Here is a 52,296-nt window from a genome sequence, read left to right as displayed (position 1 = left end):
ACCGCGTCGATACCGAGTTCCGACGCCGTGCCGCCATGGCCGACGTGCTCGATCGGCAGCAGCTCACCGTCGAAGGTACGCAGCCCCCTGCCGTCCCGCTGGAGGCGAGCCCGAGATCGTCGACTGTCGACAATCTCACCGTCACCCTCGACGGCACGCCGGTCGCCGACGAGCAGAGCGACCTGCACTTCCGGTTCGAGGACAGCACCGGGAAGACTGTCGACGATCTACAGCCCTACCTCGGCGCTGCCGGCCACGTCGTGGTCATGAGCGCGGACGGCGAGACGTTCGTGCACGGCCACGCCGAAGGTGCCGAGCTGGCGGTCCCCGGGGCGACCTTCGGGCCCGAGCTCGGGCTGCACCTGGACGTACCGAAGGCTGGTCTCTACCGCCTCTGGGCCCAGTTCCGACTCGGCGACGGCGAGGTGGTCACGCTGCCGTTCACGGTCGAGGCCGTGGATTCGGCCACGGGTTCCGCTGGTTGATACGCTGACGCGTCCCTCTCCACAGATTGGAGAACGGACATCGCATCAGCCCTCCTGCCATGGAGAGACCATGGCCGCCGAGTCCGTAGGAGGTGGAGAACGCTATGCGCGCCTATGAAGTAATGGTGATCCTCGAGCCCAGCCTCGATGAGCGCACCGTCGCCCCGACCCTTGACAAGTTCCTGAAGGTCGTCACCACTGATGGTGGCACCGTCGAGAACGTTGACGTCTGGGGACGCCGTCGTCTGGCCTATGAGGTCAACAAGAACGCCGAGGGCATCTACGCCGTCGTCAACCTGACCGCCGAGCCGAAGACTGTTCTGGAGCTCGACCGCCAGCTTGGCCTCAACGAGCAGATCCTGCGTACGAAGGTCATCCGTCCGTCCAAGTGACGCGGATGTCATCGTCGGAAATGTCGGCGGTGCGTCCTATGTTTGGTCGCACGAGGAACAACTCCTGAACCGACACCGACACCCAGATCAGACTCAAGGGAGATCTCATGGCAGGCGACACCGTCATCACCGTGATCGGCAACCTCACCGACGACCCGGAGCTTCGCTTCACGCCGTCGGGTGCAGCGGTTGCCAACTTCACGATTGCTTCGACGCCCAGCACCTTCAACCGCCAGACCAACGGGTGGGAGGACGGGGAAACCCTCTTCCTGCGCTGCTCGATCTGGCGCCAGGCTGCTGAGAACGTCGCCGAGTCCCTGCAGCGCGGCATGCGTGTCGTCGCTCAGGGGCGCCTGAAGTCGAGGTCCTACGAGACGCGTGAGGGCGAGAAGCGCACTGTCTTCGAGCTCGAGTGCGACGAGATCGGTCCTTCGCTCCGCTACGCGACCGCCAAGGTCACCAAGGCCAGCCGTCAGTCCGGCGGCCAGGGTGGCGGTGGCGGTTACAACCAGGGTGGCGGCGGCGGTGGCTACAACCAGGGTGGCGGCTACGGCGGCCCCCAGGGCGGTGGCCAGCAGCAGGCTCCAGCCGGTGGCAACGACCCGTGGGCCTCGCCGGCTCCGCAGCAGCCCGCCAACGCGGGCGGCGGCGCGCCGGCCAACGACCCATGGGCAGCCCCGGGCGTGGGCAACGACGAGCCCCCCTTCTGATCAACAGATCCATATTCCGAATCCCTCAACCATTCCGGCGCTCGCCGGGCTTCTAGAAAGGAAGCACCACAATGGCCAAGGCAGTGATTCGCAAGCCTAAGAAGAAGGTTTGCCAGTTCTGCAAGGAGAAGGCGACCGGCGTCGACTACAAGGACGCCACCCTGCTCCGTAAGTTCATCTCCGACCGTGGCAAGATCCGCGCCCGTCGCGTGACCGGCAACTGCGTCCAGCACCAGCGCGACGTGGCCATCGCCGTCAAGAACGCGCGCGAGGTTGCTCTGCTGCCCTACACCTCCACCGGTCGCTGAGGAGGATCGACATGGCTACCAAGATCATCCTTCAGCAGGAGGTCACCGGGCTGGGTTCCGCCGGTGACGTCGTCGAGGTCAAGGACGGCTACGCCCGCAACTACCTGATCCCGCGTGGCGACGCCATCCGGTGGAGCCGCGGCGCCGAGTCGCAGGCCGACTCCATCAAGGCTGCGCGCTCGGCTCGCTCCGTGCGCGACGAGGCTCACGCCGCCGAGATCAAGGGCAAGCTCGAGGCCAACACGGTCAACGTGAAGGTTCGCTCCGGCAAGGACGGCCGCCTCTACGGTGCCGTCACCGCCGCCGACATCGCCGCCGCGGTCACCGAGACCACCGGCGAGTCGATCGACAAGCGCACCATCGCGCTGGGCAACCCGATCAAGGCGCTCGGTGCTCACGAGGTCTCCGTCAAGCTCCACGACGAGGTGTCCGCCAAGCTGGCCCTCAACGTGGTCCCCGCTTGATCTAGGGATTCACACAGGCCCGCCTCCTCCGGGAGGCGGGCCTGTCTCGTTTTCGCCGAGGCGTCAGGTACGTCGGCCGAGGCGTCACTCAGGTCGTTCGACTGGGCAGTTGATTGCCATCTCGGCCGACGCGAGCGACGCCTCGGCCGACCGGGGTGACGCCTCGGCTCAGAACTTGTTCGCGATCTCGGTCAGCTTGGCGACGTACGCCGGCCAGTCGTACTCCGAGGGGATGTTGTCGCCGGGTTTGCGCCAGCCGACGGCGCCGTCCGCCTCTTCGCGGAGGATGTCGGCCTGTCCGCCGTGACCGGCGAGGTCGGCGAAGAGGTGCACCAACATCTGGTGGAGGGTGACCTCCTCGTTGCCCCAGTGGGGTACGTGGCCGGTGGCATCCAAAGCCAGCGCCTCGATCGTCTCGTTGCCGTGGGCGATGACCCGACGGTAGAGATCGATGATCCCTTCGATCGACTCGTCCTCGGTGGCGTACCAGTCCGCCTGCGGATCGACCTCGAAGACCTCGTCCGAGACCAGCTCCTCGGGATGCGGGAACGGACGGCCGAACGTGGCGCCGAGATAGACGGCCTCGACGCCGGTGACGTGCTTGATGATGCCGAGGAGGTTGGTGCCGGTCGGCGTACGCGGCAGCCGGGCCTCACGCTCCGGCAGGTCCTCGACCTTGGAGATCAGCGCTTCGCGACGCGCATCGATGTAGGTCTTCAGGGTGCTCTTCGGGTCCGCGGGCATGCTCCGACCTTGGCCCCAAGTCGGGTTCGGCGCAACCGAGTAACTGGGACCGGTTGTCCTGAAACCTCATCGAGACCAGAGGCCGATCTATAACCTGTTCTCTTGCGGATCACCGGGGATCCGCTGGCGGCCACTCGGGAGGTCCCCCACATGTTGACCCATGACAGCGGAGCCGTGCTGGGGAAGCTCGAGGAGGTCAAGCCGCACTCCAGGTGGATTCTCGGCGAGACCCTCGAGGTCATGTTGCACAACGGCGTCGATCGCCCGGCCGACGTGGCGGCGCGGATGCAGGTGCCGCCGTCGACGGCGGCCTACCGGGTCCGTCTGCTCCGAGAGCTCCTCGGACCGGACCTGCACGATCCGGCCCTGAGACTGGCGATGATGCGGGCGCTGCGACCAGCGTTGCCGCGGTGGCGGGCAGAGGCGGCGTACGCGAAGCGGCGCCGGGCGCAGCGCAAGCCGGACACATGTTGTTGATATGAACGAAATAGTGCGGGTGCCTGGTCCAGACCAGCCCGCCCCCGCCGAGCCGCTCCTAGCGTGATCGTCGGCCGAGACCCCCGGCCGACCCCACCACCAGAGGAGCGTGTCATGTCGAACATGTCCAAGCTGGCCAGATTCACCGTTGTCCCGGTCGCGGCCGTCGCCGCGATCGGCCTCGCCTCACCGGCAGCCTTCGCCGCCTCGAGCTACAACCTCAGCGCCGGGTCCGCGGCCGCCGGATCGAGCGTCGCCTTCGGAGCACAGGGGAGCGGCATCACGTTCACCGACGTCACCGCGGGGGCCTCGGTCACCTGCAGCGGCAGCTCGGTCTCCGGCACCGCGACTCCGGGCGCCGCGATCAGCGGCACCGGGATCGCCGCCCTCGACGGCTCCAGCGTCTCCTTCTCCGACTGCACCGGCCCGGTGGGGATCGAGTTCACCGTCACCGGATCCGGCACATGGTCGCTCGACGCCACCGGTGACACCGACGCGAACGGCTCCACCGCCGGCACCATCAGCGGGATCTCGGCCAGGGTCAGCGGATCCGGTTGCTCCTTCGATGCGGCCGGCTCGGTGGCCGGCGCCTACGCCAACGGCGACTCGTCCGGCACGCTCACCCTCAGCGGTAGCGAGCCCACCCTGACGCTGTCCAACGTGTCCGGCTTCCTGTGCGGTGTCGCCGGGATCTCGAACGGCGACCAGGTCTCCTTCGCGGCGACCTACGCGGTGAGCGCGACCGACGCCGCCAACAACCCGATCCAGGTCACCAGCAACCCCTGATGTCCGGACCGGCTGGTCACCGGCGGGCTCAGGCGCCGGTGACCAGCCAGCGGTCGCTCCGCGCACGGAGCGTCAGCACCACGAAGCGGGCGCCCATGAAGCCGACCGCGAAGGTGATCCACACCCACACCAGCCCACCGCCGAGAGCGACGGCCAGGGCGACGAGCGGGACGTACGCGACGAGGGTCCAGACCCCGCCCCAGGCGAGATAGCGCCCGTCGCCGGCGCCGATGAGCACCCCGTCGAGCACGAAGACGACGCCCGCGATCGGCTGCGCGATCGCCGCCACGAGCACCACCGGCACCAACAGATCCCGCACCGCCTCGTCCTCGGTGAAGAGGGCGCCGAGGAACGGTGCGAGAGCAGCCAGGAGTACGCCGGCCACGACCCCGATGACGACGCCCCACCACACCATCCGGGCCGTGATGGCTCGGGTCTCCCGGGTGTCGCCGGCCCCCAGCGACCGCCCGGTCAGCGCCTGCGCGGCGATCGCGATCGCATCGAGCACGAACGCCAGGAACGTCCACAGCGTGAAGGCGATCTGGTGGGTCGCCAGCGCCACGGCCTGATCGCCGACGGCGAGATGGGTGACGGCGTACGTCGTGACCAGCAGCGCCATGCGCAGCGTCAGCGTGCGGACCACGAGGGCCACGCCGGCCCGCGCGGAGGCACGGATCCCGGGCGCATCCGGGCGCAGCGGCACGCCCTGGTGGCGGGCGGCCCGCACCACGACGTACGTCAGCATCGCGGCCGCCAGCACCTGCGCGATCACCGACCCGATCGCCGAACCGGCGATGCCGAGCCCGGCGCCGTAGACGAGGGCGAGGTTGAGCACGATGTTGAGTAGGTTCGCGACGACCGCCGCGACCAGTGGGGTCTTGGTGTCCTGCAGCCCACGGAGCACACCGGTGGCCGCCAGCATCATCAGCAGCGGTGTCACCCCGATGACGGCGATCCGGAGGTAGGTCGTCGCGGGGCCGACGACCTCGTCGCCCGCGCCGACCGCCCGGCTGAGCGGCTCGGCCAGGACCATCACCGGCACCGTGACGACGACCCCGATGATGACCGCGAGCCAGATCCCGTCGATGCCCTGCCGGAGCGCGCCGGCGGTGTCGCCGGCGCCGATGCGGCGGGCGACCGATGCTGTGGTGCCGTACGCGAGGAAGACGCAGAGACCGACGATCGTCTGGAGCACGACGCCCGCGACGCCGAGGCCGGCGAGCTCGCGGGTGCCGAGGTGGCCGACGATCGCGGAGTCCGTCAGCAGGAAGAGCGGCTCGGCGACGAGGGCCAGGAAGGCGGGGATCGCGAGCCGCCAGATCTCCTTGTCGAGGCCTCGGCGGTCGGTCTTCGAGTTGTTCTTCGCATCCGCCCGGCTCGTCACGGTCTCAAGGTTAAACACCGTCGGCGCGGGGCGTTTTCCAGGGCAGGTGGAAAACCTGTGGAAAACGTCGTTGCAGCGCTATGTCGACAAAACGCCCAAGGGGGTACGACGATCTCGGCGACGAACCCCGGTAGCCTGCCAACTTTCTTTCGTCCACAACCTATGGACAACAAAGTGGCAGGTCAGAGTGGCTTTACCAATCGGATGACCCTAGTTATGCACAGGCAGTTCCCCAGGCTGTTCACATTGACCAGGGTGTCGTCCACCGCTATCCCCCGGTTATCCCCAGGGCCTGTGGATAACCTGCTGTCGCCGATGTGGTCTGCGACGTAGGGTCGCGGAGACTTGAGGTGTCGTCGAGGGTCGGCCCAGGACTGTGGGAGCAGGACTGTCGGTGCCCACCCGTAGCGTGGGACCGGATCGACCGAGATCACGCCGCGACGATCCGCAGACCACGGAGGGGCAAGGGAATGAGCGTCACTGAGACCGGCTCGATGGACGGTCGGGGCGACTTCCCGGAGCCGCCGTTCGAAGAGTGGGGCGACGGGCCCGCGGCGTACGAACCGGGCAACGCCCCGCGCGCGGTCAACGACCGCACGCCACCGCAGGACATGGCTGCCGAGCAGGCGGTCCTCGGCTCGATGCTGATCTCGAAGGACGCCATCGCCGACGTCTCCGAGACGCTGCGCGGCACGGACTTCTACCGCCCGACCCACGAGTCGATCTACGACTCGATCCTCGATCTCTACAGCCGTGGCGAGCCCGCCGACATGGTCACCGTCGCCGACGATCTGCGCCGCAAGGGCGAGCTGGAGCGCATCGGCGGCGCCCCCTACCTGCACACGCTTGCCTCCAACGTCCCGATCGCCGCCAATGCGGGTTACTACGGCGAGATCGTCCGCGACAAGTCGGTCCTGCGCCGCCTGGTCGAGGCCGGCACCAAGATCGTCCAGATCGGCTACGCCGGGGAGGGCGAGGTCGACAACATCGTCGACGAGGCCCAGGCCGAGGTCTTCAAGCTCACCGACAAGCGCTCGGGCGAGGACTACTCCCCGCTCGCCGACATCATGGACGGCGTCCTCGACGAGATCGAGGCGATCTCCAACCGCGAGGCCGGCCTCTACGGCGTCCCCACCGGCTTCGCCGACTTCGACGAGCTCACCAACGGCTTCCACTCCGGCCAGATGATCATCGTCGCCGCACGACCCGCGATGGGTAAGTCGACGCTCGCGCTCGACTTCTGCCGCGCCGCCTCGATCCACAACAACCTGACCAGCGTCTTCTTCAGCCTGGAGATGAGCCGTTCCGAGATCACCATGCGTCTGCTCTCGGCGGAGGCGAAGGTGCCGCTCAACCACATCCGCAACGGCAACATGTCCGACGACGACTGGAACAAGCTGGCCCGCAAGATGGGCGAGGTCTCCAGCGCGCCGATGTTCATCGACGACAGCCCCAACATGACGATGATGGAGATCCGCAGCAAGGCCAGAAGGCTCAAGCAGCGCCACGATCTCAGGCTCATCGTCATCGACTACCTCCAGCTGATGAGCTCCGGCAAGAAGGTCGAGTCCCGTCAGCTCGAGGTCTCCGAGTTCTCCCGCCAGATCAAGCTGCTGGCCAAGGAGCTCGAGGTCCCGATCATCGCGTTGTCCCAGCTCAACCGTGGTTCCGAGCAGCGCGCCGACAAGCGTCCGGCGGTCTCCGACCTCCGTGAGTCAGGCTCGCTGGAGCAGGACGCCGACATGGTCGTCCTCCTCCACCGTGACGACGTCTACGAGAAGGAGTCGACCCGCCCCGGCGAGGCCGACGTGATCATCGCCAAGCACCGTAACGGCCCCACCCGCGACCTCGTCGTCGCCTTCCAGGGTCACTACAGCCGCTTCGTCGACATGGCTCACTGACTCCGGCGAGGATTCGCAAGGCACGCGGCCGGCACCCACCGGGGCCGGCCGCGCAGCGTACGTCACGCAGGATCAGCCCGCCGGCGCATCCTGGAGGGCGCGGACCTCGACACGGCTGCCCAGTGCGCGCGAGGCTCGCTTGGTCCACTCGATCGCGTCGTCGTCGTTGTCGGCCTCGATGATCCAGAACCCACCGAGGTACTCGTCGGCCTTGACGAACGGGCCGGGGGTGAACGTGGGGCTGTCGGAGGTGGCATCGACGGTGGTCGCGCTCGAGGGTGGCTGGAGGCCGCCTGCGAAGAGGAAGGCTCCGGTGTCCTGCAGCGCGGTGTTGAAGGCGTCGACCTCGGCGATGAGCTTCTCCAGCTCGGCGGGGTCGATGTTCTCCATGGTCGGCTCCTCGCTGGAGTCGTGGGGGAGGCTGAGGAAGTACTGCGTCATGGTGACTCTCCTGTGAGTGGTGCGGATTCCGGTGGGCCGAAGCCCTGGGCGGGCGTCATGATGAGGGTGAGAAGAGCCGGTCCAGCTGCTGGTCGATCGCAGCGAGTGCGGCCCGGGGTTGGATCACGCCGAGCTCCAGAAGCGGTGTGAAGCCGGTCAGCGAGAGGATGAGGTCGGTCTCGATCGCGGGGTCGCGGTCCACAGGGATCTGCCCGTCGGCGATCGCCTCTCGGATGAGCCGCTCGACCATCTCGCGACCCTCGCGCAGGCCGACACCGGCCACCTCGCGCAGCTCGGGGTCGTGCAGCGCCTCGAGGACGTACGCGGCGTTCATGCGGCTGGTGGCGCGAGCATCGGGGTGCAGCGGGAGCATCTCGGTGAGAACCACCCGCAGTACGTCCCGGGGGTGCGGAGGCTGGTCGAGCCCGGTCAGGCCGCGCGTGACGCGAGCCGAGGTCTGTTCGGCGGCGAACTCCATCGCGAAGGTCAGCATCGCGGTGCGGGACGAGAAGTAGTGCTGGAGCTGCCCGAGAGAGACATCCGCTTCGCGGGCGACCTCGCGCATGGTCGCTCGCGGCCAGCCCTGTTGCTCGACCACCCGCCAGAGGGCGTGCGCGATCGCTTCTCGTCGCTCACGGTGGTCCACCCGCTTCGGCATCGCCGGCCCCTTTCGGTTTTCAATACGCGTGACATAATACAGGTGACTTATATCCGCTGCCAACGGAGGGATGGTGAAAGCGTGCACGACCCGTACGCCTTCGCGATCGATGATGCGGTCGCTGTCGCGTTGCTCGCCGACTTCCAGGTCCGTAAGGCGATCGCCCGTGGCGACTTCGACGACCTGCCGGGCGCAGGTGAGCCGATCGATCTACCGGACCACCACGACCCGGAGTGGTGGGTCAGGAGCCTCATCGAGCGTGAGCACATCGCGCTGCTCCCGCCGTCCATCCAGCTCCGCAAGGACGATGCCGCGCTGGACGCGCGCCTGGATCAGCTGGCGGACGAGAAGGCCGTACGTCGCGAGATCGACGACTTCAACGCGCTCGTGATTCGCGCCCGCTACGAGCCGCCGGCAGGGCCGCCGCTGATCACGATGCCTCGCGACCCCGACGCCACGGTGGCCGGATGGGCCGCCCGCCGGGCGGCGCGCGGCAGGAAGCCGCGCGAAGCGGCAGGCAACGATGCTCGGCGAAGCCGTCGGTTCCGGCTCTTCCGTAGCCGCTGAACTTCCCGGATCGGCGCCACGCGTTCGGTACGCTCCGTCAATGGCCGACCTCGATGCTGTCGAAGACCGGATCTGGGCGCTTCTCGAGCCTTACCGCAACGAGCTCGAGGACGCGATGATCTACGGGATGCCGTCGTTGCGCTGGCCGGGTTCCGGCGCCCATGACTACTTCGCCGCGGTCAAGCGGAGCGCGCAGAAGGTGAGCCTCTACGCGATCGCCGTCGACACCTGGCCGGAAGCGCTCGAGGGCTCATCGGAGGCGTTCCGCAAGCGGCGTACGGGCAAGGCGACCTTCTCCTTTCCAACGTTGGACGAGGAGATGGCCGCCGAGCTCGAAGGGTTCCTGGAGCGGCTCTACCAGCCCTACCGCGAGCATCACGCCGGCTAGCTGGCGGCCCGCTTCACCAGCTCGGTGAGCTTCTCCTCGACGGCCGAGGTCATCGAGGTGACGGCGAAGACGGTCGGCCAGATGTCGCCGTCGTCGAGGTTCGCCCACTCCTGGAAGCCGACCTCGGCGTAGCGCATCTTGAACTTCCCGGCGCACTTGTAGAACACCACGACCTTGCCGTCGGAGTTGGCGTAGGCGGGCATGCCGTACCAGGTCTTCGGGGCGAGATCGGCCGCGTGCGTGGTGACGATCCGGTGGAGCGTCTCGCCGATCGCGCGGTCGTTGTCGTCCATCGCCTCGATCTTCTCGAGGCAGTCGGCGAGGTCGGCCTCGGCCTTCTTGCTGCCGGTGCCACGCTTGGCGGCCGTCCTGCGCTCGGCGGCGGCCTCCTTCATGGCCGCCTTCTCTTCCTCGGTGAACGTGCTGCTCTTCGCCATGGTCTTTCCTTCCCTCGGTCGGTCTGTTGATACGAGCCTAAGGAGGTGGGGGCTCCGTGCGCTTCTTCGTTCCTGATCAGTCCAGTGGTCTGAAGACCATGTCGTCAAGGACCTCGAGCCCGAGGTCGTCGAGCATGTCGATGAGCACGACGACGACCTGCCGGGTGAGCCGGTCGACGAGCTGGTCCCGGGTCTCGTCGTGGTGGTCGAGCCACCAGATGATGCTCGCGTCGACCATGCCCATGAGGCCGGCGAGGATGCCGTCGGACGGTGTGCCGCTCACCTCGGAGGCGCGGAGGTAGGAGCCCATGGCGTCGATGAGCTCGTCGAGGAAGCGGTTGCGCCCCATCCGGGCCCGGTGCAGGGCCCTGGTCTGCTGCTGCGCGGCGACGAACCGGTAGAGGTTGGGGTGCTCGTCGGCCCAGACGACGCAGGGCTCGATGACCCCGCCGATCACCTCACGCGGGGTCCCGGCGCGGGCGAGATGAGGGCGTACGCGTCGGATCAGCTCGGTCGAGGCGAACCGGACGACCTCGGCGTCGAGCTGCTCCTTGCTGGCGAAGTGCCGGTAGACGTTCGGGCGGGGGAGGCCTGCGCGCTCGGCGACCTGCGCCATGCCGATGCCCGGCCCGCGCTCCTCGATCGCCTCCACGGCGGCCTCGACCACCTGGGCTCGCCGGGCGTCGTTGTCGAGCGCCTCCTTCGCGGAGCGGCGCCGGACGGTGGAATCCACCCACTTGACCACGTCAACCACATCGTCACCCTAGCGAGACGGGACCGGCTACACCTTGTATCCAGGAGATAAGTGGGACACCATGTCTCTGGAAACACCCTGTACCCAACCCGAAAGGCCACGCATGTCCCGCCGCTCGCCCTGGATGGACCAGGACCTCGACGACCTTCGCGACCTTGCCCGGACCTTCTTCGAGAAGGAGGTCAAGCCCAACATCGACACCTACATCGCCGACAAGCACGTCGACCGTGACCTGTGGCGGAAGGCCGGCGAGCTGGGCCTGCTGTGCCTCTCCATCCCCGAGGCGTACGGCGGCGGTGGCGGCACCTTCGCCCACGAGGCCGTGCTGATCGAGGAGCAGGCCCGGGTCGGCGACACCGCCTTCGGCGCCTCGCTGCACAGCGGGATCGTGGCCCACTACCTGCTGGCGTACGGCACGGAGGCGCAGAAGAACGAGTGGCTGCCGAAGCTGGCGTCCGGCGAGGTGGTCTCCGCGATCGCGATGACCGAGCCCGGCACCGGCTCCGACCTGCAGGGCATCCGCACCAAGGCGGTCAAGGACGGCGACGACTACGTCGTCAACGGCGCCAAGACGTTCATCACCAACGGGCTCCTGGCCGACATGGTGCTGGTCGCGGTCAAGACCAACCCGGAAGAGGCCGCCGCCGGGATCTCCCTGGTCATCGTCCCGACCGACACCGAAGGCTTCCGCCGCGGCCGGGTGCTCGACAAGATCGGGATGAAGGGGCAGGACACCTGCGAGCTCTTCTTCGACGACGTACGCATCCCGGCCTCGAACCTGCTCGGCGACAAGGAGGGCGACGGGTTCGTCCAGCTGATGATGCAGCTGCCCCAGGAGCGGCTGATCGTGGCCGTCGGCAGTGTGGCCGCGATGGAGTTCTGCTTCGACGAGACGCTCCTCTACGTCAACGAGCGCACCGCCTTCGGTCGGCCGGTCTTCGGCTTCCAGAACACCAAGTTCGAGATGGCCGAGATCGCGACCGAGGCCCGGGTGGCGCGCTCCTTCATCGACGAGTGCGTCGAGCTGCACGTCAAGGGCGAGCTCGACATCCCGACCGCCGCGATGGCCAAGTACTGGAGCTCCGAGCGCGCCGGCATCGTCGTCGACAAGTGCGTCCAGCTCTTCGGCGGCTACGGCTTCATGGAGGAGTACCCGATCGCCCGGGCCTTCACGGACCTCCGCGTCCAGCGCATCTACGCCGGCACCAGCGAGATCATGAAGGAGATCATCAGCCGATCCCTTCCGGTCCCCACCCGATGAGAAGGAGATCGAGATGAGTTCGACGACGAGGACCGCCGAGGGAAAGCAGTCCTACTACGACACGCTGCGGACGCTCTCCGAGGCCTCGGTGGACCAGCACTTCCAGGCGTTCAAGGACATCAAGTGGGACGATCCCGAGTTCCACCTCGACCCGAACGACGAGCGCTTCGTCCTCACCGACGCCGACGAGATAGGCCGTCACGAGTGGTACAAGTCGCTCTCGAAGGAGCGGCAGATCCAGGTCGGGGTCTACCGCTACGCGCAGATCGCGAAGGTCGGGCGCCAGTTCGAGCAGGTGCTCATCGCGGGCGTGATGCACCACCTGATCCTGGCGAAGGACGGCAACCCCGAGTTCCGCTACGCGATGCACGAGGTCACCGAGGAGACCCACCACATCCAGATGTTCCAGGAGTCGGTCAACCGGTTCGTGGAGAACTCCGGGGTCGACGGCGTCGCCGGGGCACCGGGATGGTTCGCCTGGCTGGCTCCGCTGGTGACGTCGGCCGGGACCTGGTTCCCGGAGATCTTCTTCGTCGGCATCCTCGGCGGCGAGGAGCCGATCGACCATCTGCAGAAGAGCATCATGCGTGCCGGTGGCAGCCACCCGCTGATCGACCGCGTCATGCAGATCCACATCGCCGAGGAGGCGCGCCACATCGGCTTCGCGCACCAGTATCTCGAGCACCACTGGGCGCAGATGAACCCCGTCAAGCGGCGCGCGCTGACCTACCTGTTCCCGGTGGTCATGCGGCTCCTGTGCGACGTGATCATGGTGCCGAGCAAGCAGGCGCGCGAGGACATGGGCATCCCGAAGGACGTCGCCAAGGAGATCTGGTGGGACTCCCAGGACTCCGAGAAGCTCCTGCGCGACCTCTTCTCCGACGTACGCCTCCTGGCCGACAACCTGGGGATCCGCAAGGGACCGGCCAAGCTGGTCTGGCGCGCCCTCGGTATCGACGGGCGGGCCGCGCGCTACCGCGCGCAGCCGACCAGTGCGGCGGTCTGAGGTGCTGGCGTACGAGAGCACCGGCTCGGGCGAGCCGCTGCTGATGATCCACGGCATCGGTCACCGCCGTCAGGCCTGGCACCCGGTCGTCGACCGGCTCGCCGAGCACCACGAGGTGTTCCTCGTGGACCTGCCCGGTCACGGCGAGTCCCCGGCCCACGTGGCCGACGGCCGCTCGCCCCGGCAGGCGCTGATCGACCCCCTCGAGGAGTTCCTGGCCGAGGCCGGCCTGGAGCGTCCGCACGTCGTGGGCAACAGTCTCGGTGGTGTGGTCGCGCTGGAGCTGAGCAAGCACGGGCTCGCCCGCAGCGTCACGGCGATCTCCCCGGCCGGCTTCTGGCGCAACGACGTCGAGTTCGTCTACGTGCGCGCACTGTTCGCCTCGGTCATCGCGACCTCGGGGGTGCTGCGGCCGGTCGCGCCGTGGCTTCTTCGTCACCCGTGGGGCCGGACGCTCGGGCTCAGCTGGCTGACCGCCCGGCCGGCGGCGATCCCGGCGGAGGTGGCGTACGAGGACCTGTGCAACATGCTCGACTCCAAGCAGGCGCTCCGCGACATCATCCGTGGCGGTTACCTCTTCGACGGTGCGGTGCCGGCCGATGTGCCGATCACGATCGCGTGGGGCACGAAGGACCGGGTCCTGCGTCCCTACCAGGCCGGCGAGGCGCGGCTGCGCCTGCCCGGAGCGCGCCACGTCGAGCTGCCCGGCTGCGGGCACGTGCCGATGGCGGACGACCCCGACCTGATCGCCGACACCATCCTGGCGACGACCCTGGACCAGACGACCACGGACCTTCGGAGGACCGCATGACCACCCAGCGCCACGTCGACGTCCTCATCGTCGGAGCCGGCCTCTCCGGCGTCGGCGTCGCCAGCCAGCTGACCCGCGAGCGGACCGGGCGGACGTACGCCATCCTCGAGCGCCGCACCGCGATGGGCGGCACCTGGGACCTGTTCCGCTACCCCGGGATCCGCTCGGACTCGGACATGTTCACCTTCGGCTACGGGTTCCGGCCGTGGAACGGGACCAAGGTGCTGGCCGACGGCCCGAGCATCAAGCGCTACATCGAGGAGACCGCGGACGAGTACGGCGTCACGCAGCACACCCACTTCGGCCGCAGGGTCGTCTCCGCATCCTGGTCCACCGAGCGTGGCCTATGGACCACCACGGCGCTGGACGAGACCACCGGCGAGACGGAGCAGTGGACGAGCCACTTCCTCGTCGGCGCGACCGGCTACTACGACTACGACCAGGGCCACCGCCCGTCGTTCCCCGGTGAGGAGCGGTTCCAGGGTGAGCTCGTCCACCCGCAGCACTGGCCAGAGGACCTCGACCACACCGGCAAGCGCGTGGTCGTCATCGGCAGTGGCGCCACCGCGATCACGCTGGTCCCGAACATGGCCGAGAAGGCCGAGCACGTCACGATGCTGCAGCGCTCCCCGACGTACGTCGTTCCGGTTCCGGCCGACGACCCGGTCTCCGCCGCCTTCAACCTGCTCAAGGTGCCGACCCGGGCGGTCTACGGCGCCGGACGCGTACGCAACATCCTGCTGCAGCAGGGCATGTACCGCTTCTGCCGCACCGCGCCCCAGGCCGCCCGGAAGGCGATCCTGGCCGCGATCCGCGCCCAGGTCGGGAGCGACGTCGACATGAAGCACTTCGAGCCGAGCTACAACCCCTGGGACGAGCGGCTGTGCGTGGTGCCGAACGGCGACCTCTTCTCCGTCCTGCGGCGGGGCGAGGCCTCCATCGTCACCGACACGATCGACACCTTCACCGAGACCGGCATCCAGCTGGCGTCGGGGGAGGAGATCCCCGCCGACATCGTCATCACGGCCACCGGGCTCAGGATCCAGCTGCTCGGCGGCATGCGGATCGAGGTCGACGGTGAGCCGGTCGACACCCGCGACCGGATGCTCTACAAGGGCACCCTGGTCGAGGGCATGCCCAACGCGATGATCGTGATGGGCTACACGAACGCGTCCTGGACCCTGAAGGCCGACCTCGCCGCTGCGTACCTGTGCCGGCTGCTCAAGCACATGGCGCGCAACGGCTACGGCCAGGTGGTGGCGGAGGCGGCCGACGAGGATCGCGACGAGGTCTCCGTGATGGGTGCCTCGATGCGGTCGGGCTACATCCAGCGCGGCGACGCCGTGATGCCCCGCCAGGGCAAGCGGGCGCCGTGGCAGGTCCGACAGGACTACCTGTACGACAGCCGCGAGCTGCGGCTCCGCTCCGTCGACGACCCGAACCTGCGGTTCACGGCGAGGACCGCACCGGTCGCCGAGCAGGTCGCCGAGCGGGTGCCTGTCTAGCGCCCGTCCCGCGGTGAAGTGAGGACGGCGGCGAGCCTGTCGGCCGCGGCCGGGTCGGCCTGGGGCAGGAAGAGCGAGGGCTCGACGAGCTCGACCTCGAGCACGCAGTAGCGGCCGTCGTTGTCGCGGACCAGGTCGACCCGGGCGTACGTCGGTGTCCCGAACCGGCCGGTGACCAGGTCCACGGCGGCCTGCGCGACCTCGATCTGGTCGGGGCCCGCGGTGTGGGCGGCGTTGGTCTCCACGGCGAAGAGGTCGTCGACGGCGCCGGCCCGCGGCAGGTCGACCCGCTTGCTGGCGGCGTGGCTGAACCGCCCGTCGAAGAAGACCAGCGGCCACTCGCCGTCGATGGGCACCGACTTCAGGAACGGCTGGACCAGCACGACCTGTCCGCCGGCGTGGAGGCGGGCGACGTGAGCCGACGCGGCCGCATGGTCCTCGGGGCCGTACGAGGCGGCGTCCCGGCTGCCGGCGCCGACCGCGGGTTTGACGACGAAGTCGCCGTCGGGGAACTCTGCCGTCGAGCCGGGCTCGACGAAGACGGTGGGCGTGATCGGCACCCCGGCTGCCGCGAGCTCGGCGAGATACCGCTTGTCGAGGCTCCACCGCACGAGGGCGGGCCGATTGACCAGCTCGGTGACCTGGGTGACCTCGTCGAGCCAGGTCAGGAACTCGGCCAGCCGCTGCGGGTAGTCCCAGGCCGACCTGAGCACGACGCGGTCGTACGCCGCCCACTCGACGCTCCGGTCGTCCCAGTCGACCACGTCGACGGTGACCCCGGTGCGGGCCAGAGCGGCCAGAGCGACCGGCTCGTCCTCGTCACGACCGCGCGCCTCGCCCGCCGTCACCCATGCCAACCGGTCGATCTCGTTCACCATGCTGCGCACTATGAACGCTCGACGGTGAGCGATCAAACCGGCGCTTGTGCGAAGACGATCGCGCCCGGAACCTCGTCGTCGGGCCGCATCAGGAGCTCGGCCTCGATCGTGAACCCGGCGTCCCGCAGCCACTCGGAGATCTGCCCGGGCCGGCGCCGGTGACTGTCGACGTTGATCGGCTGCCCCGTGTAGCCCGTGGACGAATGCCGTGTCTCGTCGCCGACGTGGAAACCGACGAGCACCTGACCGCCGGGCCGGAGCACCCGGCGGAACTCCTCGAACACTCCCGGCACCGCCGCGTCGGGGATGTGGATCACGGACCAGAAGGCGAGTACGCCGCCCACGGACCCGTCCGCCAGCGGCAGATCGGTCATCGACCCGACCTCGAACCCGAGATCCGGATGGTCGCGCCGGGCGATGGCGACCATCTCCGGGGAGAGGTCGATCCCGAACGCGTCCACGCCCAGGTCGCGGAGGTGCCGCGTGACGTACCCGGGCCCGCAGCCGACATCGGCCACCGGCCCGCCGCTCTGGCGCACCGTCTCGGCGAACACGGCCAGCCCCGCCCGCAGATACGGGCGATCGTCCAGCAGGCCGCGTACCTGCTCGGCGTAGCCGGCGGCATCGGTGTCGTAGGAGTCGCGGGTCTCGTTCAGCCAGTTGTCGGGCACATCGAACGACCCTAGGGCACGTTGGAGTCAGCCGAGGCGCGCAGCGAGCGCACTCGCGGCCTGACCGACCTCGTGTCCGAGGGGCGTGGGGTCGGTGAAGGCGGGGTTGCTGGTCTGACCGGAGACCTGGATCGCCGCGAGGCATTCACCGTCGGCGCTGATCAGCGGAGCGGCCACGGATGACGCGCCGACCACGCGCTCGTCGTGGGAGGCCACCCAGCCGCGCTGACGGATCTCCTCGAGCTCGTGCCGGAAGTCCTCGGGGGAGATCTGGGTCCCGTCGGCCCGGGTGAACTCGCCGATGCCGTCGAGGGCTGCCTCGAGCTCCGCGGGATCCATGTACGCAGCGATGACCTTGCCCGCGCCGAGGTGGAGCGGGAGCCGCTCGCCGATCGGGAGGACATAGCGCAGCGGGTCGTTGCCCTCGACCCGGGCGATCACGGCACGGGAGGATCCGGCGCGAACGAACACGGAGGCGGTGAGCCCGGTGGCAGCGGCGAGCTGCTGCAGGATCATCGGCGCGGTCGAGGCCAGCCGGTTGGTGGCCAGGTAGGCGTGTGCCCCGAACAGCATCGCGACGCCGGTGCGATAGCCGGTGCCGTCCTGTTCGACTCGTCCGCGCGACTCGAGCGCGTTGAGGATGCGCTGGGTCGTGGCGACGTGCAGACCCGCTCGGCGCGCGACCTCGCTCAGCCGCAGCGGCGTACGCGTCGCCTCGAGCACCTCGAGGACGTCGATGGCTCTCTCCAAAGAGCGCATCGTGCTTGCCGGTTTCTCCTCGCTCACGGGCCTCCTCCGTTTCGTCGCGACGCATCGAATCCTCGCACCCCTGAGCACGAGGGCTTGACAGGGTGACGGCCGTCACGGATAGTTCCTCATGCCGTGATACACCTTATCACAGAATGAGAAACATGAGCGACTACACCAACATCCCCGCCACTACGGCGGTAGCCGGTCCAGCGACCGCTGACGAGCGCCGCCGGTCCGTCCTGCCGTTGCTCGTCGCAGCGCTCGTCGTCGCGATCGGAGCAGCCGCGTTCATCGGCTCGCGCTCGCTCGGCTACTGGGACGACCTCGGGCCTGGGCCCGGGTTCTTCCCGCTCTGGCTGGGGGTGCTCCTGGTCGTGCTGGGGCTCATCTGGTTCGGCCAGGAGCTGCGGGCACGACTCCGCCCCGAGACCGCGGGCAAGGCGGCCCCGGACGAGGAGGAGACGCCCGACTACTCCCTCCCGACCGTGCTGGCCATCCTGGTGAGCCTGTGCGTGCTCGCCGCCTGCCTCGAGCCGGTCGGCTACCAGGTCAGCATGCTGGTCTTCCTGCTCTTCCACCTGCTGGTGGTCGGGCGCCGGGGACCGCTGCAGTCGCTGGTCATCGCCGTGATCGGAAGCTTCGGCGTCTTCTACGCCTTCACCCGGCTGCTGACGGTGCCGCTACCGGTCTCCAGCATCCCGTTCCTGCGCGACCTGGGGCTGTGAGGTCATGGATTCCTTCACCGCGCTCCTCGACGGCTTCGCTTCGGCGCTGACCCCGCAGAACCTGCTCTTCGCCCTGATCGGGTGCCTGCTGGGCACGATCCTCGGCATCCTGCCCGGGATCGGGTCGACCGCCGGCATGGCGATCCTGATCCCGCTCACCCTGACGATGGATCCGGCCAGCGCCATCATCATGCTGGCCGCGATCTTCTATGGAGGTGCGTACGGCGGGACGATCACGAGCGTCCTGCTGAACATCCCGGGCGAGGGCGAGTCGGCGATCACCTGCATCGACGGCTATCAGATGACGTTGCGTGGTCGGGCCGGAGCAGCACTGGCCACGGCCGGGATCGGCTCGTTCATCGGCGGCACGATCGCCACCCTCGCGCTCGTCGTGGCGGCGAAGCCGCTCTCGGAGCTCGGCCTGCGTATCGGGCCCCCGGAGTTCTTCTCCCTGGTGCTCATCGGCCTGGCGCTGCTGGTCGGCCTGGTGGGGCGGTCGGTCCTCAAGGGGCTCATCTCGGCCTGCCTCGGCCTGTTGATCGCGATGGTCGGCATCGACCCGGTCATGGGCATGCCGAGGTTCACCTTCGACCAGCCGCACTTCTTCGACGGCATCAGCTACGTACCCGTCCTGGTCGGCATCTTCGGGCTCGGTGAGCTGCTCGCCACCAGCGGCGGCGCGGCTCCCAAGCCCACCGCCCCGACGCTCCGGCAGCTGCTCCCGACGAGAACCGACCTGCGCCGCGCCGCACCGGCGATCGGGCGAGGTGCCTCGATCGGCACCGTCGTCGGCCTCATCCCGGGCGTGAGCTCGGCGATCTCCTCACTGCTGGCCTACAGCACCGAGAAGAAGGTCTCTCGGCACCGCAAGGAGCTCGGGACCGGCGCGATCGAGGGCGTAGCCGCTCCCGAGACCGCCAACAACTCGCACAGCAACGCCGCCTTCATCCCGCTCTTCACCCTCGGGATCCCGGCCTCGCCGGCGATCGCGGTGCTCATGGGCGCCTTCCTCCAGAACGGGCTCACCCCGGGACCGCAGCTCTTCACCGAGGCGCCGGACCTGGTCTGGACGGTGATCGCGAGCCTGTTCGTCGGCAACCTGCTCCTGCTGGTGCTGAACGTCCCGATGGTCGGGCTGTGGACCCGGATCCTGGCGATCCCCTACTCGGTCCTGCGCGCGGTGATCTTCGCCTTCATCGTGATCGGCTCCTACGCCGTCAACAACAGCGTCATCGACATCTACGTGATGGTGTTCTTCGGCGTCGTCGGCTTCGTCTTCCGGCAGGTCCACCTGCCGCTCGCGCCGCTGGTCCTCACGCTCATCCTCGGCCCGTTCATCGAGAGCGCGCTGCGGGAGTCCCTGCAGATCTCCCAGGGCGACTTCGGGATCTTCGTCGACCGCCCGCTCTCGCTGGTGTTCCTGCTGGTCGCCCTCGCGATCCTCCTCGCCTCGGTGTTCAGCGCCGGACTGAAGAGAAAGGCGGGACTGCCCACCGACGCCGAAGTCTGATCCAGCCACCCCCGAAACCGACGAAAGGTCATCCCCATGAACCGCGCACCCCGCGCACTCACCCTCACCGGCATCGGCCTGGCGTGCCTCTCGCTCGCTGCCTGTGCCCAGTCCGGAACCAACGCAGCGACCGGCGACTACCCGGCCAAGCCCATCGAGCTCGTCGTCGGGTACGACGCAGGCGGCCCGACCGACATCGGTGCTCGCATGCTCGCCACGGAGCTCGAGGACAAGCTCGACGCCACCATCACGGTGGTCAACAAGCCCGCGGCCAACTCCCAGGTCGCCTACACCGCGCTGACGCAGGCCGAGCCGGACGGCTACACCATGGCCGCCACGACGTTCCCGTCGGCGATCATGACCGTGCTCGACGAGAGCCGGGGGGCCTCCTACGAGCGCGACAGCTTCGCCCCCGTGGCCCTCCAGGTCGTCGACCCCACCGCGGTCGCGGTCGCCCCCGACAGCGACATCAAGACCCCGAAGGACCTGGTCGAGGCCGCCAAGGCGGAACCCGGCAAGCTGCGCGCGACCACGACCGGCGTCGCGAGCAACGAGCACTTCGCCCTCGCCAGCCTGAAGGAGGTGACCGGAGCCGATCTCGCCCCGGTGCACTTCGCCGACGGCGGCACCGCCGCCACCACCGCGTTCCTGGGCGGCAACACCGAGGTCCTGCTCGCCAACGTGAGCGACCTGCGGCCCCTGGCCGACTCCGGCAAGGTCCGCATCGTCGGCGTCATGGACGCCGAGCGCGCCGAGTCGCTGCCCGACGTACCGACGTTCGAGGAGTCTGGTTACGACGTGGAGATCTCCTCCTCGCGCGGCTACTCCTTCCCGGCGGGCACGCCCGACGAGGTCGTCGACGAGATGTCCACCGCCATCGGTGAGGTGATGGAGGACCCGGCGTTCCAGAAGAAGATGACCGACGCCGGCCTCGCCCCGTCCTACCTGGACGCCGACGAGTACGCCACCTACTGGGACGAGACCGAGAAGACCTTCGGCGACCTGTTCCCGCTGGTGAAGGCGGACGACTGATGACTGACAGCATCCTCGCCGACCAGCAGTTCAACCCCGGCGGCCGCGTCGCCACGGCTCGGCCGCAGCGTCCCGACGACGCGCTTCTCGACCGGTACCGCCGTCTCCCGACTGCCAACATCGGCGACGCCATGGATCGGCTGGGCTCGGTCGACTCCGTCATCACGCCCGCCTGGCCCGGTGCCGGCATGGTCGGCACCGCGTTCACCGTCTGGACCCGCCCCGGCGACAACCTCGGCATCCACGAGGCGCTCACGCAGGTCGAACCGGGTGAGGTGATCGTCGTGAGCGGTGGCGCCGACGAGTCGCGCGCCCTCATCGGCGAGCTCATCGGCGGCAAGGCCAAGGCCCGTGGTGTCGCCGGGTTCCTCCTCGACGGCGCGGTCCGCGACGCCGAGGGCCTGGCCGAGTACGACATGCCCGTCTTCGCCCGATCGCGGACTCCGGCCGGCCCCTACAAGGATGGCCCGTACGCCCTCTCGGTCGATGTCGCTGTCGCCGGCGTGGTCGTCCGTCCCGGCGACATCATCGTCGGGGACGCGGACGGTGTTGTCGTGGTTCCCCTCGAGTCCGCGGCCGTGATCGCGGACCGTGCCGAGGCCAAGTACGCCGCCGAGGAGGCGACCCGCCGGGTGATCGAGGCATCCCTCGGTCTCGCCGGGTCCGAGGGACAGCAGCCATGACGATCCTCGTGGGCTACATGCCCGGCGACGCCGGCGAGCGTGTCCTCGCCGGCGCCGTCCGGGAGGCCCAGACACGTGGCGGCCCCCTCGTGGTCGTGAACTCCTCGACGGGCGGCGCCTATGCCGACCGCGGCCTCGTCCCGGCTGCGGAGCTCGAGGCCGTGCGGCAGCGGCTGGCAGACCAGGGCCTCGAGGTCGAGGTACGCCAGTACGCCGAGGCCGTCGCCGTCGCCGAGACCCTCGTCGACGAGGCGGAGAGGGTGAGCGCCGACCTCGTTGTCGTCGGTCTCCGCCGCCGCTCGCGCACCGGGAAGTTCCTCCTCGGCAGCACGGCTCAGACCGTGCTGCTGCGCGCCCCCTGCGACGTCCTGGCCATCCGGATTCCCGCGGACGACTGACCCTTGATCCTCCCCAGCACCGAAAGTTCGACGATGTCACACAGCACAAGCTCCGACAGTCCGCTCCAGGGCGCCAGCGTGGCGATCCTCGGCCTCGGCGAGGTCGGCCGCATCTACGGCACCGCTCTCGCCCAGGCCGGCCACCGGGTGACCGGCTTCGATCCCTACCTCAGCGAGGCGCCGGGAGGTGTCGAGGTCGCGGACACGCTGGAGGGAGCGGTCGAGGGCGCCCAGGTCGTGATCGTCCTGACCGCGGCCTCGGCGAGCCGATCGGTCGCGGAGACGGCCGCCGCCACACTCGCCCCGGGTGCCGTCTATGCGGACTTCACCTCCTCGGGGCCGCTGGAGAAGCGGGCGCTGGCCACGGTGTTCGAGGGGCGCGAGGACGTACGCCTGGTCGATGTCGCCATCCTCGGACCGGTCATCCAGCTGGGCACCGCCACGCCGCTGATGGCCGCCGGGCCGGCAGGAGACGCGGTCGCGGCGTTGATGCGTCCGCTGGGCACGCCGGTCGAGGTGGTGGGTGGCGACCTCGGCGACGCCATGGCGCACAAGCTGCTGCGCAGCGTCTTCATGAAGGGGCTCGCCTCGGTCGTCGTCGAGGCGGTCGGTGCCGGGCGTGGCGCCGGGATGGAAGAGTGGGTCCGTGGTCAGATCGCAGGCGTTCTCGCCGGTGACGGACAGGCGGTCATCGACCGTTTCCTCACCGGTACGTCGAAGCATGCCGCCCGGCGGGCGGCGGAGATGCGCTCGACCGGCGCCTACCTCGCAGATCTGGGGGTTCCTGCCGAGATGACGGGTGCCTCGATGACAGCGATGGAGCGGATGGCCGCTGACGGGAGCGGGTCGTGATCGGCGTCTGGGCGCTCGGCGTCTACCTGGCGGTGATCCTGGCCTGGACGACCGTTCTGCGCCGTAATGTCGGTGAGGCGATGGTGGTGGGGTTCGTCGTCGCCGCGGTGTTCAACGGCAGCCAGTTCCTCAGCGCGGGCTGGGACGCCCTCTATGCCGCGATCGTCGACGAGATCGTCTACGCCACCGTCATCTTCGTCTTCATGGGCTACGTCCTGGAGAAGGCAGGTGTCACCCACCGGATGATCGACCTGCTCGACGCTCTCATCGGTCACCGCCGCGGCGGCCCGGCGTACGTGTCGACGGTCGCCTCCGCGGGGCTCGGGAGCATCGTCCACAACCAGGCGGCGATCGCCGCCACCGTCGGGTCGGTGACGATCCCGTGGATGGAGCGCACCCGCGTCGACCGCACCACGGCCGCCACGATCGTGGCCGGCAACGCGGGCATGGGCATCACCTTCCCGTTCAGCGCCTCGATGTTCGTCCTGGTCGGCTCCTCGGTCGGCGGTGCCCTCGTCGACATCGACTCGCTGATCGTGCCGCTGCTCATCGGTGGGCTGTGGTGCGTGCTGCACCGCCTGATCGTCACCTACCTGCTCGTACGCCGCTCCACCGCCGGCAGCGGTCCGACCGTGTCGCGCAGCGGCCGGGACGTACGGGCTGCGTTCTCCAACGGCTGGCCGACGCTGTTGCTGTTCGCGGGGATCGCGATCCCCATCGTGCTCACCACCGGCGCCGTGGCGACGGCGCTGACCGAGCGGATCGACTCAGATGTCACGGAGGCGTTGAGCCCGATCTTCTGGATGCCCGTCATCCTCATCCTGATCGGGCTGTTCCTCGGGCGGGATCGGCTGCCGCGCAGCGGCCGCGGCTGGGTCGAGCTGATCGGCGGCTCGGCACCGCGGTTCGGGGTGGTGGGGCTGACCGTCCTGTTCGCGTTCGCGGGTGCGAACGCGCTGGCGACGACCGGTCTCCCCGATCAGCTCGCCGGGCTGCTCGGTGACCTCGACCTGCCCGTATGGCTGCTCGCGCTCGTCATCGGGATCATCGTCGTCGCCGTCGCGGCACCGCTCTCGAGCACCGCGACGATGGCAGCGGTCGGCGTGGTCGGCGTGGCCGCTCTCGCGGCAGCCGGCGTACCCGCCACCACCGCCGCGGTCGCGGTCCTGATCTTCTCCTCCTGCGAGGCCGCCGTGCCGCCGGGCGGAGCGCCGCTGTATGTCGCCTGTGGCATCGCCGGAGTCGATCCGCTGCACACCTTCCGCAGGATGCTCGCCTACTACGCACTTCCGCTGCTCGGCATCGGGGTGCTCGTCGCCTCCGGCGTCCTGCCTGTCTGAGAAAGGGACGGAACCATGACTCGATCGATCCTCCGCACCGTCTTCATCGCGTCGCTGATCGTCGCGCTGCTCGGCGGTCTCGCGCTCATCGGCCTGCAGACCGTGGGCCTCGTCGTCGGCAGCCAGGCAGTCGTCGTCGGCCCCAACGGCCTGTTCAAGACGATTCTGTGCGTCGCCGCCTCGACCTCGGCCGTGACGGCCTACCTCCTCACCCACGTCGGCTCCGAGGCAACGGTGCGTGACGACGCGGAAGCGACCAGATGACCACGCACGACCGCCCGAGCCGGGCCGAGCTCCACGACCGGCCCGGCCGGCTGCGGGGCACGTCGTGGGAGCTCTTCGAGGACCCGTGGCGCGGCACGCCGTCGTTCGCGGGCGAGGAGAGCGTGGTGGCCGCGGCCGGACTCGTCCAGCTGGGCGAGACCTTCGGGCTGGACTACCCGATCAACGCGTTCATGCCGGGGATGTCCAGGGCGAGGAAGCCGGCCGAGCACGTCATCTACGGCAACCACCCGGCTCACCGCGACGACTACCTCGACGGCTACTACCTCCAGTCCTCGACCCAGGTCGACGGGCTGCGGCATCGGCGTGCCGACGACGTCGGGTTCTACGGCGAGACCGCCGACGAGCTGATCGTCCCCGGCACCGAGGAGATCGGCATCCAGGTCTGGGCCGACCGGCCGATCGTCAGCCGGGGAGTTCTGGTGGACATCGCCGGCCTCCTCGCCCGGCGCGAGGAGACTCTCGACCACGAGGCGGGCCAGCCGATCCCGTACGACTACATCGATCAGGCTCTCACCGCGCAGGCGGTCGAGCTGCGTGCCGGTGACATCGTCATGCTCCACACCGGGTGGTGCGAATGGTTCCTCGGGCTCACCGCCGAGCAGAAGCTGGCTCAGCAGGCCGTCGGCCGCGCCACGGGCATCGAACAGAGCGAGGAGGTCCTCGACTGGGCCTGGGACACCGGCCTCGCCCTGCTCGCGGCGGACACCTTCGCGGTCGAGTGCCTGCCGCCCGTCCCCCACTCGCCCTTCGTCCGGTCGGCGCCGAACGACCGCGGCATGATGCACCAGGAGTTCCTGGCCAAGCTCGGCATGCCGCTGGGCGAGCTGTGGAGGCTCGGGCCGTTGGCTCGCCGCATGGACGACCTGCAGCGGTGGGAGGCCTTCCTCAGCGTCAAGCCGCTCAACGTCACCGGCGCGACCGGCTCACCGGCGAACGCCGTCGCGATCATCTGACGACACGTCGATCGCGGCAGCACTGATCGGGTGTGCCTGGTCATGCCGGCCACGTACGTTGGACGCAGCCGTCACCGGAGCGAGGGGAGTGCCGTGCGCAGCTGGGTGCGCAGGTCCTTGTGGGACGTCGTGCCGCGCGATCACCGAGACAGCGACGCCGGCCTGCGGCGCCGCCAGTGGGTCACGGCCGGCTTCGTCGTGCTCGGTGCGCTGGTGCTCGGCGTATCGCTCCGGATCGAGCCGGGCAGCGTCTGGTTCTATCCGGCGGCCTTCGCCCTGGCCGGGGTCTGGACCATCGGCGCCTTCGCGTCCGGGCCGCTACACCTCGGACGGATCGGCGCCTGGCGCCGGCAGGACGGGCAGGGTCGGCAGCGGTTCGTACGTCCGGTGCTGGCGCCGATCCTGCTCGGCCTCGGTCTGGCCGGGATCTTCGTGATCGGCGGTCTCGTCGTGCGCGAGATCCCGTGGCTGGACCGACAGGTGCGCTCGGTGCTCGACTTCGCCGACCAGGGCTCGCTGCCGATCCTGGTCGTGGTGACGGCGATCAACGGGGTGGCGGAGGAGCTGTTCTTCCGTGGTGCGGTCTACGCCGCCCTTCCTCGCCATCCGGTTGCCTGGACGTCGGTGGCCTACGTGATCGCGACGCTCGCGACCGGCAACGTGATGCTGGCCTTCGCGGCGATCCTGCTCGGGATCGTGGTCGGGCTCGAGCGGCGTGCGTCCGGCGGCGTGCTCGCGCCGATCCTCACCCACTGCTCGTGGTCCCTGTCGATGCTGCTCGCGCTGCCGCTGCTCTTCGGCTGAGACACCGCCGGCTCAGAGGGCGTTCTCGTCGGCCAGCCGCTCGGCCAGGGCGCGACGTACGGCTTCCCGATAGGGCAGCGGTTCGCCGGGCACGACATCGAGGATGCGACGGTCCCGTACGACCACCTCGGTGGTCATGGAGTCGATCAGATTGCGCCCGGTGGTCACGTCGATGTCGGTCACCAGTGCCAGCCAGTACGACGACAGCCGAGGCGTCAGCACCGGCACGGCGACGACCGGGATCGATCGGCCGTTGGCCACCTCGGAGGCGACTGTCAGCATGTCGACGTACGTCATCGGCTCGGGGCCGCCGATCTCGAAGACCTCGCCGATCGCATCCTCGTTGTCGATGACACCGGCGAGATAGCGGATCACGTCGTCGACGGCGACGGGCTGCGTCCGGGTGGCGGTCCACCTCGGCACCACCATGGCGGGGAGGTTCTTGACCAGCTGCCGGGTCAGCTCCCAGGAGACGCCACCCCGGCCGACCACGATCGCGGCCCGCAGCACCGTGACCGGGACACCGGCCTCGCCGAGCAGGGTCTCGACCTCGCGGCGAGAGCGCAGGTGGGGTGAGAGATCCCCGTCGTCGCCGAGCCCGCCGAGATAGACGATCTGGCGCACCCCGGCCCGGGCGGCGGCGGTCCCGAAGGACCGTGCGGCCCGGGCGTCGCGCTCCTCGAAGTCGTCGTGGTCGAGCGAGTGCACCAGATAGACCGCCACATCGACCCCGTCGAGCGCTGCCGACAGGGTGGTCGGGTCGTCGACGTCGGCACCTACCGGTTCGCCGGGGCCGTCGTAGTCGTCCGGCCGCCGGGTCATGGCGCGCACCGTGAGGTCGCGTTCGGTCAGCTCCGCGACCAGCCGCCGACCGATGAACCCGGTCGCGCCGGTGACGAGCACGGTGGTGGAGGTCTCCATGGGTCGAGCCTACGGACGCCGTCATGCCCGGCGACGCGACGCGCGGACGGCTCCTCGCCGACGTCAGACCGGACGGCAGTCCTGCCCGCAGCCGTCCTCGGAGATCGGCCCGGACGCGTGCGATGCCGGCCGGTGCAGCACGGCGCCGGTCGGCGTCACGAGGACATCGGATCCCTCGACCCGGCCGGTGCCGTCGACGATCAGCGCATGCTCGCGCGGCGTGAGCGGGGCGTACGTCAAGGTGAGCACAGGGTTCGCGGCGAGGTTCGCACGGGTGCCACCGCCCGGATCCGAGATCCGCAGCGTCGAGCCCTCGACGACCGGGTCCACGACCACCACCTTGATCCGCTCGCCCGCGGTGGTCAGCAGGAAACCGCTGCCGAAGCGTTCGAGCGTGGCAGCGAGATCGGACAGCGCGACCGGGATGCTCATATCCGGCACGCTAGTCCAACGTGCAGAGCTCCCGCGGGGTATCGGGGATCATGGAGGCATGGCGACGAATGGCAAGCGGGTCGCGCTCGCCCTGGGGGCAGGCGGCGCACGGGGCTACGCCCACCTGGGCGTCGTCCAGGAGCTGCGGGCGCGGGGACACGAGATCGTGGCGGTCGCGGGCACCTCGATGGGGGCGCTGGTCGGCGGCCTGGTCGCGGCCGGCAAGGACGAGGATTTCGCCGGCTGGGCGACGGGGCTGCGTCAGATCGACGTGCTGCGGCTGCTCGACCCGAAGTGGCGGGCAGGCGGTGCGTTCAACGCCGACGGCGTCGTCGCAGAGCTCGAGAATCTGCTGGGCGAGCAGCTCATCGAGGATCTGCCGATCCCGTTCACCGCGATCGCGACCGACCTGGAGTCGCACCGTGAGGTGTGGTTCCAGCGCGGCCCGCTGGTCAAGGCGATCCGGGCCTCGATCGGCATCCCCGGCGTTTTCCTGCCGGTGATGTGGAACGGCCGGGTGCTCGTCGACGGCGGCCTGCTCAACCCGCTGCCGATGGCCCCGACCGCCGCTACCCCGGCCGACCTGACCATCGCGGTCTCGCTGCAGGGCCCGCGCACCCAGCGCGGGACGCAGTCGCCGGTGGTCGAGAACTCCGCCGACGTCACCGCTGACGAGGAAGGTACGACGGTCTTCCGGCGGCTCCGCGACAAGCTGGGCATCGGCGGCGAGATGACCACGGCCCCGAAGGCAGAGTCGAACCGCGCTCAGCCCGATCTGCGCGTCGCCGACATCATGACGCTGTCGTGGGATGCGATGCAGGAGATGATCGCGCGCTACCGGCTGGCGGGGCTGCCGCCCGACGTCCTGATCACCGTGCCGGTCGACGCCGCCCGTACGCTCGACTTCCATCGCGCCACCGAGATGATCGAGCTCGGCCGGCAGTTGACGGCCAAGGCGCTCGACGACGCCGGATGCTGACGCAGCCCAGCGGCGTACCCTGCCTCCGATGAGCACCTACCGGTCCGACTGCTCCCGCTGCGCGGGCCTGTGCTGCGTGGCGCTGCCCTTCACTCGCTCGGCGGACTTCCCGGAGGACAAGGCGGGCGGCGATCCCTGCCGCCACCTCGGACCCGACTTCGGCTGCGGGATCCACGACCGGCTGCGGGACCGCGGGTATGCGGGCTGCACCGTGTTCGAGTGCTTCGGCGCAGGTCAGCAGGTCACCCAGGTGACCTTCGGTGGTGCCGACTGGCGCACGGAGCCGGCGTTGCGGCAGGAGATGTTCGACGTCTTCGCCGTGATGCGGAACCTGCACGAGATGCTGGCGCTGCTCGAGGAGGCCGCCGAGCGACGCCCGTCGCCCGACCTCGCCGAGCTGACCGTGCAGGTCTCCGCCGCGGCGGCCGGCTCTGCCGACCAGGTGCTCGCGACCGACGTGGGCGCACTCCGCGCGGCCGCCGGGAGCGCGCTCCGTCGCGTGAGTGCAGAGATCCGCCACCCCGCGGGTCAGGCGCTGGCGGGCGCCGACCTGGTCGGTCGCGACCTGCGCCGGCGAGACCTGCGTCGTGCCGATCTCAGAAGCGCGCTCCTCGTGGCCGCCGACCTGCGGGGCGTCGACCTCGCCGATGCCGACCTGCTCGGTGCGGATCTGCGGGACGCGGCCGTCGCGGGCGCTGACCTCTCCCGGGTCCTCTTCCTCAGCCAGGCGCAGGTCAACGCCCTGCGAGGAGACGGGACCACCCGCCTGCCCGCAGGGCGCGACCGGCCCGCCCACTGGGGCTAGAGCCCCGCAGCGGACTCAGGCCAGCGTGGCGGTGTCGATCACAAAGCGGTAGCGCACGTCGGAGGCCAGAACCCGGGCGTACGCCTCGTTGATCTGGTCCGCCGCGATCACCTCGACCTCGGAGCCGATGCCGTGCTCGGCGCAGAAGTCGAGCATCTCCTGGGTCAGCGCGATGCCGCCGATCATCGAGCCGGCGAAGTTGCGCCGGTTGGTGAGCAGCGAGAACACGTTGACGCTCAGCGGCTCGGGCGGGGCACCGACGTTGACCAGGGTGCCGTCCACGTCGAGCAGCCCGAGGTAGTCGTCGACGGGGATCTCGGCGCTGACCGTGTTCACGATCAGGTCGAAGCTGTTCTTCAGCGTCTCGAACGTCGCCGGGTCGGAGGTGGCGTAGTAGTGGTCGGCGCCGAGACGCAGACCGTCCTCCTGCTTCTTCAGCGACTGCGACAGCACGGTCACCTCGGCGCCCATCGCGTGAGCGATCTTGACGCCCATGTGGCCCAGCCCGCCGAGGCCGACGATCGCGACCCTCTTGCCCGGGCCGGCGCCCCACTTCTTCAGGGGTGCGTACGTCGTGATGCCGGCGCACAGCAGCGGCGTCGCGGCCGCGGGGTCCATGCCCTCGGGCACCTTGAGCGCGAAGTGGGCGTCGACGACCACGTGGGTCGAGTAGCCGCCCTGGGTGAACGAACCGTCGCGGTCCTTCGCGGCGTACGTCCCGACGCCGCCGCCGGGGGTCGAGCAGTGCTGCTCGTCGCCGTTGCGGCAGTGGTCGCACTCACGGCACGAGTTCACGAAGCATCCGACGCCGACGCGGTCGCCGACCTGGTGGTCGGTGACGGCCGAACCGACCTCGGTGACGCGGCCGACGATCTCGTGGCCCGGGACGACCGGGAACGGCTGCGGGCCCCAGTCACCGTTGACGGTGTGGATGTCGGAGTGACAGATGCCGGCGTACTCGATCGCGATGAGGACGTCGTTCGCGCCGACCTCGCGGCGCTCGATGGTGATCGGGGCCAGCGGCTCGCCGGCGGAAGGTGCTGCGTACGCGTTGACGCGCATGGATGGTTCTCCTGGGGTCTGAGATAGGTGGATCAGTGGTTCTCGCGGCTGCGGATCTGGTCGGCGATCGCGTGTGCCCGATCGCCGATCTCCTCGGCGCGGGCCTCGTCGCCCGCGGAGACGGCTCGCCAGTAGTCGGTCTTGAGACCGACATACGCCCGTCGGAGCTCGAGGTGCTCGGCCTCCCGGGCGAGGTGCTCGGCATGGCCGATGAGCAGGTCGATCTGCTCCTCGGCGCCGTCGCGGCCGAGGCGGCTGTTGGCGACGTACGTCCTCATGTCGTCGATCGAGAGGCCGATCGCGGCGAGGCAGGCGACGCCGGTCAGCTGGTCCAGGTCGGTCTCGTCGTAGACCCGGTGTCCGCTGCTCGCGCCGCGGCTGACCGGCGAGGTCAGCCCGATCGTCTCGTAGTAGCGCAGGGTGCTGGCCGGTAGCCCGGTCAGCGTCGCCACCTCTCGGATCGTGTACGTCCGAGTCGTTGATGCAGTCACACCAAAGACGCTAAGAACTTCAAGTACTTGAAGTCAAAGAGATGATTTGTCGATTTGTTTATCGCCTTGCCGGGTGCCCGGAGGCCGGGTTTACATTGCGATCATGACCATCCGCACCCATGCCGGAGTCGACGCCTACCTCGACGGTCTGCCCGAGTGGCAGCGCGACATCTGCCGCGAGCTGCGCGAGATCATCCACGACGCCGACCCGGAGATCGAGGAGACGATCAAGCGGACGGTCCAGCCCTACTTCGTGCTGCAGGGCAACGTCTGCGCCCTGCTCGCCACCAAGGACCACGTCAACCTGTTCCTCTACGACCCGACCGTCCCCGACCCGGCCGGGATCATCAATCAGGGGCACGGCAACGCCACCGGGCGAGCCATCCAGATCTACCGGGACGACCCGATCGACCGCCCGGCGCTGACCGAGCTGCTTCGCGCCATCGTGGCCAACAACCGCGCCGGCGGCTGGCGCCGTCTGCAGAAGGGCTGAGCTCGGCTCAGGCCGACCCGGTGAGCACGAGGGCGCCGAGACCCATCATCGCGGTGCCCGCCAGTCCTTCGGTACGCCGCGCGAACGCCGGTGACTGCAGGCGGGGCGCGAGCCGGGTGATGACGGTGATCAGTCCGGCGTACCAGACCAGGCAGAGCACCCAGAACGTCGCGGCGAGCGCGATGTGCTGGGCGAAGGGCGCCAGCGGCGAGAGGTCGAACTGCGGGAACAGCGAGAGGTAGAAGGCCGCGACCTTCGGGTTGAGGAGGTTGCTCAGCAGTCCCTGGCGAAAGCATGTCGAGCGCGCGATGCCGCCGGTTCCGGGGCGGAGGACGGCGGCGGCCGCCACTGAGACCCCCGGCGTCCGGTGCTCCCTGCGAGCACGGACATAGGCGCGCAGCGCCTGCACACCGAGGTAGACGAGATAGATGCCGCCGGCGACCCGGACGATCTGGAACAGCGTGGGGGAGGCGGTCAGCAGCGCGGTGATGCCGAGAGCCGCCGCGGTGCCGAGGACGGCGAGGCCGGTCATGATGCCCGCCGCGGTCCAGAGTGCCCCGGCGCGCCCGCCGCGGGCGGCGTTGCGCAGCGTCAGCATCATGTCCGGACCGGGGACGACGATGACGACGAGCGACGTCGCGGCGAAGGCGACCAGTTGTTCCAGCATGGACGCCATTCTATCGCTCGTTTGACGCACTTTGATTGCTGATAATGTCCCTTATGGTGGAAGATGAGCAATATGACGAGCATTGATGCCACTGATCGAGCAATTCTCCGTGAGTTGACCATCGACGGCCGGTTGAGCAACGTCGAGCTCGCCTCCCGGGTGGGCCTGACACCCGCCCCGTGCCTGCGCCGGGTCAGGCGCCTGGAGGAGTCCGGGGTGATCGCCGGCTACCGCGCCCGGCTGGACCCGGTCGCCTCGGGTCGGGACTTCTGTGTCTATCTGCTGGTCCAGATCACGATGACCAGCAAGGAGGTCGTCGACCAGTTCGAGGAGATGGTCGCCTCCTACGACGAGGTCACCGAGATGCGGCGGGTCTATGGCGAGATCGACTACGTGATCCGTGTCGACGTCGCCGACAGCAACGCCTTCGAACGCTTCCAGACCGAGAAGATGTACCCGCTCCCGGGCGTCCACCGGATGGTCTCTCACCCCACGATGAAGGCCGTCAAGAGCAACGACTGACCCGCCCGATCGGGGTCGTCGAAAAAAGGTCGGAACTATCGCTTGACCTTGACCCAAGGTCAACCCTCGACGCTATTCGACATGAACCCGACACCAGCAATCGAGATCGCCGGACTGACCAAGTCCTACGGCGACGTGCACGTCCTCCAGGGCGTCGACATGAGCGTCGAGAAGGGGAGCATCTTCGCCCTCCTCGGCTCCAACGGCGCCGGCAAGACCACGACCGTGAAGATCCTGACGACGCTCCTCAAGGCGGACGGCGGCCAGGCGACGGTCAACGGCTTCGACGTCGCGACCCAGGCCCAGGACGTACGCACGTCCATCAGCCTCACCGGCCAGTTCGCCGCCGTCGACGAGGTCCTGACCGGCCGCGAGAACCTCATCCTGATCGCCAAGCTGCTCCGCCAGAAGAACCCCGGCGGGGTCGCCGATGAGCTCCTCGCCCGGTTCTCGCTCACCGAGGCCGGCGGCCGCAAGGTCGCGACGTACTCCGGTGGTATGCGCCGCCGGATCGACATCGCGATGAGCCTGATCGGCAACCCGCCGGTGATCTTCCTCGACGAGCCGACCACCGGTCTCGACCCGGAGGCCCGGATCGAGGTCTGGCAGACCGTCAAGGAGCTCGCCGACCGCGGCACGACCGTCCTGCTCACCACCCAGTACCTCGAGGAGGCCGAGCAGCTCGCCGACCGGATCGCGATCCTCCACGAGGGTCGCATCATCGCCAACGGAACCCTCGCCGAGCTCAAGGCGATGTTCCCGCCGGCCAAGCAGGAGTACGTCGAGAAGCAGCCGTCCCTCGAGGAGATCTTCCTCGCCATCACCAGCAAGTCCAACGGCGAGTCCGCCAGCACGAACAACGTGAAGGAGTCACGATGACCACCCGATTCTTCGGCGACACCGCCGTCCTGACCGGCCGTTCCCTGCGACACATCGGCCGCAGCCCCGACACCATCGTCACCACCGCGATCACCCCGGTCGCCATGATGCTCATGTTCGTGTACGTCTTCGGCGGCGCGATCGACACCGGCTCCCACGAGAGCTATGTCAGCTATCAGCTACCCGGCATCCTGTTGATCACCATCGCCTCGGGCATCGCCTACACCGCGTACCGGCTCTTCCAGGACAAGGAGGGCGGCATGTTCGACCGGTTCCAGTCGATGCCGATCGCCCGCTCGGCGGTGCTGTGGGGTCACGTGATCACCTCGGTGGTGGCGAACATGGTCTCGCTGGTCGTGGTGGTGCTCGTCGCCCTGCTGATGGGCTTCCGCACCGGCGCGAGCGTGCTCGACTGGCTCGCGGTCATCGGCATCCTGGCTCTGTTCACCCTCGCGCTGACCTGGCTCGCGGTGATCCCGGGCCTGACTGCCGGCACGGTCGAGGGCGCCAGCGCCTTCTCCTACCCGCTGATCTTCCTGCCCTTCCTCAGCTCGGCATTCGTCCCGACCGACACCATGCCCGGCCCGGTGCAGGCCTTCGCCGAGCACCAGCCGGTCACCTCGATCGTCGACACCATCCGGGCGATCTTCGCCGGGGAGGACCCGGGCAACGAGCTGTGGATCGCGCTGGCCTGGTGCATCGGCCTCTTGGTCGTCGCGTACGTCCTGGCCACCGCCGCCTACCGCCGCAAGTTCTCCTGAACCACGCGGCAAAACCACGAGACAAAGTACGGCGTTCCCGCCACTATTCGGGGATGCTCACGATCAGCCAGCTGGCGTCGTACGCCGGTGTCACCGTCAGGGCCGTGCGCCACTACCACGCCAAAGGGCTGTTGGTGGAGCCAGAGCGCGACCACTCGGGATACCGACGCTACGACGCCGCTGCCGTGGTCGACCTGATCAAGATCCGCATCCTCGCCGACGCCGGCGTCCCGCTCTCCCGTGTCAAGGAGCTGCTGGACGCCGGCGACGACGATTTCAAGAAGGCGGTCGGTGAGATCGACAAGCGCCTCCGTCTCGAGATCCGCGAGCTCCAGGGCCACCGCGAGCGGATCGCCCGGCTCGTCCACGGCGAGGGGCTCGCCCTCCCGCCGGAGGCGGTCGCCTATCTGGAACGGATGCGCGAGCTCGGCATCCCGGAGCGGATGATCGAGGGCGAGCGCGACGCCTGGATCCTCGTCGCCGCCCAGCAGCCGCAGAGCATGGAGGCCTTCATCCGCAACAAGGTCGGCCAGCTCGACGACCCCTCGGTCGTGGAGACCTACAAGCAGATGGAAGGCATGCTCGACTGGCAGCCCGGCGACCCGCGCCTGGAGACCATCGCCGACCAGATCGTCGCCCAGATGAACGCGGTATCGGAGGAGGACTGGGCAGTCTATGTCGACGGCGACCAGGCCATGCCCGACGAGCTCGCCGACCTGCTCGACTCGATGTTCGTCGAGCAGGTCCCCGTCGCCCGCGACCTCATGCGCCTGGTCGAGAAGCGTGGCTACACCGGCTGGACCAAGCTCGAGCGGATCGAGAAGTAGAGGACGTACGCCTCAGGCGCCGGCGATCCCGAGGAGATCGCGCACCGGGCCCGCGGGTGGGCGCCCACCGCCCACCCATACGGCTCGGAACTCTCGGGACAGGTCCAGCTCCGCCACCGGAACAGCGACGAGGGTGCCCAGGTCGACGTCGGCCTGGGCCGCCCGGCTCGACACGAACGCCGGTGACCCGCCGGCGCGTACGGCGGCGAGGATCGCGGCGTTCGTCGCGAACTCCACCTCGGGGTCTGCCAGCCGCTCGCCCCTGGCCGCCAGCGCGGACTCCACGACCGCGCGAGTGCCGGACCCGAGCTCGCGGCACGTCAGCGGACGTGTCGCGAGCTCGCGCGGGCTGATCCCCGCGCGGCGACGTGCCCAGCGGTCGTCGGGCGCCGCGACCAGGACGAGGTCGTCGACGCCGACCTTCGCGGTGGCGAGTCCCGCGGTGTCGACCGGGCCCTCGACGAAGCCCAGGTCCGCTTCCCCCTGACGTACCGCGGTGACGACGTCCTCGGAGTTCGCTGCCCGAAGGCTCACCGCGACCCGTCGCTGCTGCCGCAGCCGGACGAGCCAGCGGGGGAGCAGGTGCTCGGCGGTCGTCATCGACGCGTGCACGTGCAGCTCGTCGGAGCGCCCGCGGCGCAGCGTCTGCAGCGCGTTCTCGATCTCGTCGGCGCGTTCGAGCAGGTCAGCGCTCCACTCGACCAACAGCTTCCCCGCCTGGGTCAGCGCCGATCCCCGATGTGCCCGTTGCACGAGCACCAGTCCGACCTGGGTCTCCATCGTGCGCAGCCGCTCCGAGGCGGACTGCTGGGACATCCCCGCCGCGCGGCCGGCGGCACCGATGCTGCCCAACCGGGCGACGTCGGTGAGCAGGCGGAGGGACGGGATGTCGGGCAGCATGGTCACAGGATATCCCTGTGACCCCACAGTCATCTGGGTGCTACCGGTGCTCCGCGGCCGCGCCGAGCATGGAGACATGAGGCTCCCCTACGGTCCGAACTGGTACGCAGCCACCATGGGCACCGGCATCGTCGCCGTCGTCCTGCCCGGTCTTCCCTTCCGGGTTCCGGGAGCGATGCCGCTCGCGCTGGCGTTCTGGGTGGCGGCAACCGCCCTCCTGGCGGCCACGGTCACGGTCATGCTGCTCGGCATCCGTCAGGAGCGCTCGCTGCTGCGCCGCCACTACGACGACCCGGTGATGTCCCACTTCTACGGGGCTCCGGCGATGGCGCTCATGACCGTCGGCGCCGGCGCGGTCGGTGCCGGCCAGGACGTGCTCGGTGCCCGCACGGCCGTCACGCTGGCCGCAGTGCTGTGGGCGACGGGCACCCTCCTCGGCCTGTGGACCGCGATCGCGGTGCCGTACCGGGCGATCACCCGTCACGGGGTCGCCGACGACAGCGCGACCGGTGGCTGGCTGATGCCGGTCGTACCCCCGATGGTCTCGGCGACGACCGGCGCCGCGCTCGTGCCGCACCTCCCGGCCGGGCAGCCCCGCGAGACCCTCCTGATCGTCTGCTACGCCTTCTTCGGCCTGACCGTCATCGCCGGCCTGCTCGTGCTCAACCAACTCTGGCAGCGGCTCGTCCGCCACGGTGCCCTCGCCCCGGCGACCCTGCCCACCGTGTGGATCGTGCTCGGCTTCCTGGGGCAGTCGACCACGGCGGTCCACCACCTCGGTGTGCTCGCGCCCTCGGTCGTGCCCGACTACGGGCATGCGCTCGGCATGCTCGCGGTCTGCTACGGCGTGCCGGTGTGGGGCTTCACCGTCCTGTGGACCGCCCTGGCGCTCGCGCTGACGGTGCGCCAGGTCCGCGACGGGCTGCCGGTGGCACCGACCTGGTGGTCGTTCACGTTCCCGGTCGGGACCGTCGCCACGGGCAGCAGCGCCCTCGCCGCGGCGACGGGGCTGGCGCTCTTCGAGATCGCTGCCGGGCTCGCGACGCTCGGGTTGCTGGTGGGGTGGTTCGCTGCTGCGTACGCGACGTTGCGGCTGTTCGCCGATCAGCCAGTCACGGCAGTCCCGCTACCGCAAGGTCGTCAGAGCCAGATGGAAATGCAGCACTGAGGTCGAGCGGCGCGGCGACGGTGCTGGTCTTCCAAGCCCTGTAAGAGGTAGGAACGATCGGTAGGCAAGGGAGCCCGCACACCAGAGAGGACCGACATGCCCGACTACGTCGCTGCCATCGACCAAGGCACCACGAGCACTCGCTGCATGATCTTCGACCACAGCGGTAAGGAGGTGGCCCGCCACCAGCTGGAGCACCAGCAGATCCTGCCGCAGGCCGGCTGGGTCGAGCACAACCCGGTGGAGATCTGGGAGCGCACCAGGGCGGTGATCCAGATCGCGCTCGGCAGCAAGGGCCTGACGGACGAGGACATCGCCGCGCTCGGCGTGACCAACCAGCGCGAGACCACCGTGGTGTGGAACAAGAGGACCGGACGGCCCTACTACAACGCGATCGTCTGGCAGGACACCCGCACCGACCGGATCGCCTCCAGCCTCGACAAGGACGAACGCGGCGACATCATCCGCCGCAAGGCCGGGCTCCCGCCGGCGACGTACTTCTCCGGAGGCAAGATCCAGTGGATCCTGGAGAACGTCGACGGTGTCCGCGAGGCCGCGGCGCGCGGCGACGCCATCTTCGGCACCACCGACAGCTGGATCGTCTGGAACCTGACCGGTGGTCCCACCGGGGGCGTACACGTCACCGACGTCACCAACGCCAGCCGCACCATGCTGATGAACCTCGAGACCCTCGACTGGGACGAGGAGCTCCTCGGCTTCTTCGACATCCCTCGCCAGATGCTCCCCGAGATCCGGCCCTCCTCCGAGCCCAAGGCCTACGGCACCACGCTGAAGGACGGCCCGCTCGGCGGCGAGATCCCGATCACCGGCATCCTCGGCGACCAGCAGGCCGCCATGGTCGGGCAGGTCTGCCTGGACGCGGGCGAGGCCAAGAACACCTACGGGACCGGCAATTTCCTGCTGCTCAACACCGGCCAGGAACTCGTCCGCTCCAAGAACGGCCTCCTCACCACGGTCTGCTACCAGTTCGGCGACCAGCCACCGGCGTACGCACTGGAGGGCTCGATCGCCGTCACCGGCTCCGCGGTGCAGTGGCTGCGTGACCAGCTGCGGTTGATCAGCAACGCCACGCAGGTCGAGGCCCTCGCCAAGGAGGTCGAGGACAACGGTGGGGTCTACTTCGTCCCGGCCTTCTCCGGTCTCTTCGCCCCCTATTGGCGCTCGGACGCCCGCGGCGTGATCGTCGGCCTGTCCCGGTTCAACAACAGCGGCCACATCGCCCGCGCGGCCCTGGAGGCGATCTGCTACCAGAGCCGTGACGTCGCCGAAGCGATGGAGAAGGACTCCGGCGTACGCCTCGAGGTCCTCAAGGTCGACGGCGGCATCACCGCCAACGAGCTGTGCATGCAGATCCAGGCCGACGTCCTCGGTGTCGAGGTCAGCCGCCCTGTCGTCGCCGAGACCACCGCGCTCGGAGCCGCCTACGCGGCCGGGCTCGCCGTCGGCTTCTGGCAGGACACCGACGAGCTCCGCCAGAACTGGAACGAGTCCAAGCGCTGGCAGCCGGCCTGGAGCGAGGAGCAGCGCGAGACCGGATACGCCGGCTGGCGGAAGGCCGTCGACCGCACCCTGAACTGGGTCGACGTCGACTGAAAACGCCCTTTTGGGGTATGTGCGCGCCGACCCTGCGGACGTACGTTGCGAAGAGGGCCCGGCCGGGGCCCGGCGACTGCCTCGACCGGCCCGTTGGCATACCGACGACCGAGGAGGCAGCATGTTCATCCAGATGATCCAGGGGCCCTGTACCCGGCAGGACGAGGCCCACCAGTTGCTCGACGAGTGGCGCCGTGACCTCGCGCCGAGTGCGACCGGGTGGCTCGGCGGCACCTACGGATTCACCGACGACGGCCAGCTCATCGGGGTGGTCCGCTTCGAGTCCCGGGAGATGGCGATGGCCAACTCCGACCGCCCCGAGCAGGGCGAGTGGGCGGCGAAGATGGCCGAGGTCATGGACGGGCCGATGGAGTTCCACGACTGCGACGACGTCACGCTGCTCTTCGACGGCGGCTCCGACGAAGCCGGGTTCGTGCAGATCATCCGTGGCCGTGTCGACGACCCGAGCCGGCTCAAGGCGATGATGGCCGACACCACGCAGCTGCACGAGATGCGCCCGGAGATCCTCGGTGGCACCCTCGCGATCGAGGCGGACGGCAGCTTCGTCGAGACCGTCGCGTTCACCAGCGAGGACGCGGCGCGCAAGGGCGAGCAGCTCGAGCCCCCGGCCGACGTACGCCGGGAGCTCGACTACGCGATGCAGGGCGCGACCTACTACGACCTCCACCGCCCCTGGTTCGAGAGCGCCTGAGGAGGCCGAGATGCTGACCGACAGCCGCGTGATGGCGAACATCCCTGCCGCGGATATCGAGCGGGCTCGTCGTTTCTACGCCGACAAGCTCGGCCTCGAGCCGGCCGACGAGAACCCCGGCGGGCTGGTCTACACGACGTCCGGAGGGACGTCCTTCCACCTCTACGAGACCGACCAGGCGGGCAAGGCCGGCCACACGATCGCCCAGTTCCACGTGGCCGACGTCCGCAAGGAGGTCGACGCCCTGGGCGCCAAGGGCGTCAGCTTCGAGCACTACGACATGCCCGGGATGACCTGGGACGGCGACGTCGCCGGGATGGGCGAGGCAGGGCACGCCGCCTGGTTCAAGGACAGCGAGGACAACATCCTCTGCATCGACGACATGGCGCCTGCCTGACGCAGAGGGCGGACGGGGCCCGGTCGCTCAGCCGGGTCCCTCGCCCGCACCCACGTGCTGAGCCAGGTACGCCTGGAGGCCGACGCGATCGATCGCGTCGAGCTGGGACTCGAACCAGTCGGCGTGCTTCTCCTCGTCGCGGACCATCTCCTCGAAGACGGCAGCGGTGCCGTGGTCGCCGAGCCGGTGGCACTCCGCGCCGCCGGCGTTGAACTGGGTGACCGCGGCGCGCTCGCTCGCCAGGGCGAGGGAGAGCATCTCCTCGGCGGTCTCACCCACCTCGATGGCGTTGAGCCGCTGCACGTTGGGGTGGCCGTCGAACATCAGGATCCGGTTGATCAGGTCGTCGGCGTCGCGCATCTCGTCGATGGAGAGGTCGTAGAAGACCTTGCCGAGCTTGGGCAGGCCCCAGTTGTCGAGCATTCGAGCATGCAGAAAGTACGTGTTGGTGACGGTGAGCTCGAACGTGAGCGCCTCGTTGAGGAGCTCGACGACGCGTGGATCGACTGGCTGCATGACGTACCTCCGGTAACGGGATCTGTCCCGATACTCGCACGGCACCCCGGGAGTGAGGACAGACTCAGTTTGTGACCGGTTGCGTCAGCTCGCGGCGCCGTCGGCAGCCAGCTGCGAGCACTCGTGCTCGAGGTGCCGGGTGACGATCTTCTTCACCGAGAAGATGCATGAGCCGCAGTCCTGGGCGGCGCCCGTGGAGCGGCAGATCGCACTGACCGTGCGGGCGCCGTCGGCCAGCGCGACGTCGACGTCACGGTCTGTGACGACTCGGCACTGGCAGACGATCATGGAATTAGGTTAGCCGACCCTAAGCAAAGTAACGAGATGGCGTCTCACTTCTTACCTTCGGAGATCGTCAGTTGTTGGCGACGAAGTCGATTACGAGCCGGTTGAACTCGTCGGCGTGCTCGAGCTGGGCCCAGTGGCCACACCGGTTGATGATGTGTGCGCGGCTGTCGGGGATCCGGGCTGCGGCGAAGAGGGTGCCCTCGAAGGTGACGACACGGTCGTCGCGTCCGTGGATCAGCAACGACGGGGCGGTGATCTCGGCGAGCCGGTCCAGGTCGGCCCAGATCGGGATCGGTCCGCGGATGCCGGCCTTGGCAACGTTGGCGAGATGCTCCGGCCGCTTGGACGCGGCCACCGACCGCTCCTCGCACAGCTCCGGGGTGGCGAACCGTGCGATGTCGAAAACCATGATCTCGACCAGACGCTTCATCGCCTCGGGCGTGTAGTCGGTGTAGCCGGCGTACATGATCTTGATGCCCTCGGACGGGCCGGTCGCGCCGAAGAGGAACGGCTTGAGCTGGAGTGGTGCCCCCATGGTCATCAGGTGGGAGACGCGCTCCGGGCGCTCGATGGCCATCCGGATCGAGGTGTGGCCACCCATCGAGTTGCCGACGAACGCGGCCTGCTCGATGCCGAGGGCGTCGAGCAGCTGGCAGAGCGCGTCCAGAGGCTCGTAGTCGACGAAGTCGACCTCGGACGAGGCACCCCAGCCGGGAAGGTCCGGGGCGACGACCCGGAAGCCGGCCGCGGCGATGGTCTCGATGTTGGGTGAGTAGTTGCTCCACCCGGTGGCGCCGGGGCCACCGCCGTGCACGAGGACAACAGCGGGACCGTCGGCGGGGCCGGCCTCGTTGTAGTGGATGGTGAAGTCGGCGGTGGTGACGTCGCGGGCGACGTCGGTCTCGGTCAGTGCCATGTCAGATGCTCTCCTGTGCGATCGCGGCCTGCAGCCAGCTCACCTCGGCCGCCATCGGGTGATGGCCCCAGTTGTTCAGCCTGTCGAGTGTCTTGACCTCCCAGGTGTCGTCGTCGATGAGCAGGCCACCCCAGCCGTATTCGACGGCGAAGCCCGAGGGCGTCTTCACGTAGAAGCTGAACATGTTGTCGTTCGGGTGCATGCCGAGCGTCATCTCGAACGGCTGGCCGTGCGCGAGGCAGCGGTCCCAGGCCGTCCCGACGTCGCGGATGTCGGTGACCTCGACCATGAAGTGGTGGGTCCTCTTCGGGTGCGGCATGTCCCCGAAGGCGACCGTGTGGTGGCGGGGGTTGCAGTGCAGGAAGATCAGATCGGCGACGATCCCGGGCGCCAGCTCTTCGACGATGATGTCGGAGATCTTGAAGCCGAGCAGGTCCTGGTAGAAGGCCAGGTACGTCTCCCGGCTGACACCTTTGGACAGCAGCACCTGGTGGCCGGCGCCGCCCCGGCCGGTGACGAACGCGCCGAGCAGCGCGTCGCTGTGGAACGGGGTCTCGGCGTCGGCGTGGCCGGTGACCAGTTCGATCTGGTTGCCCATCGGGTCGGCGCAGACGAATATCCGGTCCACCCTGCGCGCGGCGGCCAGCTCGCGATCACCCTCGGTGACCTCGACGCCTGCATCGCGCAGCCTGGCGACCAGCGCCTCCAGCGAGGCGATGGACTCGACCTCGTAGCCGCTGCGCACCAGGTCGTCGGCGGCGCCTTCGGTGATGACCCAGCGGTGGCACTTTCCGTCGGTACGCAGCGTAAAGCCGTTGTCCAGCTTGTCGCCGAGCTGCATGCCGAGCAGGGTGACACCGAAGTGCTCCCAGTCGGCCAGGTCGGAGACCTCGTAGACGACGTAGGCAAGCTCCTTGACTCCAGTCATTTCTCTTCCTTCCGGTGGTGGGATTGGCCCCGTGGCGGACGGGGGAAGTCCGCCTAAGGCCTGGTCGGTGGGGCGGATCAGAGCGCGGGGACGGTGAGGTCGGAGGTGTCGGCGGCGGCGACGAACTTGTCAGGGCGCACCGCGATCACGCGGGCGCCGTACCGCTCGAACCACGGCAGCAGCGCCTCCTCGAGATCGACCAGGTCGCCGGCGCCCTCGGTGTGCCGGGTCTTGGTGCGGACCGCGACATAGGAGGCGCCGAGGGCGTCCCAGCCGGCCTTCTGCTCCGGGGTGAGTGCGCTCGCTGGGTCGAGGTCGGCGCCGAGCAGGACGAAGCCCTTCGGCATCAACTGGTCGAGCCGTTCGATGTGGCCGAGTGCGTCGCACATCAGGGGCTGGGGGACGTACCGGCCCACGATCGAGGCGTCGCCGATCTCACCGGTGATCCAGCCGGCGGCGAGCATGGGCGGAGCGTTGAGCGGTGGCTCCCACGGGGTCACCAGACCCTCCGGGACCCGGGTCATCGCGTCGAGCTCCTCGGGCGTCGCCTCCTGCTTGATCACCCGGCCCAGGCCGACGGCGAGCCGGGTGTAGAGCTCGGCGGAGGGACGGCGCTCGGCCTCGTACGTCTCTAGCCAGGCCTCCTCGAGGTGGCCTGCCACGACGCCGGCCAACTTCCAGCCGAGGTTGTGCGCGTCGCGCATCCCGGTCTGCATGCCCGCACCGGCCCAGGGCGGCATCAGGTGGGCGGCGTCGCCGGCCAGGAAGACCCGGCCGGAGCGGAACGTCTCGGCCATGCGTACGTGGTGGCGGTAGAAGGCGTGCTGGTGGATTTCGACGTCGTCCTCGGTGACGCCGAGCGCCTTGAGCAGCGGCCAGACCTCGGCGCTGGTGGCGAAGTCGGCCTCGGTCTCGTCGGGCTTGAGCGGGATCTCCCAGCGGTGGTTGCCGGCGGAGAGCGCGATGTCGACGACTGGGCGGTCCTTGTCGGTCCAGAAGGTGAGGAAGTCGCGGTCGGGCCACCAGCGCTTGACCCGGCAATCGATAACGATCCACAGCGTGTCAACGGTCTCGCCGTGCATCGGGACGCCGAGCATCTTGCGAACCGGGGACGACCCGCCGTCTGCGGCGATCACGTACCGCGCGCGGGTGGTGGTCTCCTCCCCGGTGGCGAGGTCGCGCGCGGTGACGGTGACGCCGTTCTCGTCCTGCTCGATGCCCACGACCTCGGTGCCGTAACGCACGTCGAGAGCGTCATACGCCTCGCCGCAGGCGCGCAGCTCGGCCTCCATGCTCGGCTGGTAGATGTTGTAGAAGCGCGGCTTGCGGCCCAGGGTGCCCAGGGTTGAGGGCGGGTGCTCGACGCGCATGACCTCGTGGCCGTCGTACGTCACCCAGCGCAGCGCGCGCTGCGGTTCGATGACGGATCCGATCCGCTCGTCGACGCCGAGCTCCTGGAGGATCCGCATCGTCCAGTCGTTGACGGTGACCGCGCGGGCACGGGCGTAGATGTCTTCCTCGCGCTCGAACGCGACCACGCTCGCCCCCTTCGAAGCGAGGGTCAGTGCGCCGATCAGGCCGGTGGGGCCGTAACCGACGATCGCGACATCCGCGTCGACGTCGCTGGCGTTGTGCTGGCTCATGTGAGTCGGTCCTCCAATCCAAGTATTGAACCGATCGTTCCAATCTTGTGTGGTTACGGTCACATATCGATGGAGGATCGTCAAGCCCACGGCGCAGGAGGGCTCGGTGCGGAACCTTCTATGCTCGCCGGGTGGAGACGGAGACGGTGCGGACGAACAAGCGCGGTCGGCGTTCGCAGGAGGAGATCCTCGACGCCGCTGCCCGGGTGATGGCGGCGCGCGGGTACGCCGGGACCTCCATCTCGGTGGTCTCGGCGGAGTCCGGTCTCCCGAAGTCCGCGATCTACCACCACTTCCACTCCAAGGGCGGCCTACTCTCGGCGGTGATGGCGCGGGGGCTCGATGACTTCTTCGAGGCGATGCGTACGTCCCAGACCGACCCGCCCGCGGGCGGCACGCACCGCGATCGGCTGCGCTGGTTCCTCGACCGCACCGCCGAGGTCTTCGCCGAGCGCGCCGACTTCTTGCGGCTGCACATCCTGCTGCTGCTGAGCGAGGAGGCCGACGAAACCGAGGTCGCCGAGATCCTCGGCCGGGTGCGCGCCGACGGCCGGGTGCGGATGAACCAGATGATCCGTGCGGCCTTCGCCGACGAGGGCGACGACATCGCCGCCCAGGTCGCCGACCGGCTCGACTACTTCGGTGTGGCCGGCTTCGACGGCGCCTTCATCGCCGCCAACGCCGAGGCGTCCCACACCGTCGCCAGCCAGATGGAGCAGCTGGGCGACGCGATCGCAGCCCTCGGCGAGGCCATCGTTTCCTCCCTGCGTGACGCCTGATTCACATTCTCCCGGTATGGTCCAGGTCACACTGTTGCTCCCGGCCCTCGGAGGATCCCTTGCGCATCGCAGTCATCGGCACCGGCTTCGGCGGCCTGGCCGCCACGATCGAGCTCAAGAAGCGCGGCCACGACGACATCGTCGTGTTCGAGAAGGCCGGAGACGTCGGCGGTGTGTGGCGCGAGAACACCTATCCGGGCGCCGCCTGCGACGTACCGTCCAGCCTCTACTCCTACTCCTTCGAGCCCAACCCGCACTGGCCCCACAAGTTCTCCCGCCAGCCCGCGATCCTCGACTACATCCACCAGGTCGTCGACAAGTACGACGTACGCCGCCACATCCGGTTCCACACCGAGGTGACCGCGGCCCGCTGGGACGACGAGGCGAAGACCTGGCAGCTCGAGCTCAGCACGGGGGAGACCGGGACGGTCGACCTGTTCGTACCCGCCGTCGGCCAGCTCTCCCGGCCATCGATCCCGAACATTCCCGGCGCCGACACCTTCCGGGGCGAGGTGTTCCACTCCGCCGAGTGGAACCACGACCTCAGCCTCACCGGCAAGCGGGTCGCGGTGATCGGCACCGGGGCGAGCGCGATCCAGTTCGTACCCGAGGTGCGGAAGGACGCGGCGAAGGTGCTCCTCTTCCAGCGCACGGCGCCCTACATCGTTCCGCGCAAGGACTTCGAGCGCACCGACCCCGCCCACCCGATCCCGCAGCTCCTCAACCGCGCGAAGATCTGGACCCAGGCCGAGTGGCTGACCACGACCTTCCACATCAAGCCGCTCGCCGCGGTGATGCGCACCTGGTCCAAGCGGCACATGCGGGCTCAGACCGCGGCGAAGCCCGGGCTCTTCGAGAAGGTGTGGCCCGACTACGCGTTCGGCTGCAAGCGTGTCCTCTTCGCTGACGACTACCTGCCGGCCCTCGCCCAGCCCAACGTGGACCTGATCACCGACGACATCACCGAGATCACCTCGACCGGCGTCACGACCGCCGACGGGCAGCACCACGAGGCCGACGTCATCATCTGGGGCACCGGCTTCAAGGCCACCGACTTCCTCGTCCCGATGACGATCGCCGGCACCCAGGGCCGCGACCTGCACACCCACTGGAAGGACGGTGCCCACGCCTACCACGGCATGACCGTCCCCGGTTTCCCCAACCTGCTGATCATGTACGGCCCCAACACCAACACCGGCGGCGGATCGATCATCTACTTCCTGGAGACCCAGGCCCGCTATCTGGGCCGCTACGCCGATCACATCGCTGAGGCGGGGCCGCTCGAGATCCGGGCCGATGTCGAGGAGGCCTACGACGCCCGGATCCAGGACCAGCTCGCCGACAGCGTCTGGAGCAAGTGCAGCTCCTGGTATCGGGAGAAGAACGGCCGGATCACCACCAACTGGCCCAGCATCTCGGCGCGCTATCGACGCAGCGCCAGCTACGAGAAAGACGACTACGCGTCCGCCTGAGCGTTCACCCTCGATGGGGTCCTGAAGGGGCTTTGTGCCCGATCTGTTCCTTCCCTTATCCGTGTGGTAGGCCACATACTCGAAGGGATGACTACCTCAACCCCCCGGCGGCGACACTTCGCCGCGAGTCCTTTCAAGGCAGATCCCGAGCCGGTCATTGAGCAGTTCGAGTCTGGGGACATGGTTTCCCACGACTCCTTCGGCCTGGGTCGGGTCGTCAACAAAGAAACGGCCGCAGTCACTGTCGACTTCGGTCCCCGGCTGGTGCGTATCGCCAGCCCCTTCCCCAAGCTTTCCAAGCTCTGAGAATCATCAGAGCTGACAGGAGAACGCCTCCCCGAGCACTGCTCGGGGAGGCGTTCTCGTTCCGACGGACCTATTTCTTCTTCGTCGGATAGGCCGCGTCGACCTCCACCTCGACCAGCCAGCCGTCCACGGGCAGGTTCTCGATCTCGAGCGCGAACCGCGACGGTCGGGCAGGGTTGACGACCATCGGAGCCGCTGGCGCAGCAGAGCCCAGGGGCACCGGCACCGCCTCGCCCGTCGAGACGGACGTGTTCGCGAAGAACTGCCGGTAGGCCCGGTTCCAGCCCGCGAAGTCCATCTTCGCCTCGCCCGCGGGGTTCTGCAGGAAGACCCGCATCGTGATCACGTCGTCGTAGGAGAGCCCGGCCGCCTCGAGGTTCTCCCCGATCCGGCGCAGCACGTTGATGCCCTGGGCCTCGGTGATGGTCACGCCCGGCGGCAGCTCACCACCCGGGAACACCGCGGTGTCGATGTAGGCCGCCTCCCCGCTCGCCCCGGTGTTGAGCCGGGACGGACCGAGTCCGCTGGTCTTGTAGATCGCGGCCTCCGGCCCGATCGCGACGCCGTTGGCGATCGACGGGTTGTCCTGTCCCGCCGGCAGCACCGAGATCGTCTCGCCGCCACGTGGGGGGAACGGGGACCACTTGCTTCCGGCGACCGCCGCCGTCGGCGCGACCAGAGCCGCGGTCAACCCGACCACGGCCACCACCTTCGTACGCGGCGACATCATGCCGTCACCCGCGCGTGCAGCTTCTCGACGGCCGCCCGGGCAGCCGTGATCGCGCCGTGCTGCCAGGCCACGGAGTGGCTGAGGTGATCGCCCGCGAAGTACGTGTTGCCAGTGGCGTCCAGCAGCCGGGTGTAGAGCGGATCGCTGTCGGCGGTCGTCGAGTAGGCCCAGGCTCCCTCGGAGAACTTCTGCGTCTTCCAGTCCTGGCTGTAGGAGGCGGTGATGCCCTCGCCGTAGACGTCCCCGAAGATCTGCTTGCCCTGGTCCACCGCCCGCGAGAGCCGCTGGGCCGGGGTGAGCACGCCGTAGGTGTCGGCCGCGCTCCCGGTGTTGTAGTAGCCGATCATCGTGCCCCTGTCCCCGTTGAAGCCGTACGACGGGTGCCACATGTTGCGCAGGTCGAGGCGGGTGTTGGTGATCCCGCCGTAGATGCGGAAGTCCTCCTCCCACCAGCGCCGGTCGTACTCGATCCCGATCTTGCCTGCGTTCGAGGGCCCGAAGGACTTCAGGCTCGCGGTGACGTCGGTGCCGAGGTTGTGCGGGACCTTGGCCGCGATGTGCGGCGGCATGCAGTTGATCGCGAAGTCGGCCTCGATGGTCTCGGTCTTCCCGCGTGCCTTGTACGCCACGGAGACGCCGGTCGAGGTGTTCTTCCACTCCACGACCTCGGCCCCGTAGCGGATGTTCCGCGCCCCGACGGCCTTGGCGAAGGCGTACGGGATCGCGTCCATGCCGCCCACCGGCTGATACATCATCATCGCCTGGTCGTAGCCGAACTCGAAGGAGAAGTACTGGCCCAGGCCGGCGGCGAGGACCGCACTCATCGCGTTCGGTGCCACCTCGGTGCCGGACTCCTGTCCGGCTCCCGGCTCGACCGTGTAGCCCGCGCGGCTGGAGCCGGTGTAGGCGTACCCCTCCGCCTTGGAGCCGAGGTCGCCGAAGCTCCTCAGGAACGAGATCAGCGCCTCCTTGTCCTCGGCGGTCAGCTCCTCGTCGAGGGCACCCTTGTCGGTCGCCTTCGCGAGCAGCTCGGAGACATAGCCGTACGTGTCCGCCTTCGCCTGACGCATCTGCACCGCGCCGATGCCGTGGTCGCCGGGGTAGTAGAGCAGCGCGTTGGCGTTCTGGTTGGTGAACGCCTCGATCGGGACGCCCAGCTCCTTGCAGTAGTCCAGCGTGATGTGGCTCTGCGGCAGCCGGCCGGGGCCGGCGTTCATGTACTGCCCCTTGGAGAACCCGGCGACCTGGGTGACCCCGTTCAGATCCGTCACCCGGGTCCCGCCGCGCACGGTGAAGTTGCGGCCACCCGGCCGCTCGCGTCCCTCGAGCACGGTGACCTTGTAGCCACCCTTGAGCAGCTCGTACGCAGCGGTGAGCCCGGCGATGCCGCCGCCGAGGATCACGACCGACTTGCTGCCGGCCCGGGCGAGATCGGAGGGCTTGGGAGGAGTGAAGCCAGGGGTCTCCGCGGCGTGAGCCGAGGTGAGCCCGAGAGCACCCATGCTGTGCAGCATGACTCCCGCGCCGCCGGCGAGGCCGACGTTGCGCAGGAAGTTCCGACGTGACTGAGTCTGAGTCATGTGGGGGATCCGTTCTGTTGGGGACGCCCCGAAACGTAGGAAGCCGTTGTTGCAGCGTGATTGCGTTTGCGTCTCGCTAGAACGCTTGTTCTCCAACTCGTCAGTAGCCTTGGGGCCGTGACCGTCACCATCCGCGATGCAGCTCCCGCCGACGTACCCGAGATCCTCCGCCTCGTCCACGCCCTGGCCGTCTACGAGAAGGAGCCCGACGCGGTCGAGGCGACGGAGACCGACTTCGCCACGGCGCTCTTCCCCGAGTCCGGCACCCCGACCACGCGCTGCCTGACCGCCGAGAGTGATGGCACCGTCATCGGCATCGCGGTCTGGTACGTCACCTTCTCCACCTGGACCGGCCGCAACGGCATCTGGCTCGAGGATCTCTTCGTCGACCCCGCCCACCGTGGCGCCGGCGCAGGCAAGGCCCTTCTCGTACGTCTCGCCGAGATCTGCGTCGAGAACGACTGGCGCCGCCTCGAGTGGTGGGTGCTGACGTGGAACGAGCCGTCGATCGCCTTCTACCGCTCCCTCGGCTCGGTCCCGCAGGACGAGTGGGAGGTCCACCGCATCGACGGCGCCGCTCTCGAGGCGCTGGGCGCCGGCGGCTGAGCTACTCCGCCGCCCCGGGTCCGGGCAGCACGTCGATGTCGTCGGCGTGCATCGGCTCGCCACAGTGGGAGCAGCGCAGATCGACGTGTCCGATCTCCTCGCAGGCGTGGTGCCGGTAGAGCACCGGCGGCCCGGCCTCGCCGGCGAGCCACTTGTCACCCCAGCCGACCATCACCATCAGGATGTCGACGAGCTCGCGCCCCTTCTCGGTCAGCACATACTCATAGCGCGGCCGGTTGTCGTAGGCCTGTTTCTCCAGCACCCCGTGCTCGACCAGATGCGCGAGCCGCTCGGTGAGCACCTTCCGGGAGATCCCGAGATCGGCCTGGATCTGGTCGAACCGGTTCATGCCGACCCAGATGTCGCGCAGCACGAGCGGCGACCACGGCTCCCCGATCACGTCGAGCGTGCGCGCGATCGAGCAGGCCATGTCGCCGAAGTTCGTACGTTGCATGCCCCGAATCTACCAGTTGGGGTTCCCTGAAGGAACTCAGGGTGCTACGGTCACAGAGTCTCTTCAGGAAACTCCGACGCACGGGAGGCCTCGCCGTCCGCAACACCTACGACGACTCCGGCTGGGACACGGGCGGCGCACCGCACCCGGCGTCACCCACCTCCACTACCGCGTCATCCGCTGACCATTCAGGAGAAGAACGATGATCGACCCCGACGTACGCGTCTTTCTCGACGGCACCAACCTGGCTCACGTCGCCACCATCGGACCCGACGGCGCCCCGCGCACCTCCCCGGTCTGGATCGGCACCCATGGCGACCATGTCGTCTTCCTGACCGGCAACCGAGGCCGTAAGTACCGCAACCTCCACACCGACCCACGCATCGCACTCTCGCTGGCACCCCAGGACAACGACTTCATGCCGGTGATCCTCCGAGGCCGCGTCGTCGACTGGATCGAGGACGAGCGCCGCTGGGAGATCATCGACGAGATCGCTACCCGATATACCGGCGCGCCCTACCCCCGAGACGTCGACGCGTTCGGCGACCGCGCGGTCGCCCTGATCGACCTCGACCACCAGCACCTCGGCGTCGGCTGATCGGGCCGCAGGCTCACGGCTCCCCGAGAACCGTCGCCACCAACCCCTCGACCTCGTCCGTACGCAGCGGCTCCGGTGTCATCAGCCGCCGATAGAACACCGCACCCGCCAAGGCTTCCGCCGCGCGCTCCGGATCCCCGACATCCTGCCCCGACTCCTGCATCCGGACGAGGGCATGGACCAGCCGCGTACGCCGTTCCGTGCTGTAGCGGTGATGCAGGTCCCTCAAGCCGGCGTCGCGCTCGGCGCCGTCGAGCACGGCCGGAAGACAGTCGGACATCAGGGACGACTGCATGGCGGAGGCGAGGTGGGTGACGATCGCGACCACATCGGCGCGCGGGTCCTGTCCGCCGGCCTCCGGTCGCGGTTGCACGTTGAGCGTCTCCATCGCCGCGGCGACCAGACTGAGCCGGTCGTGGCCGAGCCGATAGATGGTGCTCCGGGCAACCCCGGCGCGCGTCGCCACGCCATCGATGCTGAATCCGCCGTATCCCCGCTCGGCGAGCTCCGCGAGCGCAGCTTCGAGCACTCTTTCCCGACTGCGCACCACTCGGGGGTCTGTCCGCCCTTGACGAGAAGTCATGCACGGAGCGTACTATGCAACAGTAGTGTTGCAGAAAGGAGAGACAGATGATTCCCGGATTCCGCTACATCGTCGACGACATCCCTGCCGCCGTCGCCTTCTACCGCGAGCTCGGGTTCGAGGACGTCGGCCCGAGAGCAGGCGGTTTCGCGATGCTCGAGGGCCGCGGTCTTCGGCTGATGCTGAACTGCCCGGGTGCCGGTGGTGCCGGGCAGGCTGCCGACGACGGCAAGGTCCCGAGCCCCGGTGGCTGGGGCCGCATCCAGCTCGAGGTGCCCGACGTCGACCAGGAGCTCCGGCGCCTGAGCGAAGCCGGTGCGCGGGTACGGACCAGCCGCATCGATGGCCGAGGCGGCGCCCAGGCCGTGATCGAGGACCCGGCCGGCAACCCGGTCGAGCTCTTCACGCCTGCCTGACCAAGGTGCACGAGGGTCGGGCCGTGTGACTCAACGGCCCCCGGGCCTTGTCCCGGGGGTCTAGAGTGGAGCCCAGAACATCGCACGAAAAAAAGTTGCCCTGGCGATTTGAAACGGCGTCAGGGTGTGTGTAGTGTTCTCCGAGTCGCCAGGGTGCGGCGGGAAGCAAGCGCGAGTCTTCGGGCGGGCTTCCGGCCCCGGAGCGGCCACCTCCACTCTTCGAGCATCGCTCGAGCCAGGGTGTTCTAGATGTTGATCTTCGAATCGACAAAGGAACCTCAGGGTCTGGTTCAACCAGATCAGCACGGCCATGAGTGGGCCCGGTTTAAAGCGATAAACACCGCGGGTTTCCCGAATTGGTGATTAGAGCGAAAGCCACTAAAGTCCTCCAGGACTGAGGCGGATAAGGCTTCAAACTTTCAGCGGGAAAGCGCGGAACGCGCCGAATTGCGAAAGCGAGAAACACTCCGCTAAAGTCGGGTAAGACGAAG

The 52,296-nt window shown here is 68.8% G+C and carries 65 protein-coding genes (1 of these 65 only partly in view); 41 read left to right on the top strand and 24 right to left on the bottom strand.

All coding sequences use genetic code 11. The features are described from left to right. The 5 genes from ACFV9G_RS14160 to rplI all read left to right on the top strand — a co-directional run. Positions 1-485 carry the 3' end of a heavy metal translocating P-type ATPase gene (locus ACFV9G_RS14160; RefSeq protein WP_378728098.1) on the top strand. The gene continues 2,746 nt to the left of window position 1, outside the view, so the window shows 485 of its 3,231 coding nt (coding positions 2,747-3,231); the start codon falls outside the window, past its left edge; it ends in the stop codon at positions 483-485. Positions 486-589: 104 nt separating this feature from the next. After that, positions 590-877, top strand: coding sequence for a 30S ribosomal protein S6 (gene rpsF, locus ACFV9G_RS14155; RefSeq protein WP_091044123.1), 288 nt, complete (start codon positions 590-592; stop codon positions 875-877). Between the two features lie 107 nt (positions 878-984). Next, on the top strand, positions 985-1,587 hold the full coding sequence (locus ACFV9G_RS14150) for a single-stranded DNA-binding protein (RefSeq protein ID WP_378728097.1): 603 nt from the start codon (positions 985-987) through the stop codon (positions 1,585-1,587). Between the two features lie 71 nt (positions 1,588-1,658). Continuing rightward, entirely contained in the window at positions 1,659-1,895 is a 237-nt protein-coding gene (rpsR, locus tag ACFV9G_RS14145; protein ID WP_008355445.1) for a 30S ribosomal protein S18, read from the top strand. A gap of 11 nt (positions 1,896-1,906) precedes the next feature. After that, complete coding sequence (gene rplI / locus ACFV9G_RS14140; protein ID WP_378728096.1) at positions 1,907-2,359, top strand: 50S ribosomal protein L9; 453 nt, start codon at positions 1,907-1,909, stop codon at positions 2,357-2,359. 168 nt (positions 2,360-2,527) lie between these two features. On the opposite strand, the gene ACFV9G_RS14135 is transcribed toward rplI, so the two are convergent. After that, the gene (locus ACFV9G_RS14135) at positions 2,528-3,103 is read right to left on the bottom strand and encodes a DinB family protein (RefSeq protein WP_378728095.1); all 576 of its coding nucleotides are present in this window, start codon (positions 3,101-3,103) and stop codon (positions 2,528-2,530) included. A gap of 150 nt (positions 3,104-3,253) precedes the next feature. Here ACFV9G_RS14135 and ACFV9G_RS14130 point away from each other — a divergent pair, with 150 nt between their 5' ends. Together ACFV9G_RS14130 and ACFV9G_RS14125 are read left to right on the top strand one after the other, a co-directional pair. After that, positions 3,254-3,580, top strand: a complete 327-nt coding sequence (locus ACFV9G_RS14130; RefSeq protein ID WP_378728094.1) for a helix-turn-helix domain-containing protein — start codon at positions 3,254-3,256, stop codon at positions 3,578-3,580. Positions 3,581-3,694: 114 nt separating this feature from the next. Then, positions 3,695-4,366: a hypothetical protein gene (locus tag ACFV9G_RS14125; RefSeq protein ID WP_378728093.1), complete on the top strand. Its 672-nt coding sequence runs from the start codon at positions 3,695-3,697 to the stop codon at positions 4,364-4,366. A gap of 28 nt (positions 4,367-4,394) precedes the next feature. Here the strand turns inward: ACFV9G_RS14125 and ACFV9G_RS14120 are convergent, their stop codons facing one another. Further along, a complete protein-coding gene (locus ACFV9G_RS14120) occupies positions 4,395-5,750 on the bottom strand; it encodes an MATE family efflux transporter (RefSeq protein ID WP_378728092.1) in 1,356 nt (451 codons plus the stop codon). A gap of 470 nt (positions 5,751-6,220) precedes the next feature. Between ACFV9G_RS14120 and dnaB the strand changes: the two genes are divergently transcribed. Then, complete coding sequence (gene dnaB / locus ACFV9G_RS14115) at positions 6,221-7,651, top strand: replicative DNA helicase (protein WP_378728091.1); 1,431 nt, start codon at positions 6,221-6,223, stop codon at positions 7,649-7,651. A gap of 72 nt (positions 7,652-7,723) precedes the next feature. Here the strand turns inward: dnaB and ACFV9G_RS14110 are convergent, their stop codons facing one another. Together ACFV9G_RS14110 and ACFV9G_RS14105 are read right to left on the bottom strand one after the other, a co-directional pair. Continuing rightward, entirely contained in the window at positions 7,724-8,092 is a 369-nt protein-coding gene (locus ACFV9G_RS14110) for a YciI family protein (RefSeq protein ID WP_378728090.1), read from the bottom strand. A gap of 55 nt (positions 8,093-8,147) precedes the next feature. Further along, positions 8,148-8,750 (bottom strand): TetR/AcrR family transcriptional regulator, encoded by a 603-nt coding sequence (locus tag ACFV9G_RS14105; RefSeq protein ID WP_378728089.1) that lies wholly within the window; start codon positions 8,748-8,750, stop codon positions 8,148-8,150. Between the two features lie 81 nt (positions 8,751-8,831). On the opposite strand from ACFV9G_RS14105, the gene ACFV9G_RS14100 reads away from it, so the two are divergent. Together ACFV9G_RS14100 and ACFV9G_RS14095 are read left to right on the top strand one after the other, a co-directional pair. Beyond that, the gene (locus ACFV9G_RS14100; protein WP_378728088.1) at positions 8,832-9,317 is read left to right on the top strand and encodes a DUF1992 domain-containing protein; all 486 of its coding nucleotides are present in this window, start codon (positions 8,832-8,834) and stop codon (positions 9,315-9,317) included. 40 nt (positions 9,318-9,357) lie between these two features. Next, entirely contained in the window at positions 9,358-9,705 is a 348-nt protein-coding gene (locus ACFV9G_RS14095) for a hypothetical protein (RefSeq protein ID WP_378728087.1), read from the top strand. On the opposite strand, the gene ACFV9G_RS14090 is transcribed toward ACFV9G_RS14095, so the two are convergent. Then, positions 9,702-10,142, bottom strand: a complete 441-nt coding sequence (locus ACFV9G_RS14090) for an iron chaperone (RefSeq protein ID WP_378728086.1) — start codon at positions 10,140-10,142, stop codon at positions 9,702-9,704. The genes ACFV9G_RS14095 and ACFV9G_RS14090 overlap by 4 nt on opposite strands. A gap of 76 nt (positions 10,143-10,218) precedes the next feature. Beyond that, positions 10,219-10,896, bottom strand: a complete 678-nt coding sequence (locus ACFV9G_RS14085) for a TetR/AcrR family transcriptional regulator (protein ID WP_378728085.1) — start codon at positions 10,894-10,896, stop codon at positions 10,219-10,221. 103 nt (positions 10,897-10,999) lie between these two features. Between ACFV9G_RS14085 and ACFV9G_RS14080 the strand changes: the two genes are divergently transcribed. Genes ACFV9G_RS14080 through ACFV9G_RS14065 form a run of 4 tightly spaced genes read left to right on the top strand, consistent with a single transcriptional unit; the run spans position 11,000 to position 15,479 of the window. After that, on the top strand, positions 11,000-12,157 hold the full coding sequence (locus ACFV9G_RS14080) for an acyl-CoA dehydrogenase family protein (RefSeq protein WP_378728084.1): 1,158 nt from the start codon (positions 11,000-11,002) through the stop codon (positions 12,155-12,157). 13 nt (positions 12,158-12,170) lie between these two features. Then, entirely contained in the window at positions 12,171-13,163 is a 993-nt protein-coding gene (locus ACFV9G_RS14075) for a diiron oxygenase (protein ID WP_378728083.1), read from the top strand. A gap of 1 nt (position 13,164) precedes the next feature. Further along, positions 13,165-13,974: an alpha/beta fold hydrolase gene (locus tag ACFV9G_RS14070; protein ID WP_378728082.1), complete on the top strand. Its 810-nt coding sequence runs from the start codon at positions 13,165-13,167 to the stop codon at positions 13,972-13,974. Next, positions 13,971-15,479: a flavin-containing monooxygenase gene (locus tag ACFV9G_RS14065; protein WP_378728081.1), complete on the top strand. Its 1,509-nt coding sequence runs from the start codon at positions 13,971-13,973 to the stop codon at positions 15,477-15,479. The genes ACFV9G_RS14070 and ACFV9G_RS14065 overlap by 4 nt, the downstream gene beginning before the upstream one ends. On the opposite strand, the gene ACFV9G_RS14060 is transcribed toward ACFV9G_RS14065, so the two are convergent. From ACFV9G_RS14060 to ACFV9G_RS14050, 3 genes are read right to left on the bottom strand one after another with little or no spacing between them, the layout of a single operon-like run. After that, positions 15,476-16,357 (bottom strand): RimK family alpha-L-glutamate ligase, encoded by an 882-nt coding sequence (locus ACFV9G_RS14060; protein ID WP_378728080.1) that lies wholly within the window; start codon positions 16,355-16,357, stop codon positions 15,476-15,478. The two genes, ACFV9G_RS14065 and ACFV9G_RS14060, sit on opposite strands and share 4 nt — an antisense overlap. A 32-nt stretch (positions 16,358-16,389) precedes the next feature. Then, positions 16,390-17,028, bottom strand: a complete 639-nt coding sequence (locus ACFV9G_RS14055) for a class I SAM-dependent methyltransferase (protein WP_378728079.1) — start codon at positions 17,026-17,028, stop codon at positions 16,390-16,392. Positions 17,029-17,055: 27 nt separating this feature from the next. After that, on the bottom strand, positions 17,056-17,814 hold the full coding sequence (locus tag ACFV9G_RS14050; protein ID WP_378728078.1) for an IclR family transcriptional regulator: 759 nt from the start codon (positions 17,812-17,814) through the stop codon (positions 17,056-17,058). Positions 17,815-17,939: 125 nt separating this feature from the next. Between ACFV9G_RS14050 and ACFV9G_RS14045 the strand changes: the two genes are divergently transcribed. From ACFV9G_RS14045 to ACFV9G_RS14000, 10 genes are all read left to right on the top strand, one after another. Then, entirely contained in the window at positions 17,940-18,503 is a 564-nt protein-coding gene (locus tag ACFV9G_RS14045; protein ID WP_378728077.1) for a tripartite tricarboxylate transporter TctB family protein, read from the top strand. A gap of 4 nt (positions 18,504-18,507) precedes the next feature. Further along, positions 18,508-20,013: a tripartite tricarboxylate transporter permease gene (locus ACFV9G_RS14040; RefSeq protein ID WP_378728076.1), complete on the top strand. Its 1,506-nt coding sequence runs from the start codon at positions 18,508-18,510 to the stop codon at positions 20,011-20,013. Positions 20,014-20,049: 36 nt separating this feature from the next. Further along, positions 20,050-21,045 carry a Bug family tripartite tricarboxylate transporter substrate binding protein gene (locus ACFV9G_RS14035; protein ID WP_378728075.1) on the top strand — a complete coding sequence of 332 codons (996 nt, stop codon included), beginning with the start codon at positions 20,050-20,052 and terminating at the stop codon, positions 21,043-21,045. Next, positions 21,045-21,728, top strand: a complete 684-nt coding sequence (locus ACFV9G_RS14030) for a methyltransferase (protein ID WP_378728074.1) — start codon at positions 21,045-21,047, stop codon at positions 21,726-21,728. The genes ACFV9G_RS14035 and ACFV9G_RS14030 overlap by 1 nt, the downstream gene beginning before the upstream one ends. Next, positions 21,725-22,126, top strand: a complete 402-nt coding sequence (locus tag ACFV9G_RS14025) for a universal stress protein (RefSeq protein ID WP_378728073.1) — start codon at positions 21,725-21,727, stop codon at positions 22,124-22,126. Before ACFV9G_RS14030 ends, ACFV9G_RS14025 begins: the two co-directional genes overlap by 4 nt. A gap of 33 nt (positions 22,127-22,159) precedes the next feature. Continuing rightward, positions 22,160-22,978: an NAD(P)-binding domain-containing protein gene (locus ACFV9G_RS14020; RefSeq protein ID WP_378728072.1), complete on the top strand. Its 819-nt coding sequence runs from the start codon at positions 22,160-22,162 to the stop codon at positions 22,976-22,978. Next, a complete protein-coding gene (locus ACFV9G_RS14015) occupies positions 22,975-24,318 on the top strand; it encodes a TRAP transporter large permease subunit (protein WP_378728071.1) in 1,344 nt (447 codons plus the stop codon). The genes ACFV9G_RS14020 and ACFV9G_RS14015 overlap by 4 nt, the downstream gene beginning before the upstream one ends. A 15-nt stretch (positions 24,319-24,333) precedes the next feature. After that, positions 24,334-24,582 (top strand): hypothetical protein, encoded by a 249-nt coding sequence (locus tag ACFV9G_RS14010; RefSeq protein WP_378728070.1) that lies wholly within the window; start codon positions 24,334-24,336, stop codon positions 24,580-24,582. After that, complete coding sequence (locus tag ACFV9G_RS14005) at positions 24,579-25,556, top strand: cyclase family protein (RefSeq protein WP_378728069.1); 978 nt, start codon at positions 24,579-24,581, stop codon at positions 25,554-25,556. Before ACFV9G_RS14010 ends, ACFV9G_RS14005 begins: the two co-directional genes overlap by 4 nt. A 93-nt stretch (positions 25,557-25,649) precedes the next feature. Continuing rightward, positions 25,650-26,360, top strand: a complete 711-nt coding sequence (locus tag ACFV9G_RS14000) for a CPBP family intramembrane glutamic endopeptidase (protein ID WP_378728068.1) — start codon at positions 25,650-25,652, stop codon at positions 26,358-26,360. Between the two features lie 12 nt (positions 26,361-26,372). On the opposite strand, the gene ACFV9G_RS13995 is transcribed toward ACFV9G_RS14000, so the two are convergent. Both ACFV9G_RS13995 and ACFV9G_RS13990 read right to left on the bottom strand, forming a co-directional pair. Next, on the bottom strand, positions 26,373-27,281 hold the full coding sequence (locus tag ACFV9G_RS13995; protein ID WP_378728067.1) for an NAD(P)H-binding protein: 909 nt from the start codon (positions 27,279-27,281) through the stop codon (positions 26,373-26,375). A gap of 63 nt (positions 27,282-27,344) precedes the next feature. Further along, the gene (locus ACFV9G_RS13990) at positions 27,345-27,713 is read right to left on the bottom strand and encodes a pyridoxamine 5'-phosphate oxidase (protein WP_378728066.1); all 369 of its coding nucleotides are present in this window, start codon (positions 27,711-27,713) and stop codon (positions 27,345-27,347) included. 58 nt (positions 27,714-27,771) lie between these two features. Here ACFV9G_RS13990 and ACFV9G_RS13985 point away from each other — a divergent pair, with 58 nt between their 5' ends. Together ACFV9G_RS13985 and ACFV9G_RS13980 are read left to right on the top strand one after the other, a co-directional pair. Then, positions 27,772-28,692 carry a patatin-like phospholipase family protein gene (locus ACFV9G_RS13985; RefSeq protein WP_378728065.1) on the top strand — a complete coding sequence of 307 codons (921 nt, stop codon included), beginning with the start codon at positions 27,772-27,774 and terminating at the stop codon, positions 28,690-28,692. Between the two features lie 28 nt (positions 28,693-28,720). Next, positions 28,721-29,497 (top strand): pentapeptide repeat-containing protein, encoded by a 777-nt coding sequence (locus tag ACFV9G_RS13980; RefSeq protein WP_378728064.1) that lies wholly within the window; start codon positions 28,721-28,723, stop codon positions 29,495-29,497. A 15-nt stretch (positions 29,498-29,512) separates the two neighbouring features. On the opposite strand, the gene ACFV9G_RS13975 is transcribed toward ACFV9G_RS13980, so the two are convergent. Continuing rightward, on the bottom strand, positions 29,513-30,559 hold the full coding sequence (locus tag ACFV9G_RS13975) for an NAD(P)-dependent alcohol dehydrogenase (protein ID WP_378728063.1): 1,047 nt from the start codon (positions 30,557-30,559) through the stop codon (positions 29,513-29,515). A 32-nt stretch (positions 30,560-30,591) separates the two neighbouring features. Next, positions 30,592-31,050, bottom strand: coding sequence for a MerR family transcriptional regulator (locus ACFV9G_RS13970; protein ID WP_378728062.1), 459 nt, complete (start codon positions 31,048-31,050; stop codon positions 30,592-30,594). A gap of 103 nt (positions 31,051-31,153) precedes the next feature. Between ACFV9G_RS13970 and ACFV9G_RS13965 the strand changes: the two genes are divergently transcribed. Next, positions 31,154-31,543 carry a DUF1801 domain-containing protein gene (locus ACFV9G_RS13965; RefSeq protein WP_378728061.1) on the top strand — a complete coding sequence of 130 codons (390 nt, stop codon included), beginning with the start codon at positions 31,154-31,156 and terminating at the stop codon, positions 31,541-31,543. A gap of 7 nt (positions 31,544-31,550) precedes the next feature. On the opposite strand, the gene ACFV9G_RS13960 is transcribed toward ACFV9G_RS13965, so the two are convergent. After that, positions 31,551-32,210: a LysE family translocator gene (locus ACFV9G_RS13960; RefSeq protein WP_378728060.1), complete on the bottom strand. Its 660-nt coding sequence runs from the start codon at positions 32,208-32,210 to the stop codon at positions 31,551-31,553. Between the two features lie 63 nt (positions 32,211-32,273). On the opposite strand from ACFV9G_RS13960, the gene ACFV9G_RS13955 reads away from it, so the two are divergent. From ACFV9G_RS13955 to ACFV9G_RS13940, 4 genes are all read left to right on the top strand, one after another. Then, positions 32,274-32,732 carry an Lrp/AsnC family transcriptional regulator gene (locus tag ACFV9G_RS13955; RefSeq protein ID WP_378728059.1) on the top strand — a complete coding sequence of 153 codons (459 nt, stop codon included), beginning with the start codon at positions 32,274-32,276 and terminating at the stop codon, positions 32,730-32,732. 81 nt (positions 32,733-32,813) lie between these two features. Then, positions 32,814-33,611: an ABC transporter ATP-binding protein gene (locus ACFV9G_RS13950; protein ID WP_378728058.1), complete on the top strand. Its 798-nt coding sequence runs from the start codon at positions 32,814-32,816 to the stop codon at positions 33,609-33,611. Then, positions 33,608-34,372 (top strand): ABC transporter permease, encoded by a 765-nt coding sequence (locus ACFV9G_RS13945; RefSeq protein ID WP_378728057.1) that lies wholly within the window; start codon positions 33,608-33,610, stop codon positions 34,370-34,372. Before ACFV9G_RS13950 ends, ACFV9G_RS13945 begins: the two co-directional genes overlap by 4 nt. Before the next feature lie 53 nt (positions 34,373-34,425). Further along, the gene (locus ACFV9G_RS13940) at positions 34,426-35,199 is read left to right on the top strand and encodes a MerR family transcriptional regulator (protein ID WP_378728056.1); all 774 of its coding nucleotides are present in this window, start codon (positions 34,426-34,428) and stop codon (positions 35,197-35,199) included. Positions 35,200-35,211: 12 nt separating this feature from the next. On the opposite strand, the gene ACFV9G_RS13935 is transcribed toward ACFV9G_RS13940, so the two are convergent. Next, complete coding sequence (locus ACFV9G_RS13935; protein WP_378728055.1) at positions 35,212-36,099, bottom strand: LysR substrate-binding domain-containing protein; 888 nt, start codon at positions 36,097-36,099, stop codon at positions 35,212-35,214. Between the two features lie 76 nt (positions 36,100-36,175). Here ACFV9G_RS13935 and ACFV9G_RS13930 point away from each other — a divergent pair, with 76 nt between their 5' ends. The 4 genes from ACFV9G_RS13930 (at position 36,176) to ACFV9G_RS13915 (ending at position 39,990) form a co-directional block, all read left to right on the top strand. Further along, positions 36,176-37,267 (top strand): TDT family transporter, encoded by a 1,092-nt coding sequence (locus tag ACFV9G_RS13930; protein WP_378728054.1) that lies wholly within the window; start codon positions 36,176-36,178, stop codon positions 37,265-37,267. Positions 37,268-37,363: 96 nt separating this feature from the next. Next, positions 37,364-38,881 carry a glycerol kinase GlpK gene (gene glpK / locus ACFV9G_RS13925; RefSeq protein WP_378728053.1) on the top strand — a complete coding sequence of 506 codons (1,518 nt, stop codon included), beginning with the start codon at positions 37,364-37,366 and terminating at the stop codon, positions 38,879-38,881. Positions 38,882-39,002: 121 nt separating this feature from the next. Further along, positions 39,003-39,593, top strand: a complete 591-nt coding sequence (locus tag ACFV9G_RS13920; RefSeq protein ID WP_378728052.1) for a hypothetical protein — start codon at positions 39,003-39,005, stop codon at positions 39,591-39,593. A 10-nt stretch (positions 39,594-39,603) separates the two neighbouring features. Then, positions 39,604-39,990 (top strand): VOC family protein, encoded by a 387-nt coding sequence (locus ACFV9G_RS13915; RefSeq protein ID WP_378728051.1) that lies wholly within the window; start codon positions 39,604-39,606, stop codon positions 39,988-39,990. A 27-nt stretch (positions 39,991-40,017) separates the two neighbouring features. On the opposite strand, the gene bfr is transcribed toward ACFV9G_RS13915, so the two are convergent. The 5 genes from bfr to ACFV9G_RS13890 all read right to left on the bottom strand — a co-directional run bounded on the left by bfr (position 40,018) and on the right by ACFV9G_RS13890 (position 44,281). Then, positions 40,018-40,506 carry a bacterioferritin gene (gene bfr, locus ACFV9G_RS13910; RefSeq protein ID WP_378728050.1) on the bottom strand — a complete coding sequence of 163 codons (489 nt, stop codon included), beginning with the start codon at positions 40,504-40,506 and terminating at the stop codon, positions 40,018-40,020. 84 nt (positions 40,507-40,590) lie between these two features. Continuing rightward, positions 40,591-40,794 carry a bacterioferritin-associated ferredoxin gene (locus ACFV9G_RS13905; protein ID WP_091044234.1) on the bottom strand — a complete coding sequence of 68 codons (204 nt, stop codon included), beginning with the start codon at positions 40,792-40,794 and terminating at the stop codon, positions 40,591-40,593. Positions 40,795-40,861: 67 nt separating this feature from the next. After that, positions 40,862-41,710 carry an alpha/beta fold hydrolase gene (locus tag ACFV9G_RS13900; protein ID WP_378728049.1) on the bottom strand — a complete coding sequence of 283 codons (849 nt, stop codon included), beginning with the start codon at positions 41,708-41,710 and terminating at the stop codon, positions 40,862-40,864. Between the two features lies 1 nt (position 41,711). Beyond that, positions 41,712-42,638 carry a VOC family protein gene (locus ACFV9G_RS13895; protein ID WP_378728048.1) on the bottom strand — a complete coding sequence of 309 codons (927 nt, stop codon included), beginning with the start codon at positions 42,636-42,638 and terminating at the stop codon, positions 41,712-41,714. A 77-nt stretch (positions 42,639-42,715) separates the two neighbouring features. Next, on the bottom strand, positions 42,716-44,281 hold the full coding sequence (locus ACFV9G_RS13890; protein ID WP_378728047.1) for a bifunctional 3-(3-hydroxy-phenyl)propionate/3-hydroxycinnamic acid hydroxylase: 1,566 nt from the start codon (positions 44,279-44,281) through the stop codon (positions 42,716-42,718). 131 nt (positions 44,282-44,412) lie between these two features. Between ACFV9G_RS13890 and ACFV9G_RS13885 the strand changes: the two genes are divergently transcribed. The 3 genes from ACFV9G_RS13885 (at position 44,413) to ACFV9G_RS13875 (ending at position 46,838) form a co-directional block, all read left to right on the top strand. Further along, entirely contained in the window at positions 44,413-45,060 is a 648-nt protein-coding gene (locus ACFV9G_RS13885; RefSeq protein ID WP_378728046.1) for a TetR/AcrR family transcriptional regulator, read from the top strand. Between the two features lie 59 nt (positions 45,061-45,119). After that, entirely contained in the window at positions 45,120-46,532 is a 1,413-nt protein-coding gene (locus tag ACFV9G_RS13880) for a flavin-containing monooxygenase (protein ID WP_378728045.1), read from the top strand. A gap of 87 nt (positions 46,533-46,619) precedes the next feature. Next, a complete protein-coding gene (locus ACFV9G_RS13875; protein ID WP_378728044.1) occupies positions 46,620-46,838 on the top strand; it encodes a hypothetical protein in 219 nt (72 codons plus the stop codon). A gap of 70 nt (positions 46,839-46,908) precedes the next feature. Here the strand turns inward: ACFV9G_RS13875 and ACFV9G_RS13870 are convergent, their stop codons facing one another. Together ACFV9G_RS13870 and ACFV9G_RS13865 are read right to left on the bottom strand one after the other, a co-directional pair. Then, positions 46,909-47,565 (bottom strand): Rid family hydrolase, encoded by a 657-nt coding sequence (locus tag ACFV9G_RS13870; protein ID WP_378728043.1) that lies wholly within the window; start codon positions 47,563-47,565, stop codon positions 46,909-46,911. After that, positions 47,565-49,148, bottom strand: a complete 1,584-nt coding sequence (locus tag ACFV9G_RS13865; protein WP_378728042.1) for a flavin monoamine oxidase family protein — start codon at positions 49,146-49,148, stop codon at positions 47,565-47,567. Before ACFV9G_RS13865 ends, ACFV9G_RS13870 begins: the two co-directional genes overlap by 1 nt. Before the next feature lie 60 nt (positions 49,149-49,208). Between ACFV9G_RS13865 and ACFV9G_RS13860 the strand changes: the two genes are divergently transcribed. After that, positions 49,209-49,754: a GNAT family N-acetyltransferase gene (locus ACFV9G_RS13860; RefSeq protein WP_378728041.1), complete on the top strand. Its 546-nt coding sequence runs from the start codon at positions 49,209-49,211 to the stop codon at positions 49,752-49,754. 1 nt (position 49,755) lies between these two features. On the opposite strand, the gene ACFV9G_RS13855 is transcribed toward ACFV9G_RS13860, so the two are convergent. Next, on the bottom strand, positions 49,756-50,208 hold the full coding sequence (locus tag ACFV9G_RS13855) for a winged helix-turn-helix transcriptional regulator (RefSeq protein WP_378728040.1): 453 nt from the start codon (positions 50,206-50,208) through the stop codon (positions 49,756-49,758). 202 nt (positions 50,209-50,410) lie between these two features. On the opposite strand from ACFV9G_RS13855, the gene ACFV9G_RS13850 reads away from it, so the two are divergent. Further along, positions 50,411-50,806 (top strand): TIGR03618 family F420-dependent PPOX class oxidoreductase, encoded by a 396-nt coding sequence (locus ACFV9G_RS13850; protein WP_378728039.1) that lies wholly within the window; start codon positions 50,411-50,413, stop codon positions 50,804-50,806. 13 nt (positions 50,807-50,819) lie between these two features. Here ACFV9G_RS13850 and ACFV9G_RS13845 read toward each other — a convergent pair whose 3' ends face one another. After that, positions 50,820-51,389, bottom strand: coding sequence for a TetR/AcrR family transcriptional regulator C-terminal ligand-binding domain-containing protein (locus tag ACFV9G_RS13845; protein ID WP_378728038.1), 570 nt, complete (start codon positions 51,387-51,389; stop codon positions 50,820-50,822). A gap of 47 nt (positions 51,390-51,436) precedes the next feature. On the opposite strand from ACFV9G_RS13845, the gene ACFV9G_RS13840 reads away from it, so the two are divergent. Continuing rightward, complete coding sequence (locus ACFV9G_RS13840) at positions 51,437-51,805, top strand: VOC family protein (protein WP_378728037.1); 369 nt, start codon at positions 51,437-51,439, stop codon at positions 51,803-51,805. Positions 51,806-52,296: the final 491 nt, after the last annotated feature.

The sequence above is a fragment of the Nocardioides sp. NPDC059952 genome (genome assembly GCF_042730435.1).
GTDB lineage: Bacteria > Actinomycetota > Actinomycetes > Propionibacteriales > Nocardioidaceae > Nocardioides.
This window is presented reverse-complemented; position numbering and strand designations above follow the sequence as displayed.

What these genes read in the sequence shown, in the direction of transcription:
- ACFV9G_RS14095 (WP_378728087.1), top strand. Translation starts at nt 9,358, where the DNA reads ATGGCCGACCTCGATGCTGTCGAAGACCGGATCTGGGCGCTTCTCGAG.
- ACFV9G_RS14040 (WP_378728076.1), top strand. Translation starts at nt 18,508, where the DNA reads ATGGATTCCTTCACCGCGCTCCTCGACGGCTTCGCTTCGGCGCTGACC.
- ACFV9G_RS13995 (WP_378728067.1), bottom strand. Translation starts at nt 27,281, where the DNA reads ATGGAGACCTCCACCACCGTGCTCGTCACCGGCGCGACCGGGTTCATC.
- ACFV9G_RS14025 (WP_378728073.1), top strand. Translation starts at nt 21,725, where the DNA reads ATGACGATCCTCGTGGGCTACATGCCCGGCGACGCCGGCGAGCGTGTC.
- ACFV9G_RS13865 (WP_378728042.1), bottom strand. Translation starts at nt 49,148, where the DNA reads ATGACTCAGACTCAGTCACGTCGGAACTTCCTGCGCAACGTCGGCCTC.
- ACFV9G_RS14135 (WP_378728095.1), bottom strand. Translation starts at nt 3,103, where the DNA reads ATGCCCGCGGACCCGAAGAGCACCCTGAAGACCTACATCGATGCGCGT.
- ACFV9G_RS13895 (WP_378728048.1), bottom strand. Translation starts at nt 42,638, where the DNA reads ATGACTGGAGTCAAGGAGCTTGCCTACGTCGTCTACGAGGTCTCCGAC.
- ACFV9G_RS13975 (WP_378728063.1), bottom strand. Translation starts at nt 30,559, where the DNA reads ATGCGCGTCAACGCGTACGCAGCACCTTCCGCCGGCGAGCCGCTGGCC.
- ACFV9G_RS14065 (WP_378728081.1), top strand. Translation starts at nt 13,971, where the DNA reads ATGACCACCCAGCGCCACGTCGACGTCCTCATCGTCGGAGCCGGCCTC.
- ACFV9G_RS13890 (WP_378728047.1), bottom strand. Translation starts at nt 44,281, where the DNA reads ATGAGCCAGCACAACGCCAGCGACGTCGACGCGGATGTCGCGATCGTC.
- ACFV9G_RS14125 (WP_378728093.1), top strand. Translation starts at nt 3,695, where the DNA reads ATGTCGAACATGTCCAAGCTGGCCAGATTCACCGTTGTCCCGGTCGCG.
- dnaB (WP_378728091.1), top strand. Translation starts at nt 6,221, where the DNA reads ATGAGCGTCACTGAGACCGGCTCGATGGACGGTCGGGGCGACTTCCCG.
- ACFV9G_RS14075 (WP_378728083.1), top strand. Translation starts at nt 12,171, where the DNA reads ATGAGTTCGACGACGAGGACCGCCGAGGGAAAGCAGTCCTACTACGAC.
- rpsF (WP_091044123.1), top strand. Translation starts at nt 590, where the DNA reads ATGCGCGCCTATGAAGTAATGGTGATCCTCGAGCCCAGCCTCGATGAG.
- ACFV9G_RS13940 (WP_378728056.1), top strand. Translation starts at nt 34,426, where the DNA reads ATGCTCACGATCAGCCAGCTGGCGTCGTACGCCGGTGTCACCGTCAGG.
- ACFV9G_RS13955 (WP_378728059.1), top strand. Translation starts at nt 32,274, where the DNA reads ATGAGCAATATGACGAGCATTGATGCCACTGATCGAGCAATTCTCCGT.
- ACFV9G_RS13965 (WP_378728061.1), top strand. Translation starts at nt 31,154, where the DNA reads ATGACCATCCGCACCCATGCCGGAGTCGACGCCTACCTCGACGGTCTG.
- ACFV9G_RS14045 (WP_378728077.1), top strand. Translation starts at nt 17,940, where the DNA reads ATGAGCGACTACACCAACATCCCCGCCACTACGGCGGTAGCCGGTCCA.
- ACFV9G_RS14090 (WP_378728086.1), bottom strand. Translation starts at nt 10,142, where the DNA reads ATGGCGAAGAGCAGCACGTTCACCGAGGAAGAGAAGGCGGCCATGAAG.
- ACFV9G_RS14035 (WP_378728075.1), top strand. Translation starts at nt 20,050, where the DNA reads ATGAACCGCGCACCCCGCGCACTCACCCTCACCGGCATCGGCCTGGCG.
- ACFV9G_RS14010 (WP_378728070.1), top strand. Translation starts at nt 24,334, where the DNA reads ATGACTCGATCGATCCTCCGCACCGTCTTCATCGCGTCGCTGATCGTC.
- ACFV9G_RS13900 (WP_378728049.1), bottom strand. Translation starts at nt 41,710, where the DNA reads ATGGCACTGACCGAGACCGACGTCGCCCGCGACGTCACCACCGCCGAC.
- ACFV9G_RS13950 (WP_378728058.1), top strand. Translation starts at nt 32,814, where the DNA reads ATGAACCCGACACCAGCAATCGAGATCGCCGGACTGACCAAGTCCTAC.
- ACFV9G_RS13980 (WP_378728064.1), top strand. Translation starts at nt 28,721, where the DNA reads ATGAGCACCTACCGGTCCGACTGCTCCCGCTGCGCGGGCCTGTGCTGC.
- ACFV9G_RS14105 (WP_378728089.1), bottom strand. Translation starts at nt 8,750, where the DNA reads ATGCCGAAGCGGGTGGACCACCGTGAGCGACGAGAAGCGATCGCGCAC.
- ACFV9G_RS13850 (WP_378728039.1), top strand. Translation starts at nt 50,411, where the DNA reads ATGATCGACCCCGACGTACGCGTCTTTCTCGACGGCACCAACCTGGCT.
- rpsR (WP_008355445.1), top strand. Translation starts at nt 1,659, where the DNA reads ATGGCCAAGGCAGTGATTCGCAAGCCTAAGAAGAAGGTTTGCCAGTTC.
- bfr (WP_378728050.1), bottom strand. Translation starts at nt 40,506, where the DNA reads ATGCAGCCAGTCGATCCACGCGTCGTCGAGCTCCTCAACGAGGCGCTC.
- ACFV9G_RS13990 (WP_378728066.1), bottom strand. Translation starts at nt 27,713, where the DNA reads ATGAGCATCCCGGTCGCGCTGTCCGATCTCGCTGCCACGCTCGAACGC.
- ACFV9G_RS13945 (WP_378728057.1), top strand. Translation starts at nt 33,608, where the DNA reads ATGACCACCCGATTCTTCGGCGACACCGCCGTCCTGACCGGCCGTTCC.
- ACFV9G_RS13905 (WP_091044234.1), bottom strand. Translation starts at nt 40,794, where the DNA reads ATGATCGTCTGCCAGTGCCGAGTCGTCACAGACCGTGACGTCGACGTC.
- ACFV9G_RS13930 (WP_378728054.1), top strand. Translation starts at nt 36,176, where the DNA reads ATGAGGCTCCCCTACGGTCCGAACTGGTACGCAGCCACCATGGGCACC.
- ACFV9G_RS13870 (WP_378728043.1), bottom strand. Translation starts at nt 47,565, where the DNA reads ATGTCGCCGCGTACGAAGGTGGTGGCCGTGGTCGGGTTGACCGCGGCT.
- ACFV9G_RS13855 (WP_378728040.1), bottom strand. Translation starts at nt 50,208, where the DNA reads ATGCAACGTACGAACTTCGGCGACATGGCCTGCTCGATCGCGCGCACG.
- ACFV9G_RS13935 (WP_378728055.1), bottom strand. Translation starts at nt 36,099, where the DNA reads ATGCTGCCCGACATCCCGTCCCTCCGCCTGCTCACCGACGTCGCCCGG.
- ACFV9G_RS14060 (WP_378728080.1), bottom strand. Translation starts at nt 16,357, where the DNA reads ATGGTGAACGAGATCGACCGGTTGGCATGGGTGACGGCGGGCGAGGCG.
- glpK (WP_378728053.1), top strand. Translation starts at nt 37,364, where the DNA reads ATGCCCGACTACGTCGCTGCCATCGACCAAGGCACCACGAGCACTCGC.
- rplI (WP_378728096.1), top strand. Translation starts at nt 1,907, where the DNA reads ATGGCTACCAAGATCATCCTTCAGCAGGAGGTCACCGGGCTGGGTTCC.
- ACFV9G_RS14005 (WP_378728069.1), top strand. Translation starts at nt 24,579, where the DNA reads ATGACCACGCACGACCGCCCGAGCCGGGCCGAGCTCCACGACCGGCCC.
- ACFV9G_RS13985 (WP_378728065.1), top strand. Translation starts at nt 27,772, where the DNA reads ATGGCGACGAATGGCAAGCGGGTCGCGCTCGCCCTGGGGGCAGGCGGC.
- ACFV9G_RS13920 (WP_378728052.1), top strand. Translation starts at nt 39,003, where the DNA reads ATGTTCATCCAGATGATCCAGGGGCCCTGTACCCGGCAGGACGAGGCC.
- ACFV9G_RS14080 (WP_378728084.1), top strand. Translation starts at nt 11,000, where the DNA reads ATGTCCCGCCGCTCGCCCTGGATGGACCAGGACCTCGACGACCTTCGC.
- ACFV9G_RS14110 (WP_378728090.1), bottom strand. Translation starts at nt 8,092, where the DNA reads ATGACGCAGTACTTCCTCAGCCTCCCCCACGACTCCAGCGAGGAGCCG.
- ACFV9G_RS14150 (WP_378728097.1), top strand. Translation starts at nt 985, where the DNA reads ATGGCAGGCGACACCGTCATCACCGTGATCGGCAACCTCACCGACGAC.
- ACFV9G_RS14130 (WP_378728094.1), top strand. Translation starts at nt 3,254, where the DNA reads ATGTTGACCCATGACAGCGGAGCCGTGCTGGGGAAGCTCGAGGAGGTC.
- ACFV9G_RS13915 (WP_378728051.1), top strand. Translation starts at nt 39,604, where the DNA reads ATGCTGACCGACAGCCGCGTGATGGCGAACATCCCTGCCGCGGATATC.
- ACFV9G_RS13840 (WP_378728037.1), top strand. Translation starts at nt 51,437, where the DNA reads ATGATTCCCGGATTCCGCTACATCGTCGACGACATCCCTGCCGCCGTC.
- ACFV9G_RS13875 (WP_378728044.1), top strand. Translation starts at nt 46,620, where the DNA reads ATGACTACCTCAACCCCCCGGCGGCGACACTTCGCCGCGAGTCCTTTC.
- ACFV9G_RS14030 (WP_378728074.1), top strand. Translation starts at nt 21,045, where the DNA reads ATGACTGACAGCATCCTCGCCGACCAGCAGTTCAACCCCGGCGGCCGC.
- ACFV9G_RS13845 (WP_378728038.1), bottom strand. Translation starts at nt 51,389, where the DNA reads ATGACTTCTCGTCAAGGGCGGACAGACCCCCGAGTGGTGCGCAGTCGG.
- ACFV9G_RS13960 (WP_378728060.1), bottom strand. Translation starts at nt 32,210, where the DNA reads ATGCTGGAACAACTGGTCGCCTTCGCCGCGACGTCGCTCGTCGTCATC.
- ACFV9G_RS14020 (WP_378728072.1), top strand. Translation starts at nt 22,160, where the DNA reads ATGTCACACAGCACAAGCTCCGACAGTCCGCTCCAGGGCGCCAGCGTG.